General features: G+C 57.2%; 51 protein-coding genes and 3 pseudogenes (2 of these 54 cut by a window edge). 31 read left to right on the forward strand and 23 right to left on the reverse strand.

Features of this window, described 5'->3' with window-relative positions; translation table 11 throughout:
- The 5 genes from RZ35_RS01760 to RZ35_RS01780 form a co-directional block, all read right to left on the reverse strand.
- Positions 1 to 217, reverse strand: the beginning of a protein-coding gene (locus tag RZ35_RS01760) for an XTP/dITP diphosphatase (protein ID WP_026741768.1). It extends 377 nt beyond the left edge of the window; 217 of the gene's 594 nt are visible here — the first part of the coding sequence; its start codon is at positions 215 to 217; its stop codon lies off the left edge, out of view.
- Between the two features lie 7 nt (positions 218 to 224).
- Positions 225 to 530, reverse strand: a complete 306-nt coding sequence (gene yggU, locus RZ35_RS01765; RefSeq protein ID WP_026739183.1) for a DUF167 family protein YggU — start codon at positions 528 to 530, stop codon at positions 225 to 227.
- Positions 527 to 1,081: a YggT family protein gene (locus RZ35_RS01770; protein ID WP_026741769.1), complete on the reverse strand. Its 555-nt coding sequence runs from the start codon at positions 1,079 to 1,081 to the stop codon at positions 527 to 529. Before RZ35_RS01770 ends, yggU begins: the two co-directional genes overlap by 4 nt.
- 57 nt (positions 1,082 to 1,138) lie before the next feature.
- On the reverse strand, positions 1,139 to 1,960 hold the full coding sequence (proC, locus tag RZ35_RS01775) for a pyrroline-5-carboxylate reductase (RefSeq protein WP_026741770.1): 822 nt from the start codon (positions 1,958 to 1,960) through the stop codon (positions 1,139 to 1,141).
- A gap of 34 nt (positions 1,961 to 1,994) precedes the next feature.
- Positions 1,995 to 2,726, reverse strand: a complete 732-nt coding sequence (locus RZ35_RS01780) for a YggS family pyridoxal phosphate-dependent enzyme (protein ID WP_026741771.1) — start codon at positions 2,724 to 2,726, stop codon at positions 1,995 to 1,997.
- Positions 2,727 to 2,970: 244 nt separating this feature from the next.
- On the opposite strand from RZ35_RS01780, the gene RZ35_RS01785 reads away from it, so the two are divergent.
- The gene (locus RZ35_RS01785; protein ID WP_071999732.1) at positions 2,971 to 3,387 is read left to right on the forward strand and encodes a hypothetical protein; all 417 of its coding nucleotides are present in this window, start codon (positions 2,971 to 2,973) and stop codon (positions 3,385 to 3,387) included.
- A 54-nt stretch (positions 3,388 to 3,441) separates the two neighbouring features.
- Here the strand turns inward: RZ35_RS01785 and codA are convergent, their stop codons facing one another.
- The 4 genes and pseudogenes from codA to RZ35_RS01805 form a co-directional block, all read right to left on the reverse strand.
- Positions 3,442 to 4,677, reverse strand: coding sequence for a cytosine deaminase (gene codA / locus RZ35_RS01790; RefSeq protein ID WP_026741772.1), 1,236 nt, complete (start codon positions 4,675 to 4,677; stop codon positions 3,442 to 3,444).
- Complete coding sequence (locus RZ35_RS01795; protein WP_026741773.1) at positions 4,674 to 5,909, reverse strand: PucR family transcriptional regulator; 1,236 nt, start codon at positions 5,907 to 5,909, stop codon at positions 4,674 to 4,676. The genes codA and RZ35_RS01795 overlap by 4 nt, the downstream gene beginning before the upstream one ends.
- An 80-nt stretch (positions 5,910 to 5,989) precedes the next feature.
- Positions 5,990 to 6,145 (reverse strand): annotated as a pseudogene (locus RZ35_RS18215) (cytosine permease); the annotation flags it as partial.
- 284 nt (positions 6,146 to 6,429) lie between these two features.
- Complete coding sequence (locus RZ35_RS01805; protein ID WP_026741775.1) at positions 6,430 to 8,010, reverse strand: methyl-accepting chemotaxis protein; 1,581 nt, start codon at positions 8,008 to 8,010, stop codon at positions 6,430 to 6,432.
- 479 nt (positions 8,011 to 8,489) lie between these two features.
- Between RZ35_RS01805 and RZ35_RS01810 the strand changes: the two genes are divergently transcribed.
- The 3 genes from RZ35_RS01810 (at position 8,490) to rlmB (ending at position 12,278) form a co-directional block, all read left to right on the forward strand.
- The gene (locus RZ35_RS01810) at positions 8,490 to 8,939 is read left to right on the forward strand and encodes an Rrf2 family transcriptional regulator (protein ID WP_268748607.1); all 450 of its coding nucleotides are present in this window, start codon (positions 8,490 to 8,492) and stop codon (positions 8,937 to 8,939) included.
- A 16-nt stretch (positions 8,940 to 8,955) separates the two neighbouring features.
- A complete protein-coding gene (gene rnr / locus RZ35_RS01815; protein ID WP_026741776.1) occupies positions 8,956 to 11,409 on the forward strand; it encodes a ribonuclease R in 2,454 nt (817 codons plus the stop codon).
- A gap of 137 nt (positions 11,410 to 11,546) precedes the next feature.
- Positions 11,547 to 12,278: a 23S rRNA (guanosine(2251)-2'-O)-methyltransferase RlmB gene (gene rlmB / locus RZ35_RS01820; RefSeq protein ID WP_026741777.1), complete on the forward strand. Its 732-nt coding sequence runs from the start codon at positions 11,547 to 11,549 to the stop codon at positions 12,276 to 12,278.
- Between the two features lie 46 nt (positions 12,279 to 12,324).
- On the opposite strand, the gene RZ35_RS01825 is transcribed toward rlmB, so the two are convergent.
- On the reverse strand, positions 12,325 to 12,612 hold the full coding sequence (locus RZ35_RS01825) for a hypothetical protein (RefSeq protein WP_026741778.1): 288 nt from the start codon (positions 12,610 to 12,612) through the stop codon (positions 12,325 to 12,327).
- Between the two features lie 23 nt (positions 12,613 to 12,635).
- On the reverse strand, positions 12,636 to 12,947 hold the full coding sequence (locus RZ35_RS18425) for a bioflm peroxide resistance protein BsmA (RefSeq protein ID WP_071999736.1): 312 nt from the start codon (positions 12,945 to 12,947) through the stop codon (positions 12,636 to 12,638).
- A 415-nt stretch (positions 12,948 to 13,362) separates the two neighbouring features.
- Between RZ35_RS18425 and RZ35_RS01830 the strand changes: the two genes are divergently transcribed.
- From RZ35_RS01830 to rplI, 7 genes are all read left to right on the forward strand, one after another.
- Entirely contained in the window at positions 13,363 to 14,484 is a 1,122-nt protein-coding gene (locus RZ35_RS01830) for an RNA ligase RtcB family protein (RefSeq protein WP_026741779.1), read from the forward strand.
- Positions 14,481 to 15,098 carry a peptide chain release factor H gene (gene prfH, locus RZ35_RS01835; RefSeq protein ID WP_026741780.1) on the forward strand — a complete coding sequence of 206 codons (618 nt, stop codon included), beginning with the start codon at positions 14,481 to 14,483 and terminating at the stop codon, positions 15,096 to 15,098. Before RZ35_RS01830 ends, prfH begins: the two co-directional genes overlap by 4 nt.
- A 168-nt stretch (positions 15,099 to 15,266) precedes the next feature.
- On the forward strand, positions 15,267 to 16,016 hold the full coding sequence (yjfP, locus tag RZ35_RS01840) for an esterase (RefSeq protein ID WP_026741781.1): 750 nt from the start codon (positions 15,267 to 15,269) through the stop codon (positions 16,014 to 16,016).
- A 219-nt stretch (positions 16,017 to 16,235) separates the two neighbouring features.
- On the forward strand, positions 16,236 to 16,628 hold the full coding sequence (gene rpsF / locus RZ35_RS01845) for a 30S ribosomal protein S6 (protein ID WP_026739199.1): 393 nt from the start codon (positions 16,236 to 16,238) through the stop codon (positions 16,626 to 16,628).
- A 6-nt stretch (positions 16,629 to 16,634) separates the two neighbouring features.
- A complete protein-coding gene (priB, locus tag RZ35_RS17055; protein WP_071999733.1) occupies positions 16,635 to 16,955 on the forward strand; it encodes a primosomal replication protein N in 321 nt (106 codons plus the stop codon).
- Between the two features lie 4 nt (positions 16,956 to 16,959).
- Positions 16,960 to 17,187: a 30S ribosomal protein S18 gene (rpsR, locus tag RZ35_RS01850; protein ID WP_000135199.1), complete on the forward strand. Its 228-nt coding sequence runs from the start codon at positions 16,960 to 16,962 to the stop codon at positions 17,185 to 17,187.
- A gap of 41 nt (positions 17,188 to 17,228) precedes the next feature.
- Entirely contained in the window at positions 17,229 to 17,681 is a 453-nt protein-coding gene (gene rplI / locus RZ35_RS01855; RefSeq protein WP_026739200.1) for a 50S ribosomal protein L9, read from the forward strand.
- 166 nt (positions 17,682 to 17,847) lie between these two features.
- On the opposite strand, the gene RZ35_RS01860 is transcribed toward rplI, so the two are convergent.
- Positions 17,848 to 18,570, reverse strand: a complete 723-nt coding sequence (locus tag RZ35_RS01860; protein WP_026741782.1) for a LysM-like peptidoglycan-binding domain-containing protein — start codon at positions 18,568 to 18,570, stop codon at positions 17,848 to 17,850.
- A 221-nt stretch (positions 18,571 to 18,791) separates the two neighbouring features.
- On the opposite strand from RZ35_RS01860, the gene fklB reads away from it, so the two are divergent.
- Positions 18,792 to 19,412 (forward strand): FKBP-type peptidyl-prolyl cis-trans isomerase, encoded by a 621-nt coding sequence (gene fklB, locus RZ35_RS01865; RefSeq protein ID WP_026741783.1) that lies wholly within the window; start codon positions 18,792 to 18,794, stop codon positions 19,410 to 19,412.
- A gap of 79 nt (positions 19,413 to 19,491) precedes the next feature.
- Here the strand turns inward: fklB and RZ35_RS17060 are convergent.
- Positions 19,492 to 19,644: pseudogene (locus RZ35_RS17060) on the reverse strand (outer membrane protein OmpK); the annotation flags it as partial.
- Between RZ35_RS17060 and RZ35_RS18225 the strand changes: the two are divergent.
- The 4 genes and pseudogenes from RZ35_RS18225 to RZ35_RS01880 form a co-directional block, all read left to right on the forward strand.
- Positions 19,640 to 19,774 (forward strand): annotated as a pseudogene (locus tag RZ35_RS18225) (dipeptide/oligopeptide/nickel ABC transporter ATP-binding protein); the annotation flags it as partial. The pseudogenes RZ35_RS17060 and RZ35_RS18225 overlap by 5 nt on opposite strands.
- A 278-nt stretch (positions 19,775 to 20,052) precedes the next feature.
- Positions 20,053 to 20,361 carry a DUF2502 domain-containing protein gene (locus RZ35_RS01870; protein ID WP_455709674.1) on the forward strand — a complete coding sequence of 103 codons (309 nt, stop codon included), beginning with the start codon at positions 20,053 to 20,055 and terminating at the stop codon, positions 20,359 to 20,361.
- A 502-nt stretch (positions 20,362 to 20,863) separates the two neighbouring features.
- Positions 20,864 to 21,604 carry a 3'(2'),5'-bisphosphate nucleotidase CysQ gene (cysQ, locus tag RZ35_RS01875; protein ID WP_026741784.1) on the forward strand — a complete coding sequence of 247 codons (741 nt, stop codon included), beginning with the start codon at positions 20,864 to 20,866 and terminating at the stop codon, positions 21,602 to 21,604.
- A 429-nt stretch (positions 21,605 to 22,033) separates the two neighbouring features.
- The gene (locus RZ35_RS01880) at positions 22,034 to 22,240 is read left to right on the forward strand and encodes a DUF1107 domain-containing protein (RefSeq protein WP_026739210.1); all 207 of its coding nucleotides are present in this window, start codon (positions 22,034 to 22,036) and stop codon (positions 22,238 to 22,240) included.
- A gap of 204 nt (positions 22,241 to 22,444) precedes the next feature.
- On the opposite strand, the gene RZ35_RS01885 is transcribed toward RZ35_RS01880, so the two are convergent.
- Together RZ35_RS01885 and msrA are read right to left on the reverse strand one after the other, a co-directional pair.
- Positions 22,445 to 23,767, reverse strand: coding sequence for a hemolysin family protein (locus tag RZ35_RS01885; RefSeq protein ID WP_026741785.1), 1,323 nt, complete (start codon positions 23,765 to 23,767; stop codon positions 22,445 to 22,447).
- A 232-nt stretch (positions 23,768 to 23,999) separates the two neighbouring features.
- Positions 24,000 to 24,641, reverse strand: a complete 642-nt coding sequence (gene msrA, locus RZ35_RS01890; RefSeq protein WP_026741786.1) for a peptide-methionine (S)-S-oxide reductase MsrA — start codon at positions 24,639 to 24,641, stop codon at positions 24,000 to 24,002.
- A 243-nt stretch (positions 24,642 to 24,884) separates the two neighbouring features.
- Between msrA and tamA the strand changes: the two genes are divergently transcribed.
- The 3 genes from tamA (at position 24,885) to RZ35_RS01905 (ending at position 30,801) form a co-directional block, all read left to right on the forward strand.
- A complete protein-coding gene (tamA, locus tag RZ35_RS01895; protein WP_200873739.1) occupies positions 24,885 to 26,612 on the forward strand; it encodes an autotransporter assembly complex protein TamA in 1,728 nt (575 codons plus the stop codon).
- Positions 26,609 to 30,451 carry an autotransporter assembly complex protein TamB gene (tamB, locus tag RZ35_RS01900; RefSeq protein WP_026741788.1) on the forward strand — a complete coding sequence of 1,281 codons (3,843 nt, stop codon included), beginning with the start codon at positions 26,609 to 26,611 and terminating at the stop codon, positions 30,449 to 30,451. Before tamA ends, tamB begins: the two co-directional genes overlap by 4 nt.
- Before the next feature lie 2 nt (positions 30,452 to 30,453).
- Positions 30,454 to 30,801 carry a gamma-glutamylcyclotransferase family protein gene (locus RZ35_RS01905; protein ID WP_026741789.1) on the forward strand — a complete coding sequence of 116 codons (348 nt, stop codon included), beginning with the start codon at positions 30,454 to 30,456 and terminating at the stop codon, positions 30,799 to 30,801.
- 326 nt (positions 30,802 to 31,127) lie between these two features.
- On the opposite strand, the gene ppa is transcribed toward RZ35_RS01905, so the two are convergent.
- Positions 31,128 to 31,658, reverse strand: coding sequence for an inorganic diphosphatase (gene ppa / locus RZ35_RS01910; protein ID WP_026741790.1), 531 nt, complete (start codon positions 31,656 to 31,658; stop codon positions 31,128 to 31,130).
- Positions 31,659 to 31,949: 291 nt separating this feature from the next.
- Between ppa and RZ35_RS01915 the strand changes: the two genes are divergently transcribed.
- Entirely contained in the window at positions 31,950 to 33,536 is a 1,587-nt protein-coding gene (locus RZ35_RS01915) for a methyl-accepting chemotaxis protein (RefSeq protein WP_026741791.1), read from the forward strand.
- 54 nt (positions 33,537 to 33,590) lie between these two features.
- Here the strand turns inward: RZ35_RS01915 and plsY are convergent, their stop codons facing one another.
- The gene (gene plsY / locus RZ35_RS01920; RefSeq protein ID WP_026741792.1) at positions 33,591 to 34,217 is read right to left on the reverse strand and encodes a glycerol-3-phosphate 1-O-acyltransferase PlsY; all 627 of its coding nucleotides are present in this window, start codon (positions 34,215 to 34,217) and stop codon (positions 33,591 to 33,593) included.
- A 108-nt stretch (positions 34,218 to 34,325) separates the two neighbouring features.
- Between plsY and folB the strand changes: the two genes are divergently transcribed.
- Together folB and bacA are read left to right on the forward strand one after the other, a co-directional pair.
- The gene (gene folB, locus RZ35_RS01925) at positions 34,326 to 34,679 is read left to right on the forward strand and encodes a bifunctional dihydroneopterin aldolase/7,8-dihydroneopterin epimerase (protein WP_026741793.1); all 354 of its coding nucleotides are present in this window, start codon (positions 34,326 to 34,328) and stop codon (positions 34,677 to 34,679) included.
- A 140-nt stretch (positions 34,680 to 34,819) separates the two neighbouring features.
- On the forward strand, positions 34,820 to 35,641 hold the full coding sequence (gene bacA, locus RZ35_RS01930; protein WP_026741794.1) for an undecaprenyl-diphosphate phosphatase: 822 nt from the start codon (positions 34,820 to 34,822) through the stop codon (positions 35,639 to 35,641).
- An 85-nt stretch (positions 35,642 to 35,726) separates the two neighbouring features.
- On the opposite strand, the gene RZ35_RS01935 is transcribed toward bacA, so the two are convergent.
- Both RZ35_RS01935 and RZ35_RS01940 read right to left on the reverse strand, forming a co-directional pair.
- Complete coding sequence (locus tag RZ35_RS01935; RefSeq protein ID WP_026741795.1) at positions 35,727 to 36,959, reverse strand: multifunctional CCA addition/repair protein; 1,233 nt, start codon at positions 36,957 to 36,959, stop codon at positions 35,727 to 35,729.
- Positions 36,960 to 37,050: 91 nt separating this feature from the next.
- Positions 37,051 to 37,671, reverse strand: a complete 621-nt coding sequence (locus RZ35_RS01940; RefSeq protein ID WP_026741796.1) for a TIGR04211 family SH3 domain-containing protein — start codon at positions 37,669 to 37,671, stop codon at positions 37,051 to 37,053.
- A 243-nt stretch (positions 37,672 to 37,914) separates the two neighbouring features.
- Between RZ35_RS01940 and RZ35_RS01945 the strand changes: the two genes are divergently transcribed.
- From RZ35_RS01945 to RZ35_RS01965, 5 genes are all read left to right on the forward strand, one after another.
- Positions 37,915 to 39,249 (forward strand): CYTH domain-containing protein, encoded by a 1,335-nt coding sequence (locus RZ35_RS01945; RefSeq protein ID WP_026741797.1) that lies wholly within the window; start codon positions 37,915 to 37,917, stop codon positions 39,247 to 39,249.
- Positions 39,250 to 39,303: 54 nt separating this feature from the next.
- Positions 39,304 to 42,159, forward strand: coding sequence for a bifunctional [glutamate--ammonia ligase]-adenylyl-L-tyrosine phosphorylase/[glutamate--ammonia-ligase] adenylyltransferase (gene glnE / locus RZ35_RS01950; RefSeq protein WP_026741798.1), 2,856 nt, complete (start codon positions 39,304 to 39,306; stop codon positions 42,157 to 42,159).
- Between the two features lie 115 nt (positions 42,160 to 42,274).
- Positions 42,275 to 43,702, forward strand: coding sequence for a bifunctional D-glycero-beta-D-manno-heptose-7-phosphate kinase/D-glycero-beta-D-manno-heptose 1-phosphate adenylyltransferase HldE (hldE, locus tag RZ35_RS01955; protein WP_026741799.1), 1,428 nt, complete (start codon positions 42,275 to 42,277; stop codon positions 43,700 to 43,702).
- Between the two features lie 11 nt (positions 43,703 to 43,713).
- On the forward strand, positions 43,714 to 45,762 hold the full coding sequence (gene ligA / locus RZ35_RS01960; RefSeq protein ID WP_036152413.1) for an NAD-dependent DNA ligase LigA: 2,049 nt from the start codon (positions 43,714 to 43,716) through the stop codon (positions 45,760 to 45,762).
- Positions 45,763 to 45,764: 2 nt separating this feature from the next.
- Positions 45,765 to 45,998 carry a DUF3820 family protein gene (locus RZ35_RS01965; RefSeq protein WP_026741801.1) on the forward strand — a complete coding sequence of 78 codons (234 nt, stop codon included), beginning with the start codon at positions 45,765 to 45,767 and terminating at the stop codon, positions 45,996 to 45,998.
- A 23-nt stretch (positions 45,999 to 46,021) separates the two neighbouring features.
- Here the strand turns inward: RZ35_RS01965 and RZ35_RS01970 are convergent, their stop codons facing one another.
- From RZ35_RS01970 to barA, 4 genes are all read right to left on the reverse strand, one after another.
- The gene (locus RZ35_RS01970) at positions 46,022 to 46,279 is read right to left on the reverse strand and encodes a FlxA-like family protein (protein ID WP_051625434.1); all 258 of its coding nucleotides are present in this window, start codon (positions 46,277 to 46,279) and stop codon (positions 46,022 to 46,024) included.
- Between the two features lie 385 nt (positions 46,280 to 46,664).
- Positions 46,665 to 47,036 carry a FlxA-like family protein gene (locus RZ35_RS01975; RefSeq protein WP_026741803.1) on the reverse strand — a complete coding sequence of 124 codons (372 nt, stop codon included), beginning with the start codon at positions 47,034 to 47,036 and terminating at the stop codon, positions 46,665 to 46,667.
- Between the two features lie 158 nt (positions 47,037 to 47,194).
- The gene (locus RZ35_RS01980) at positions 47,195 to 48,730 is read right to left on the reverse strand and encodes a methyl-accepting chemotaxis protein (protein ID WP_026741804.1); all 1,536 of its coding nucleotides are present in this window, start codon (positions 48,728 to 48,730) and stop codon (positions 47,195 to 47,197) included.
- A gap of 433 nt (positions 48,731 to 49,163) precedes the next feature.
- Positions 49,164 to 51,914, reverse strand: coding sequence for a two-component sensor histidine kinase BarA (gene barA, locus RZ35_RS01985; RefSeq protein ID WP_026741805.1), 2,751 nt, complete (start codon positions 51,912 to 51,914; stop codon positions 49,164 to 49,166).
- A 61-nt stretch (positions 51,915 to 51,975) separates the two neighbouring features.
- On the opposite strand from barA, the gene rlmD reads away from it, so the two are divergent.
- The 4 genes from rlmD to pyrG form a co-directional block, all read left to right on the forward strand.
- Positions 51,976 to 53,304 carry a 23S rRNA (uracil(1939)-C(5))-methyltransferase RlmD gene (rlmD, locus tag RZ35_RS01990; protein ID WP_026741806.1) on the forward strand — a complete coding sequence of 443 codons (1,329 nt, stop codon included), beginning with the start codon at positions 51,976 to 51,978 and terminating at the stop codon, positions 53,302 to 53,304.
- Between the two features lie 15 nt (positions 53,305 to 53,319).
- Complete coding sequence (gene relA / locus RZ35_RS01995) at positions 53,320 to 55,551, forward strand: GTP diphosphokinase (RefSeq protein ID WP_026741807.1); 2,232 nt, start codon at positions 53,320 to 53,322, stop codon at positions 55,549 to 55,551.
- Positions 55,552 to 55,615: 64 nt separating this feature from the next.
- Positions 55,616 to 56,410 (forward strand): nucleoside triphosphate pyrophosphohydrolase, encoded by a 795-nt coding sequence (gene mazG, locus RZ35_RS02000; RefSeq protein WP_026741808.1) that lies wholly within the window; start codon positions 55,616 to 55,618, stop codon positions 56,408 to 56,410.
- A 224-nt stretch (positions 56,411 to 56,634) separates the two neighbouring features.
- Positions 56,635 to 57,671, forward strand: the 5' portion of a protein-coding gene (gene pyrG / locus RZ35_RS02010) for a glutamine hydrolyzing CTP synthase (protein ID WP_026741809.1). 601 nt of this gene lie beyond the right edge of the window; the window shows 1,037 of its 1,638 coding nt (coding positions 1-1,037); its start codon is at positions 56,635 to 56,637; its stop codon lies beyond the right edge, outside the window.

Here is a 57,671-nt window from a genome sequence, read left to right on the forward strand (position 1 = left end):
ACAGACCGGAGTCGTCGGCGATGGCGGGCAGCCCCGTGACCCGAGCGGCGTGACGGGCCTTGAGGATGGCGTTCTCGATGAACGTCAGGCCGGTCTCCTCGGCGGAGTCTACGCCCAGTTCGGTCTGCGCCACGATATCCAGCCCGAAGTCCGCCAGCAGATCGGCGAGTTCACGCACTTTACCGGCGTTGCCGGTGGCTAATACGACTTTTTGCATCAATTAATTAGTCCTGAGAAGGTGAGGCGATGAGTTCCGCCACGTTGGCGGGAATCGTCTGCGGATCGACGATTTTGATCTGTTTATGCCGACCCAGTTCGCCTTTTTCAATGATCACTTTGCTTTTGGCGACGCGAAACTGCTTGGAGAGAAATTTGACCAGATGCGCGTTGGCCTGACCGTCGACCGGCGGCGCGGTGATCGCCACCTTCAGCTCTTCGCCATGCAGGCCGACAATCTGGTCGCGGCTGGCTTTCGGCTGTATATACAGCCGAATGACCAGCGCGTCCCGATCGTAGCTGACTGCGCTCACAGCAGGAACCACAGTCCGGGGAACAGATCCATGCCGAGGTAGTTCAGCAGATACAGGATCAAGATCACTACCATCGCGGAGAAGTCGAGGCCGCCCATCGCAGGCAGTATGCGGCGGATTGGCGCCATCAGCGGCTCGGTCAGCTGATACAGCAGGTAATCGACCGGGCTGCGGCCCTGGCTGATCCAGCTCATCAACGAACGGATGATGACCATCCAGAACACCAGATAACCCGCGGATTTGAGCAGCGACAGCAGTCCGACCAGCAGATTCATCGGGCTCAGCGACAGCGCGCCGACCTGAATGAGCAGCAGCAGCGGGTATTTCAGCGTTGTCAGCAAAANCGCCAGCAGCAGCGAGGCGCTATCGATGGGGCCGAGCGAGGGGATGATGCGGCGCAGCGGTCCGACGATCGGCTGAGTCAGCTTCACCACGAACTGTGACAACGGATTATAAAAATCGCTGCGCGACCACTGCATCCAGATGCGCAACAGCAGCACCATTACATACAGGTCGATTAGCGTTTTGACTAGAAACGTCAGAGTAAGCATAAATGCAACGGTTCCTTTCGGGTCAGAGGGAGATGTCGTGGAGGCATAAGGCCACGATTAAAACAGCTTTTCCATTTCTTTGGCGCGAGAAACAGCGGCCTGCATGGCATTCGACACGGTTTCAGCCAGGTGCTGTTCGTTGAAGACTCGAAGCGCTTCGGCCGTGGTGCCGCCCTTGGAGGTCACATTTTCACGCAGGGTAGACAAATCTTTGTCCGGGCTGGCGGCCACCAGCGCGGCGGCGCCGGTGGCGGCCTGCTGAACCAGCTGTCGCGCCGTTGAGGCATCGAATCCCTGGCGTTCGGCTTCCCGCTGCATCGCTTCCATAAACAGGAAGAAGTAAGCAGGCGCGCTGCCCGCGGCGGCGATGATGCCGTTGATCTGCGCTTCCTCATCGACCCAGCAGACTTCGCCGACGCTGGCCATCAAGCGGGTGGTGAAATCGCGGTCGGCTTTGCCGACGTTGTCCGGCGCATACAGTCCGCTCATGCCTTTGCCGACCAGAGACGGCGTGTTGGGCATGATACGCACGATATTCAACGGCTTGCCTAACAGCGCCTGAAAACGGGCGACGCTGACCCCAGCGGCGATGGACAGCACCAGTTTGCCGCTGAAGTCGACGTCCGACGCCAGTGATGAGCACACGTCCGCCATCAGCTGAGGTTTCACCGCCAGCACGACGACGTCGGCCTGTTGTACGCAGTCGACGTTATCGCCGGAGCTGATGATGCCATACTCCCGGGCTAACGCATCGCGACGCGTCGCCGTCGGGGCGCTGACGGCAATGTGCGTGGCGGGATAGCCGCCGTCGATTAAGCCGGCAATAATGGCCTGCGCCATGTTACCTGCGCCGATAAAGGCAATTTTACGGTGTTCCATCGGATTCTCGCTGTAGTCGGGTGTCTGTTAAGCGTCAGGCGGCGGAGTAATCTCTCGCGCCAAAAATCGCCGTGCCAATGCGCACCAGCGTGCTGCCAGCGGCGATGGCCGCCGGCATGTCGTCCGTCATCCCCATAGAAAGGGTATCCGCCTCTGGATAACGGCTCCTGAGCTGCTGAAAAAGATCGGACAGCTGGCGAAAAACCGCGAGCTGCCGCTGATAGTCGCTTTCCGGCGCCGGGATCGCCATCAGGCCGCGCAAGCGCAAGCGGGGCATGGCGGCAACGCTGGCGGCCAGCGCGGGCAAGGCCTCCGCCATCATGCCGGACTTGCTGGCTTCCTGACTGATGTTGATCTGTAACAGGACATTGAGCGGCGGCAACTCGTTCGGACGCTGATCGTTCAGGCGCTGCGCGATGCGCAGGCGGTCGATAGTGTGGCACCAGTCGAAGTGCTCCGCCACCAGTCGGCTTTTGTTGGACTGCAAAGGACCGATGAAGTGCCATTCCAACGGCGTATCGGGCCTCGCGGCGCGGAAATGCAGGATTTTGTCGACGCCTTCCTGGACGTAGTTCTCGCCGAAGGCGCGCTGTCCGGCGTCAATCGCCGCCGCGATCGCGCTGACGGGTTTGGTTTTGCTGACGGCCAGCAGCGTGACGTCTTCGGGAAGGCGTCCGCAGCGTTCGGCCGCCGCAGAAATTTGTTGCCTGACACCCTGTAGATTCTGCTGCACAGTCTGTGTCGTAAGGTTCGTGCTCATAGTCATTCAGGAGGCTTATGTGTGATTTGAAATATCGGTCCGGCAGATAGTGTAAAACAGAATGCCCCGGATCTGCACCCTGAAGGGTAACCTGTCCGGCGGACTAAGCTTCCTGACGCATGAAAAAAGGCGTATTCGGAAGAGTTTGGTCTAAGCTAACACCCAGCAAGCTGAATGGGTTCGGCCTCAACCTGCCGGTTTGCTTCGTTCGACAGTTTAAAAGGTGACCGCTATTTACATGGAATTTTCAATGAACAAAAAGAAAACAATCGCGACCGTCGGTGTCGTCTTGCTCCTTCCCCTAATGGCTGATTCAGCTCGCGCCGCCGCTCCCTCGTCCCCCCCTATCGGCAAGATTTGCAAAGCGACCACCTCGTTAATTTTCGGACGCAGTACCCAGATCATGAAGCTCGACGCCGTTGAAAATGGCATTGCCTATGTGCATTACTTCCGGCCTGGCGACCGCTCCCGCTGGGCTATCAAATGCAAGCTGGCTGGCAATCGCGTGCTATGGGCCAGCAACAATCCCGACAGTATTGGCCGGTGGCGCGACGATCCCGCGGATGAAACCATTACCTACCGTATTCACGGCGATGCGCTCGACATCAGCGAAATCTACTCCGATGGCTCCCAGGAGCGGCAGTCTTATTCGTTAAGCGCATTGTAACGTCGAAAACCGTTCGCCCTTTCCGGACGGGGCAAGCCCGCCCGGAACGATCGCCTAAGCATAGTCGATGCGCTCAGGTGTGCGACGCATAATCACCTTGCCGTGGCGCACGGACAGCAGCGCTTTGGCCTGACGACGTACGGCCTCATAGTCATTTTCCGCATCCATAATCAGCAGGTTGGCGGGTCGACCAACGACCAGACCGTAGTTTTCGCCCAGATGCATCGCTTTGGCGCCGTTATCGGTCACAAAGTCCAGGCAGCGCTGTAGATCCTCGTAGCCCATCATGTGACAGATATGCAGCCCGGCGTCCAGCACCCGCAGCAGGTTGCCGTTCCCCAGTGGATACCACGGATCTTTGATGGAGTCCTGACCGAAACAGACATTCATACCCGCGCGGTCCAGCTCGGCGACGCGGGTAATGCCGCGCCGTTTCGGAAAGGTGTCGAAACGGCCTTGCAGGTGGATGCTTTCGGTCGGGCAGGAGACGAAGCTGATGCCGGAACGCGTGAGCAGGCGAAACAGCTTGGAGCAGTAGGCGTTATCGTAGGATCCCATCGCCACCGTGTGGCTGGCGGTCACGCGCTCGCCCATGCCGCGCACGCGCGCTTCTTCGGCCAGCACTTCCAGAAAACGTGACTGGGGATCGTCGGTTTCATCGCAGTGGACATCCACCAGACAGCCCCGACGTTCCGCCAGATCCATCAGAAACTTCACCGAACTCACGCCTTGATCGCGGGTATTTTCGAAGTGCGGGATCCCGCCCACCACGTCGGCGCCCATGTCGATCGCCTGTTCCATCAGCCTGCGGCCATCGGGGAAAGATTCGATCCCTTCCTGCGGAAAAGCGACGATCTGCAGGTCGATCAGATTGCGCGCTTCCTCTTTGACTTCCAGCATGGATTTTAGCGCGCCCAGCGTGGGGTCGGTCACGTCGATGTGGGTGCGCACGTACTGAATGCCATGATCCCGCAGCAGGCCGATGGTGCTGTGCGCTCGGCGCTTGGTGTCTTGGTGGGTGATAGTGGCTTTGCGCTGNCTCCAGCGCTCGATGCCTTCGAACAGCGTACCGCTCATGTTCCACGCCGGTTCGCCGGCGGTCAGCGTTGCATCAAGGTGAATATGCGGCTCGACCAACGGCGGGATCACGAGCCGCTTTCCCGCATCGACATCCTCTGGCGCGGCCGTCAGCGGACCCGTCTGCGGCTCGATGGCGGCGATCAGGCCGTCGTGCAGACTCAGAGTGTACAGGCCCGGCTGATGGCGAAGGGCGGCATTGATAATCTTCATAACAACTCCTGCTGTTGTGCGTTGGACATACGCCAGATCAGCAAAGCGACCGACGCATTCAAGCGAAATTGGGGGTCGCTCAACGCGTGCCCCGACTGTTGTTCGATGCGCTGCAAGCGCTGGTGCAGCGTATTGCGATGGATATGCAGCCGCTCGGCGGCTTTGATCAGATTGCCGTTTTCCTGCAAGACGGCGTCGAGTGTTTCCACCAGCTGATGCGGATGTTTGCGGTGCGGCTCGAACAGCATCCCCAGCGTCTCCTTCATGAACTGCGCGACCAGCTCAGGCTCTTTAACGGCTGTCAGCAATTTAATCACGCCCAGCTCACTATAGTCGCACTGACCTTTGTCCGGCAGCATGCTCTCTGCGACATCCAGCGCGCGCCGCGCTTCGGTCACCCCCTGTCGGTAGTGCGCCGCCGAGAACACCGTTGATGAGATGCCGCACAATAGGCGCAGCGGGCGGATAGTGTCATCGATCGTTCGCTGTACTTGTTGCAACCGCCGTTGGCTGCGCCGGAATATCCGATCGTCGTCGGGCAGCAGCAAAATAAACAGTTCGCCCAGGACGATCAGCGGCAGCCCGTGTTCGCGGCTGGCCAGAGCCGCTTCCAACTGCTGCTGACTCTGTTGGCGGGCCGACTGCAAGTGCGCTTCGGCCAGGATAGGATCCTGCGTACTGAACAGCGTTTGCGTGCCGCTCAGACGCAGCGCGGCGATCCGACGCGGCTGCTCCAATGTTAAATGGAGATGGCTGGCGCGTTGGTGGGCGATCGCCAGACTCGGATACTCGCCGGTCAGCAGTTGGAGCAGAATGTCTCGTTGGGACCGCAGCGTCGCTTCTCGCTGGACCAGCGCTGTGCCGATTATCTGAGTGACGATCTCTATTTCGAGCGAGTTGGGCAGTTCTATTAACGGGATACCCAGCGTGTCCGCAAGCGCGACAACGGTGTAAGGGATCGCATGAATAAACGCCTCTCCGCTGAGCATCACTATGCCCGCGATGCCGCGCCGTTGCCCTTCGCGCAAGAGCAGCAGCAGGTTTTCCTCATCGCGCGCGGGGTTGCTCTCGGTGACAAACACCAGCTCGCCGCCCATGAACCACTCGGCGATCCTTTCATTTTTAGCCACGCAGCAACAGCGTACCGCGCGATGAATATGCTGCGCGCCGCCGCGTAGCGTCAGCGGCTCCAGCCCCGGTAACGACAAAATTTCGCTGATGGTCAAACTCATGGCTGCTCCTTNCTTTCCGTCAGGACCGCACGGCGTCCGGCCAATCGTGTGAAGAGCCTATACAGACTGGCGGAGGCTGCGATGCCGACCAGCGGAAAAGCGACACCGAGCCTGCCGCCCGCGAACATCGTTCTCGTAAAAAAGATACAGCTGAACAATACCATTGAGATCGAGAGTAACCCTTTGCGCTGATTTTTGGGCGTTTCACTTAAGGGAAACTCATTCCGTTCTGACATGGCGATAACCTCTGTTTAACGTAAGGAGGGGAGTGACCTGAGTTAACAGAGCAATTAACGTGCCCATTTTTTTCATTCGGAGAAAGCAGGCAGCGGATACGCCAAGTGTTGTGCACTTTGCCCGGTTTTTTCGTCACTATCTCCTGTCACCGCTCTATGATTGTGCGTTTTGCCCGTTATATGCACTGATGTCGACAGGAATGTCGTGCGGGGGAACGAAGGAAAAAAGGGAAGAGGGGACGAAAAAAGGCCGTCGCCGCGGTGACTGCGACGACGGTCAGGCATTAAGGCAGTAGCGGAAGCTTATCGCCGATGCGGAACATCGCCATGGCTTCCACCAACTGGCGGGATTGCGCTTCCAGCGATTCGGTCGTGCTGGCGGAGGCTTTCACCAGCGCGGCGTTCTGCTGGGCGACTTTGTCTATCTGGGTAAAGGCGATATTGACCTGTTCAATGCCGCGATGCTGCTCCTGAGACGCATAGGAGATCTCTTTCATCAGGCTGGTGATGCGGTCGATCTCGCCGGACACCTCATCCATGGTTTCGCCTGCCTGTGAGGCCAACGTCAGCCCCTCGGCCACGTGGGTCTGTGAGTCCATGATGAGCGTTCGAATCTCCCGGGCGGCCTGTCCGCTATGCTGGGCCAGATTGCGGACTTCGCTCGCCACCACCGCGAAGCCTTTGCCCTGTTCTCCGGCGCGGGCCGCTTCCACCGCCGCGTTCAGCGCCAGAATGTTGGTCTGAAAAGCGATGCCGTCGATAACGCCGAGGATATCGCTGATGCGTTTGGCGCTGGTGGCGATTTCCTGCATTTTCTCGATGACGTAGCACACCGATTCGTTGCCCCGGTCGGTGGTGTCCGAGACTTTGTCCGCCAACTGGTGTGCCAGCGTGGCGTTGTCGGCGTTGTGTTTGACCGTGGCGCTGAGCTGCTCCAGGCTGGCTGCCGTCTGCTCGAGTGCGGCTACCGAGGCTTCGGTGCGCTCCTCCAGATGGCGGNTGCCGGAGGTCAGTTCGTGACTGCCGCGATCAATTTGGGTACTGGCGTCGCGCACCTGTCCGACCGAGGCAAGCAGCGCCAGCTGCATACGCTCAATAGCGTCGCTCAGGCGGCCCAGTTCGTTATCGCTGCTAGCCGGGATGCGCTGAGTCAGATCGCCCGCCGCCACCTGCTCCAACTGGTCAATCGCCCGGTCGAGCGGTTTGAGCAGCATATGCCGCAGCGCCATCCATCCAAGAAAGACCAGCAGCAGCGACAGCAGGCACGCAACGCTAATCAGCAGCAGCATGACGCGTTCGTTATATTCGGCGTCCTGAATGCGTTCACTGGCCTGCTGCTGCGCATAGGCCCGAAATGCTTGAATAGCGTCGTCGAATGCCGTCGACAGCGGCGTCAAATCGTTTTCCAACAGCTGGTAGTATTCGTCCGTGTACTGTTTTTGCAGCGACGACACCATCGGGTTCAGGCCCTGTTCCAGATAGCGCTGATAGGATGTAGCGACGCTCTTCGCCAGCGTCAGGCCTTCCTCTGACGAATGTTCGGTCTGAGAGAACTGCTGGATCGTGCGCGTTGCGCTCTGGACATTGTGGGCCAGACGCTCGGTTTCCTGTGCGCCGATTTCGAGCAAACCCATCTCGATTTTGCGGACGGCCAGCGTGGCCGACGCTCTGGCCTGTAGCGTGAGGTTATAACCGTTCGTCAGCCCGCCCAGCTGTATGCCCTGAATATGGTTAAGCGCGCCGAGCGATTGTCGACTTTGATTAATGGAGTGTATGCCCATGCCGCTGACGATAAGTAGTAGCAGGGTGATAAGCGTTAACAATGATAAAAGACCGGCACGAATGGAGAGGTTCTTCAAACGCATGATGTCTATTCCCTGTGTGTAGAAAAAATCACGGGCGGCATCACTGCAACGCCGCCGGACGCTGCCTGCTATAGAATAAGAATCTCCCCTGACTGGCCCGGTTAAATCTGGGCGGCGCTCGAAATCGCGACGCACTGTCTGTACGCTGCGTTTCTGTGTGCTGCCCGTGTCCAATCGGGGTGTAGGGGATAAGGCCACGAAGCGTGGATTTTGAACATATCAGAAGAGCGGCGAGGGCAGGAAACAGGATTCCCTTATCTTATGTCGAAGGCCAAAAGAGCGAAAAATGAAGTGAAATTGTCGTTAAACGTTAAATAATTGGCCCTGATGTTTGCCGCTGGTTTATTATCTGCTGATAAAAAATGAGCATGCAGTGTGAGATGCCGTTTACGAATGTTGAGTTGCGTAGCACGGCGGGGAATCTGAAAGCGCGAGGGCGGCTTCCTTAGCGACACCCGAAAATATCCCCAGAGGTGAATGTGCAGTCAACACGTTTTACGGATTACGGCCTGCGAGCGCTGATCTTCCTGGCGTCGTTGCCGGAAGGAAAAACGGCCAGTATTACCGAAATGACCGACGTTTACGGCGTCTCATGCAACGATAGGGTCAACGTTATCAATCAACTGAGCCGTGCCGGGCTAATTAACGCGGTCCGTGGCAAAAACGGCGGCATCCGACGGGGTTGTGACCCGGCGACTATCCGCATCAGCTGTGTTGCGAGAACCGGAACCGCTGACCTTGTTCAACTGCGACCGCGATATATGTCACATAACTTCCGCCTGCCGTCTGAAGCAGGCCCTTCGTCAGGCAGTGCAGAGTTCCTGCAAGAGCCGGACAGTTACACGCTGGCTGATAGGGTGAAAGAAAATCCGCCGCTACACCAATTACTTCTGGCTGAAAAAGCAAGCCTTTCAGCCACCTGCCGATGACAACGGAGGAAACTTAATGTCACAAGATCCATTCCTGGAACGAGAAGCAGAAAAATACGAATCACCGATTCCTAGCCGAGAATACATTCTGGCGCACCTCGCCAAGCGAGATACCCCTATCAGTCGTGAAGAACTGGCCAAAGATCTGGAACTGACGTCTGACGAACAACAAGAAGCGCTGCGTCGCCGCCTGAGAGCGATGGAGCGTGACGGCCAACTCGTCTTCACCCGCCGTAAATGCTACGCCCTGCCTGAAAAACTGGATTTGCTTCGCGGTACGGTCATGGGCCATCGCGACGGCTTCGGCTTCCTGCGCGTCGAGGGCCGCAAGGACGACCTGTACCTGTCCGCCGAACAGATGAAAACAACGATACACGGCGACGTTGTACTGGCCCAGCCCCTCGGAGAAGACCGTAAAGGCCGCAGAGAAGGGCGCATCGTCCGCGTTCTTGAGCCGCGGACCAGCCAGATCGTCGGCCGTTACTTTACCGAGGCCGGTACCGGCTTTGTGGTGCCGGACGACAGCCGTCTGAGCTTCGATATCCTGATCCCGCCCGAGTCGGTATCCGGTGCCCGCATGGGGTCGGTGGTGGTGGTCGAGCTGACGCAGCGCGCTACCCGTCGCTCCAAGGCGGTCGGTCAGATCGTGGAAGTACTGGGCGAAAATATGGGAACCGGGCTGGCGGTGGATATCGCGTTGCGCACCCATGATATCCCTCACGTCTGGCCGCCAGAGGTCGAAGAGCAGGTCGGCGAATATAGCAGCGAGGTGCCGGAAAGCGCCAAACAGGGACGCATTGATTTGCGTCAGCTGCCGTTGGTGACGATTGATGGCGAGGACGCCCGCGACTTCGATGATGCCGTCTTCTGTCAGAAGAAACGTGGCGGCGGCTGGCGTCTTTGGGTGGCGATTGCGGACGTAAGCTACTACGTGCGCCCGAATACGCCGCTCGACACTGAAGCGCGCGCCCGTGGCACGTCGGTCTACTTCCCGTCTCAGGTGGTGCCGATGCTGCCGGAAGCGCTTTCCAACGGCCTGTGCTCGCTGAACCCGCAGGTAGACCGTCTGTGTATGGTGTGTGAAATGACCATCTCCGCGCAGGGACGGCTCTCCTCCTATAAATTCTACGAAGCGGTGATGAGCTCTCATGCGCGACTCACCTATACCAAGGTGTGGAATATTCTACAGGGCGACGAAGCGCTGCGTGCGCATTACCAGCCGCTGGTCGGCGCGCTGGAAGAGTTGCACGAGATGTACAAAGTACTGGATAAAGCTCGTGAACAGCGGGGCGGCATCGCGTTTGAAACGGAAGAGGCGAAGTTTATTTTCAACGCCGATCGCCGTATCGATCGCGTGGAATCCGTGGTGCGCAACGATGCGCACAAGCTGATTGAAGAGTGCATGATCCTGGCGAATATCGCGGCGGCCAAGTTTGTCGAGAAACATGAAGAGCCTGCGCTGTTCCGCGTGCACGATCGCCCTACCGAAGACCACGTACTGGCGTTGCGCAGCGTGCTGGGCGAGCTGGGCCTGACGCTGAAAGGCGGCATGAAGCCTCAGCCTCAGGACTATGCGGAACTGATGACGCAACTGGCCGATCGTCCTGACCGCGACATGTTGCAGACCATGCTGCTGCGTTCGATGAAGCAGGCGGTTTACGATCCGGAAAACCGCGGTCACTTCGGTCTGGCGCTGACCTCCTATGCGCACTTCACCTCGCCGATCCGCCGCTACCCCGATCTCTCCTTACATCGGGCCATCAAGTACCTGCTGAGCGATCGCAAAGCGCGTTCCACCTCGACCGGCGGCTGGCACAGTGATATGGCGGAATGCCTGCAGTTGGGCCAACACTGCTCCATGACGGAACGTCGTGCGGATGAAGCGACGCGTGACGTGGCGGACTGGCTGAAATGCGATTTCATGCAGGATCATGTGGGCGAGGTCTTCACCGGCGTGATCTCCAGCGTCACCGGATTCGGCTTCTTCGTGCGGCTCAACGATCTGTTTATCGATGGGCTGGTCCACGTCTCGTCGCTGGATAATGACTACTACCGCTATGATAATATCGGCCAGCGTCTGATTGGCGAATCGCGCGGTCAGGTCTACCGGTTGGGCGATGTCGTGGAAATTCGCGTCGAAGCGGTGCATATGGACGAGCGGAATATCGATTTCGCGCTGGTTTCTTCCACGCGTAAAGTGCGCGGCGAAGGTAAAACCGCGCGTGACCGGATGAAGCAGGGCGACGGAAAAGACACGAAATCTCCCCGCCGCCGTAAGCCTGCCAATCAGCACGTTAACTTCGAGCCGGACAGTGCGTTCCGCAAGGATAACGACGGCGCGAAAAAAGGGAAGGCGGCTGACGGCGGGAAAAAAACGCCGTCCAGAGCCAAGAAGAACGCGCAGAAAACGCGTAAGATCGCCGCCGCCACCAAGGCCAAGCGAGCAGGCAAAAAAACCGCCGGAGAATAGGGCCAGGCGAAAAGCGTAGCGTCGGCGCGGGAGGAACATCCCCGGCTAAAACTGCCTATCATCAGGCGTAGCGAAGCGTCTCCATTATCAACATCACGGGCGGTTTACCGCCCGTGTTATCAGTCAAAAGAGTATCAATGAGCGAAATTATCTACGGTATCCACGCGGTGAAAGCCTTGCTGGAGCGCGACCCGCAGCGTTTTCTTGAAGTGTTCATCTTGAAAGGTCGAGAAGACCGTCGTCTGCAGCCGGTCATCGCCGAGCTGGAATCTAACGGCATCGCCGTGCAGGTCGCCAACCGCCAATGGCTCGACAGCAAAGTCGAGGGTGCCGTACATCAGGGGATCATCGCTAACGTCAAACCGGGCCGCCAGTTTCAGGAAAACGATTTGCCTGAACTGCTGACCGCTCTCGATGCACCATTCCTGCTGGTGCTGGACGGCGTGACCGACCCTCATAATCTGGGCGCATGCCTGCGCAGCGCGGATGCAGCGGGCGTGAACGCGGTGATTGTGCCGCGGGATCGTTCCGCTCAGTTGAACGCCACGGCGAAAAAAGTCGCCTGCGGCGCAGCGGAAAGCGTGCCGCTTATTCGCGTCACCAATCTGGCGCGCACGCTACGTTTGCTGCAAGAGCACAACGTGTGGATCGTGGGCACGGCGGGCGAGGCCGACCATACTCTGTACCAAAGCAAACTGACCGGGCCAATGGCGCTGGTGATGGGAGCGGAAGGAGAAGGGATGCGTCGATTGACGCGCGAGCATTGCGATGAGCTGATCAGCATTCCTATGGCGGGCAGCGTCTCTTCGCTGAATGTGTCGGTCGCGACCGGCGTGTGTCTGTTCGAGGCGGTGCGCCAGCGAAGCTGAGTCGGATTATTGTTATGGCGGGAGCGAGCGCTCCCGCTGACCTTTCTTATTTCGTGGTGGTGGTGGACGACGACGATTTGGCCGCAATGCGCTGCTCAACTGCGTTACACCAAAGTACTGACGTCTTATTCGGCCAGGATCTCGCCGCCAGTTTACTCTCTACCGCCTGCTGCCAGGTCGTCGAACCAATCTGCACATTGATTTGCGATTGGCCGAGAATATTCAGTTCGGACTCCACCCATAAATTCCATTCCAGACTGCGGCAGGGCGCGGTGGCTGCGGTGGCGGAACCCGCACTGAACAGCAGAACGGCGATGACCAGTATTTTGTTCATTATATCCTCTCATTCGGGTAGTTTCAGGGTCTCTGGGCCGCCGGTTGCCTGTACAGAACGGCAAAGGCTCTCCAGACGCCGGGGGGCAGCTTTTCGCTCTCCGTCCTGCTGACAATCCGGTAATACTGCGCGCCGCGCTGATTGGCCAGGCGCAGTACTTCTCGGTCCGCGTCATCAGGNCTCCCGCGCACGATAACAGAAAGGGTGTCGATTCTATCCAGCGATAAACTCTGCTGCCGTGTGATTTCAATCGCCTGCCGACCGGGTGGGGGCGCTGGCTCCGGCGTGTTTAAACCGCAGGCGGAGAGTAACAGAGAACATGAAAATATCGCCAGTCGTTGACGTGTTGGCCGCCGCCAAAGCGACCGTCGTAATGTGCTGCACGCCAAAAATAGAAGGGCTGAAAACGTTCGCTGCAAAAGCGGACTTCCGGTAAGCAGGACGTTGCACGCTCGTCGATGAGTAGCTATAACTGCTGACTTTATGCCATTTTTGTGGTGGTTTGCGCTGGTTTTTTGGCGGGTTATTGCCATTTTTCGCTTGCCATGTGTCTTATTGCAGTCGTAATATTCTGGCGTTTTCATTTCCACTCACCTATCGCATTGCAAAGGAGGTTCAGTATGACGTATTCACATTCAACCCTTTGCAGGCAATGTCAGGATTAATCACCGCAGTTCTCTTTTTTTCGCGTATTGTCCCAGCTTTGCCTGCCCACGAATTCTTTTTTTAATTGATCAACAGGATTGATCTATGGGCAATACGATTCGCTTTATCTCTGCGCGCGTGAACGTGATCGCGTCGCAAAACACCTGGATTGATGATACCGCCATTCAGCAACTAACCGCTACCGCGGGTCTGCCGGATATGGCGCGGGTGTCCGGCATGCCGGACCTGCATCCGGGACGCGGCTACCCCATCGGGGCCGCTTTCTTCTCTCTCCGCCGTTTTTACCCTGCGCTGGTCGGCAACGATATCGGCTGTGGCATGGCGCTTTGGCGCACCGGCTTGCAGGCTGGCAAAGTTTCTCTGGATAAGCTGGAGAAACGGCTGGGCAATATTGATGGTCCGTTGGACGACGTACCGGATGTTCCCGACGATTTGCTGCCCCACCGATTTTCTCTCGGGACTATTGGGGGCGGTAATCATTTCGCGGAGCTGCAACAGGTGGATCAGGTCTATCAGCCGTCGCTCTTTGATGAACTGATGCCGGAGGATCGACGACTGCTACTGCTGGTTCATAGCGGGTCGCGCGGGCTAGGTCAGGCGATTCTGGAACGGCACCTGCGCAAGCACGGCCATCAAGGCGTGTTGGAAGGCACGCCCGAAGCCGATGATTACTGGCGGCAGCATCAGCAAGCGCTGCGTTTTGCCGCGCTTAACCGGCAGTGCATTGCTCGCCGCATGTTGCAGCGTTGGCATGCAGACGGTGAAGCCCTGCTGGATGTGACACACAACCTGGTGACGCCGACGACTATCGACGGCCAGTCCGGCTGGCTGCACCGTAAAGGCGCCACGCCGTCCGACGCTGGACCGGTCGTCATACCCGGCTCCCGCGGTGATTACAGCTATCTGGTACAGCCGAAGCCGGACGCGGCGAGCTTGTTCTCTTTGGCGCATGGCGCAGGCCGTAAATGGATGCGCGCCGAATGCAAAGCGCGGCTTGAACAGCGCTACAGCGTGCAGGATCTGGCGCGCACCGCGCTGGGCGGTCGTGTCATCTGTCAGGATAAACAGCTGATGTTTCAGGAGGCGCCCCAGGCGTACAAATCCATTGATACGGTGATCGCGTCTCTGGAAGGGGCGGGGCTCATCACACCGATCGCGCGTTTGAAGCCATTGTTGACGTACAAAACACGGGGAGGCGCCGCATGATTTTTTTGCAGCTATCCGCCGCGCAAGGGCCTGATGAGTGCATGTTGGCGACCGCCAAGGCTTTACACACCCTAACACGTGAGGCGCACGCTTTATCCGTCACGCTGGAGGTGGTGGAAAGCGAACCAGGAGACCGGCCGGGAACATTGCGATCCGCGCTGGTCTTACTTCAAGGCGACGGCGAGGCCGTGCTGGCGAATGCATGGTGTGGAACTTTGCAGTGGATTTGTCCCAGCCCTTGGCGTAAAGGACCAGGACGTAAAAATTGGTTTATCGGCGTGCAGCGTTTCACCCCGCAGCACACGTTCACTGATGGGGAGATCCGTATCGAGACGCTCCGTGCTTCCGGTCCCGGCGGTCAGCACGTCAACAAAACTGAGTCTGCCGTCCGCGCGACGCATGTCGCCAGCGGTATCAGCGTACGGGTGCAAAGCGAGCGCAGTCAGCATGCCAATCGCCGTTTGGCGCTTCAGCTGATCGAGTGGCGGCTACGGCAGCAGCACCAGCAGCAGACGGCGGCCTTGCGGGAGCAGCGACATCGTGGTCACCAAGAGGTCGAGCGTGGCAACCCCGTTCGGATTTTCAAAGGGGAGCGCTTCGACCCCTTCGGGTAGCCAGCGTGGCGACTGTGCGGCATCGCACCATCACGCTTTGCCGTTTTTTAACTATGGTAGGGGGAATTTATTTTTATCCCACCGGTGAGTTTGGCGCTATGGTAATGAGAGCTAGCGTGCCGCCGATGGCGCTGGCGGGCGGATGAGCGATAAAGGGAGGGGGCATTGATGGTCGAGATCTCAGTAACCACGATAAACGGCATTGAGGCGTTACACGCCACGCCGTCAGGAAAGCAGGCGGCGTCTCTGCCCACCGTTTTCTTCTTTCACGGCTTTACCTCCTCGAAAGAGGTCTACGCCTATTTCGCCTACGCGCTGGCGCATGCCGGCTTTCGGGTGGTCGCCCCGGATGCTCCAATGCACGGCGCGCGATTTGATGGCGATGAGGCGCGGCGTCTGCGTCATTTCTGGGATATTTTTCAGCAGAATGTTCGAGAGCTGCCGGAGTACGTGGTGCATTTTCGTCAGTTGGGATTGATTGAAGAGGGCCGAATTGGCGTCTGCGGAGCCTCGCTGGGCGGGATGACGGCGCTGGCGTCGATGACGCAGTATCCGTGGATCAACGTGGTGGCGGCTTTTATGGGGTCGGGCTATGTTTCGTCGTTGTCTCGATCCCTGTTCCCGCCGGTCGCGCCGGATGAACCGCAGAACGCGCCGCGGTTGGCGGCGCTGGCGGAACAGCTGGCGCCTTTCGACGTAGGTCATCAGCTGGATAAGGTGTCTGACAGACCGCTGCTACTGTGGCATGGGCTGGCGGATACGCTGGTGCCGGCCGGCGAGACCGAACGCTTGTATCAGGCGCTGGCAGGATGTCAGCGGGACGCGAACGTGACTTATCTGACGGAGGCCGATATCGGCCATAAAATCACCCCCACCGCGCTGCGGGCGGGCGCCCGCTTTTTCCGCCAGCACCTCTGAGCCGCCGCTTCCGGCTTGTCGCCGATTGTAACGTTTAACCCAGGCCGCCTATTTTATGTGCGGCCTTTCTGCTCCTTCGCCATATTGCCGCTTGTGTTACCTGTTCGTGGCACTTATAATTGCGCGTCATTTTTTCGGCCGCACACAACTACGTTCCTTGCTTCCATGGGCCGCGGCTGACCCTGACAGGAGGCTGAATAATCCGTAAGGAGCAATTCGATGCGTCATTACGAAATCGTTTTTATGGTTCATCCTGACCAAAGCGAACAGGTTCCAGGTATGATCGAACGTTACACCGGTGCTATCACTGGTGCTGAAGGTACGATCCACCGTCTGGAAGACTGGGGCCGCCGTCAGCTGGCTTACCCGATCAACAAACTGCACAAAGCTCACTACGTTCTGATGAACGTGGAAGCGCCGCAGGAAGTGATCGATGAGCTGGAAACAAACTTCCGCTTCAACGACGCCGTTATCCGCAGCATGGTTATGCGCGTTAAACACGCGGTAACTGAAGCTTCTCCGATGGTAAAAGCGAAAGACGAGCGCCGCGAGCGTCGTGAAGATTTCGCAGAAACCAGCGATGATGCTGAAGCTGGGGATTCTGCAGAGTAATTTGCCGTGACGAAGACGAATCGACTGGTACTGTCCGGCACCGTGTGCAAGACGCCCATTCGAAAAGTCAGTCCTTCAGGTATTCCTCACTGCCAGTTCGTGCTTGAGCACCGTTCTTTGCAAGAGGAAGCCGGATTAAACCGGCAAGCATGGTGTCGTATGCCCGTGGTTGTCAGTGGACACCCGTCACAAGCATTGACTCACAGTATAACGGTCGGCATGCAACTCACTGTTCATGGTTTCATTAGTTGCCACCAAGGGCGCAATGGTCTGAACAAAGTTGTTTTACATGCCGAGCAGATTGAATTGATAGATTCTGGAGACTAGCCAAATGGCACGTTATTTCCGTCGTCGCAAGTTCTGCCGTTTCACCGCGGAAGGCGTTCAAGAGATTGACTATAAAGACATCGCTACGCTGAAAAACTACATCACTGAAAGTGGTAAAATTGTACCGAGCCGTATCACCGGTACGCGTGCAAAATATCAGCGTCAACTGGCCCGTGCTATCAAGCGCGCGCGCTACCTGTCTTTGCTGCCGTACACCGATCGTCATCAGTAATCGGCCGCTGTCTAATAACAAGACTTTGAGAGGATAAGGTAATGCAAGTTATTCTGCTTGATAAAGTAGCAAACCTGGGCAGCCTGGGCGACCAGGTAAACGTTAAAGCGGGCTACGCTCGTAACTTCCTGGTTCCGCAGGGCAAAGCTGTGCCGGCAACCAAGAAAAACGTTGAGTTCTTCGAAGCTCGTCGCGCTGAACTGGAAGCCAAACTGGCTGACGTTCTGGCCGCAGCTGAAGCTCGCGCCGCTAAACTGAACGAACTGGCTAACGTCACCATCGCTTCCAAAGCGGGTGATGAAGGTAAACTGTTCGGTTCTATCGGTACTCGTGACATCGCTGATGCGGTTACCGCAGCAGGCGTTGAAGTTGCGAAAAGCGAAGTCCGTCTGCCGGAAGGCGTTCTGCGTACTCTGGGCGAACACGAAGTGAGCTTCCAGGTTCACAGCGACGTTTTCGCTAAGCTGAACGTGGTTATCGTTGCTGAAGCGTAATTTACGCTGACGTTAACGTCGTAAAACGCTGGCCTTGCGCCAGCGTTTTGCATTTCTGGGGGAGGGGAATCGAGTCTGGATCTGTAGTGACAACAGGCACTCTCCGCTGACAGAAAGCGCCCGCTTTCTTAGTATTTATGATTTTTATTCCGTCATCACGCGACGTCTAGCGTGTACGAACAAATGCGCCGTCCGGCTGACGGACGAACTGCACCGTCTGGTTATCCGTCGTATCGATCTCTAATTCCGACACGACGTCCTGCGCATTCAGTCGCAGTCTGACCTTTTGTCCCGCATGAAGGCTGCTCAGAGGTTTGTCGTTGCCTTCGACCTGCGCCATCGCAAACACATCGTTGACCGGCAGATTGTGAGCGCGGAAGAGCTGCGCCAATGTTTGTCCCGCGGCTATCTGATAGTTTTGCCACGGTTTTTCGGCAGCGGCAGGGGGCGCTTCGGGTTGATCCGGCGCGGGGACTGAGTCAGCGCGCGGCGCCGGATCCGCCAACCTGGCCTGCACCGGTGCCGGTTCAGAGGTTAGCGGAACGTTCGTTGGGTTGGCGACGCGAGTGGGCTGCGGGGTTGGAGAATAGGGCCAGAGCAGCACGAGCAGGAGCAACGCCGCCGCAATAAGCAGCCAGCGGCGATGCGGATAGGGCAGCGGTTCCATCCACTGAAACCCGTCCGGCAGATGCCACAGCTGACGCAACAGCAGCGAGATTCGGCCATAAGGATTGCGCCGCGCGGCGGAAGATGCGGACGATCTCCGTGCTGGCGTCTCATCAGCGATGCTGAACGGCCAAGGCCGTCGGCGCCACCAACGTTGGCAGGATTGCCACAGCATACGGGAATCCCAGCGGTTTTTACTTCTCCTGGGCGCGATTCTGCCCATGATGACCTCTCTTGCTACCGTGTAAGGTAAAAACGCCTTGAGTATATCGGTAATCCTTCAAGGATAGCCAGTAAGTCAGCGCGCTTTTGGGGCGGAGTCCACGCTATCGGTCACTAGGTGTGTCAGTGCGCGTCCGGCGGGGCCGGACAGAGAAAATTTTACCCATAAACCTCACGCTGTTATGCTGCACGCTCGCAATTTTTACAGAAAAAGGAACATCAATGACAACGCCTTCTTATGACAGCGTAGAAGCCCAGGCAAGCTACGGCATCGGCCTGCAGATCGGTCAACAGTTACAGGAGTCGGGTCTGGAAGGTCTGCTTCCTGAAGCGCTGGTCGCCGGCCTGCGTGATGCTCTTGACGGACAGGCGCCCGCCGTACCGGTCGACGTCGTTCACCGTGCGCTGCGTGAAGTCCATGAACGTGCGGNCGCGGTGCGCCGCGAACGTCAGCGTGAACTGGCGGTAGAAGGTCAGCGTTTCCTGGAAGAGAATGCGCAGAAAGAAGGCGTGAGCAGCACCGAGTCCGGTCTTCAGTTCCGTGTTCTGACTCAGGGCGAAGGCGGCATTCCCGCCCGTCAGGATCGCGTGCGTGTGCACTACACCGGTCGTCTGATCGACGGTACGGTCTTCGACAGCTCCGTACAGCGCGGCCAGCCGGCGGAATTCCCGGTGAGCGGCGTTATCCCCGGTTGGGTGGAAGCACTGACTCTGATGCCGGTCGGTTCCAAGTGGGAGCTGTATATCCCGCAGGAACTGGCGTATGGCGAACGTGGCGCTGGCGCGTCCATCCCGCCGTTCAGCGCGCTGATTTTCGAAGTCGAGCTGCTGGAAATCCTGTAATTCAGGAAGAGGTCAGACAGTCGACGGGCTGTCTGACATCAAGTTTTATTGCGATGACGCCGAACGTCGACGCGCACTGTTAGAAGTGATACCCCACCATGACGTAATACCCCCATCCTGTTGATTTGACTGGCCCCTGCGGCGTTCCAATTTCTGCGCCATCCTGCCACTGTCCGCCGTGATGGAAATAGCGCGCAACGAGAGCGTAGTGCCAGTGGTCGTAGCCGCGCGCATTGCTAAGCTCATTGCCGTCGATGGATCCCGGCGCGCGAACTCAGCAAGCGCCGCTGAGCGGCGATCCGCCCAGCCCGCTCCGGCCGCCGTCTCATACCCGCTGTCCGCATGCTGAAGCGGTGTGCGCGTAGCGAAAACCTATCATGTCCTCCTGCGGCGACGGAACATCAGGTGTTTTGTCACCACTGGCAGGCGTGATGAACGAATTTTGCTCGACTCTGTATGGCCTGACGACCTTTTTGTGGCAGGAAATGCTGGTGTAAGCTTAATAACAGGAAATTAGCCTTTTTCCGATAGAGCGCTGGGGGGAATCCCCGTATACCGTTGGCATACGCCGCATCGCGGCTATGCAGAGGGTATAACGATGATTAAACCGCTGTGGTTCGCTGCCGTTTTGGCAAGCGTGATGTATACGGCGCCCGCCGCGCAAGCCGACAGCCTGAGCCTGTCTCTGCCGGGGGTGCAACTGCACATTGGCGATCGCGACAGACGAGGTTACTACTGGGATGGCCGCTACTGGCGCGATCCTGATTATTGGCGTGAGCGTCACCACTACCACAGGCCACCACCGCCNCCGCGTCATTACTATGAGCCGCCGCCGAGAGTGATTGTCGTGCAGCCGCCGCCGCGGGTTTATCGGGAGGATCGCCACCACCGTGGCCCTGACTGGGACCGTGGACGTCGTCACCATCGGGACGATGACCGTCGCCGGTGATCACTATTCAAGCGGAGGGCGAACACATCCCGCCATGCCGTCCGGCCTGACCAGCCATTAACGAACCTCAAGGGATGCCAGCAGTTGCGGTATCCCTTGTCATTTCCGGCCTTAAAGCCTACCCCAGACACTGGCGGAGCGAGTCTTGAATATCACTGAAATAGCGATGACCCACAACGTTGTCTAAATCTCGGCGTGTACTTTGCTGTCATTCTGATGGTGAGCACGGCAATGTCTTCGAGAGTTCTCTTGTATGACGTCGCCAGACGTGAATGTCTTCCTCACCCCCGTCCTCGCCGGTGTCTTATGATGAGGTGTCTTTGCGAGGTGGTAGTGAAGGGCATATCCCATATAATCATGATGAACAGATGAAGTATCATCCCTGAAGATGATGGGCGTGTGGAAGCGGCCCTGGCCTGTAGGATCATGGCCGGTCCATCCCTTTTCAGCGTTATCCTACGGGGCGTCAGGCGGCCTCGACAACCGGTAGAGAGGAGACATCATGCTAGAACATATTTGCCAGCTAGCGCGTGAGGCGGGTGATGCCATCATGCAAATCTATGAGGGACAGGAACCGGTTGAGGTCAGACATAAGCAGGATGACTCGCCGGTAACCGCCGCCGATATCGCCGCGCACAAAGTCATTGCCCACGGGCTGACGGCGGCCTATCCGATGATCCCTTTGTTGTCTGAAGAGGACCCGCCGCCGTGGTCCGAACGCCAGCACTGGCAGCGTTATTGGCTGGTGGATCCGCTGGACGGGACGAAAGAGTTTATTGGTCGCAACGGTGAATTCACCGTCAATATCGCGTTGATCGAAGACGGTAAACCGGTGCTGGGTGTGGTCTATGTGCCGGTGACCGGCGTGATGTACGCCGCAGCGGAGGGCAAAGCCTGGAAAGAGGAGTGTGGCGTCCGTCTGCCGATCCAGGTGCAGGACGCTCGTCCGCCGCTGGTTGTGGTCAGCCGTTCCCATGCGGACGCGGAACTGCAGGACTACCTCGCCCAGTTAGGCGATCATCAAACTGTCGCTATCGGTTCATCGTTGAAATTCTGCCTGGTGGCGGAAGGAAAAGCGCAGCTTTATCCGCGTTTCGGGCCTACCAGCGTATGGGATACGGCCGCAGGGCATGCTGTAGCGCTGGCGGCGGGCGCGCAGGTCAATGACTGGAAAGGGCAGCCGCTGTCTTATTTTCCAAGCGAATCGTTCCTGAATCCCGGATTTCGCGTTTCCCTATATTAATCCCGCCTAAGGGTTCTCCGGGCCGGTGTGCCGGGTCCGGAGCCTTTCAAAGGCTGTTCACGCCATCTCTCACATTACGAACGTTAAAGTTTTATGAGGATTGTCCGAAACCTCTATGTGCTGTCGTTATTCTGTCATAGAAAGACGGTATAACACCGCACAGGAAAATGAACAGGCTGAAGTGGCGAAAGACGTCTCTCGTCAATACTGTTCTGTATCACCCTGGTATTTGAAGGTTTATTCTGATTTATCAAATTTTGCGTTTTTCTGTTCCGTAAACTAATGTAAAAGCGATAAATAATGCTGGCTTATAGGGAACTTCCCATTAAATATCGACCCTAAATGTAGGATAAAGCTTGGTGTGTCATACACCCTGTGCCGGGTTGGTGGCAGGAGACGCACTTTTGGAACAACGTAAGGAGAGGATGTATGAGGATCTTCGAACGCTATAATCCCTTTAAAGTCGCTAAATACGTTAAGACCTTGTTTCGCGGACGGTTGTACATCAAAGGGGTTGGTGCTTTTGAGTTTGACTACGGCAAGATTTTACTGCCGAAAAAGAAAGACAAGCAGCATCTTGAAGTCATGTCTGAAGTCAACCGTCAGGTTATGAAACTGCAGTCAGAGCTGGCTTAACGCCGACTGCCGCCCTCGCGATAGGATGTTGGAAACGACGGACCGGACTGTTGCGACACATGCAAAAAATTGATGTGTAATGTGTGAAAAGAACAGATTCGGATCCGCGCCGGTATGAGGGGCATCGATAAGTTATGCGGTTATCCAACGTCAAAAAAGGCCCATAAACGGGCCTTTTTTAATGAGTGAAAGGCAGCCTTACGGCTACACGATGCTGACATCCGGGCCAGCGCTTCCCGCCGGTTTGTCCTCCAGTCGGGTTACCAGGAGCTGGTCTATCTTGTAGCTGTCGATATCCACCACTTCGAACTTGTAGCCAGCGAAACGCACGAAATCGGTCCGCTTGGGAATTTTACGCAGGGTGTACATCATGAAACCGCCGATGGTTTCGTAGTTGCCGGAGTGGGGGAAGTCGTCGATATTCAGCACACGCATCACGTCGTCGATCGGCGTACCGCCCTCAATCAGCCAGGAGTTGGCGTCACGAGCGACGATCTGCTCTTCCAGTCCCTGTCCCACCAAGTCGCCCATCAGCGTTGTCATTACGTCGTTGAGGGTGATGATGCCGACCACCAGCGCATATTCATTCAGAATCACCGCGAAGTCTTCGCCCGCCGTCTTGAAGCTTTCCAGCGCTTCGGACAGCGTCAGCGTATCCGGTACGATCAGCGCTGGGCGAATTTGTACGCCGCTGGTCAGTTCCAGGCTCTGATTGCCCAGAACTCGGTTCAGCAGGTCTTTGGAGTCGACGTAGCCTACGATCTGATCGATATGGCCGTCGCAAACCAGGAATTTGGAATGCGGTTGCTGGGCGATTTTCTGCTTGATGCTTTCTTCGTCCGCATGCAGGTCGAAGAACACCACGCTCTCACGAGAGGTCATGGAGGACGGGACGGTGCGGGATTCCAGCTCGAACACGTTTTCGATCAGCTCATGTTCCTGCTTGCGCAACACACCAGCCAACGCGCCTGCTTCCACCACCGCGTAGATGTCGTCCGACGTAATGTCGTCCTTACGCACCATCGGCAGCTTGAGCATCCGGAAAATCATGTTCGCCAGACCATTAAACAGCCATACCAGCGGCCGGAATATCAACAAGCAGAAGCGCATGGGGTTGATGATCCGAACGGCAACCGTTTCGGGGGCGATCATGCCTATGCGTTTCGGCGTCAAATCGCCAAGCAGAATAAACAGGCTGGTAACCAGCACAAAGGAGCAAATAAAGCTGACGCGCTCGGCCATTTCCGGCGACATCACATTATCGAAAAGCATAGTAAAGTAGGGGGAGAAGGCGGCGTCGCCGACGACACCGGCGAGAATGGCTACGGCGTTGACGCCGATCTGAATGACGGTAAAGAAAATACCGGGCGTCTCCTGGAGCTTCATCACGCGTTCGGCGTTCTGGTTGCCCTCGTCCGCCATGAGTTTGAGCTTTATTTTGCGCGATGCAGCCAGGGAAATTTCAGATACGGAGAAAAATGCGCTAACGGCGATAAGAAAAATAATTAATAACAAACTGTTTAACATAGTTTTTTCGCTTTGCCTCAATAGACAGGGCGATCCTCAGGAAGGAAAATAATCATGAACCAACGGCAGGGAGCCGTGGACAAGGCCGATTATCAGCCTCATGCCGGCGGCATTATAGCAGGAGCGGTCAAAGAACCGCCAGCACTGGCGTGAGGCGATCTGCAGGCCGTTAAAATGGCGTTTCAAAAAGGAAAAAACGCCGTCGTTTTTAACGCGACGGCGTTCAGTAAAATTAGCGCTGCGGCGGTAAACAAACGCCGATGCCGCCTAGCCCGCAATACCCTTCCGGATTTTTGTACAGATACTGCTGATGCTCTTCTTCCGCATAGTAAAACGGACCGGCCTCTGCGATTTCGGTGGAGACCGTTCGCTTATCGCCCGCGGCTGCCATTGCCTGCTGGAAGCGCTGTCGGCTCTCTATCGCCGCATGTTCATGCTGTGCCGTCAGTGTGTAGATCGCTGAACGGTATTGCGTGCCGACATCACCCCCTTGTCGCATCCCCTGAGCCGGATCATGATTTTCCCAGAAGATTTGCAGCAGCTTCTCGTAGCTGATGACCGCCGGGTCGAACACCACCCGTACTACTTCTGCATGACCGGTTTTACCGGTACAGACTTCCCGATAGGTGGGGTTCGGCGTATAGCCGCCGCTGTAGCCAGCTGCCGTACTGTAGACGCCCGCTTGTTCCCAGAACAGGCGTTCTACGCCCCAGAAACAGCCCATCGCGAAAATGGCGACGTGCATTCCCTCCGGGACATGCGTCATCGAGTGCTGATTGACCACATGGAGCCGGGCGACAGGCATCGGCGTTGACCGACCAGGCAGCGCGTCGGACTGGCTTATCGACTGCGTTTTATCAAAAAGTAAGACCACGTTTAGCTCCCATTGACGGTTTGAATCATCGTTATCGGTTACGGTTCCGGGAATTTCCGGGCGGGATAAAAGGGTGTGCGAGTCAGTTTCCCCTTGTATACACTATATTTTAGGCTTTACCGGCTAATATCTATGGCTAAAGAGAAACAATTTAATTCTATAGGGTGATCAGGGAGCGCAGTGGCGATTTTTACATTGAAGAGGAATTTTTATCGTACCGGCGGCATCCGCTTATGCCGTGCGATAGGGGTGTGCGGATTACTGCTGGCGAGTGCGTCTGTTGGCGCCGCTTCCAATGTCCGTTTGCAGGTGACAGGGCTGACGGGCGAACTGCAAAAGAACGTCCGGGCGCAGCTGTCTACCATTACCGCCGACGAAGTCAGCGCCGATGGACGTTTCCGGTCCCGCGTCAACAATGCCATCCGGCAAGGTTTGCGGGCGCTTGGCTACTACGATCCTGACATCGACTTTCAGTTCTTACCGGCGGTCAACGGAGGCCGACCGGTGCTGAGGGTCAACGTGTCGCCGGGAGAACCCGTAAAAATCGCCGGTGTCGATGTCGCCATTGAAGGGTATGCTCGCAATGATGAGGATTTCCTGAAGCTGCGGAAAGAAAAAGCGCCGGCGCTGGGTACGGTTCTCAATCACGGCGACTATGACGATTTTAAAAGCGAGCTGAATACACTCGCCGTCAGCAAAGGCTACTTCGACGCACATTTTCTCAAAAGCCAACTGGGGGTGATGGACTCGACTCATCAAGCCTTCTGGGACATCGACTACGACAGCGGCGATCGCTACCGCTTCGGCGCGTTGAGCATTGAAGGATCGCAGATCCGCGAAGAGTATGTTCGCGCGCTGCTGCCTTTCCATGAAGGTGATTATTATACCTCTGAACAGCTGGGCGAATTCAACCGCCGACTGTCATCCACCGGATGGTTCAATTCCGTGGTGGTTTCCCCCGATCTGCAACGGGGAAGAGAAAACAAAAATAAAGAGCTGCCGATGGAGGCGGTGCTGTCTCCACGTACCCATAACACGGTGGAAACCGGGGTCGGCTACGCCACAGACGTCGGTCCGCGCCTAAAAACAACCTGGAATAAACCCTGGGTTAACTCCAGCGGCCACAGCCTGCAAAGCAGCTTCAGCGTTTCGGCGCCGGAGCAGCAACTGGATCTAAGCTATAAAATCCCGCTACTCGCCAACCCGCTGGAGCAGTATTACTTGCTGCAAGGCGGTTTCAAGCGTGAAGACCTCAATGATACCAAGGCGGATTCCACCACCCTGAACGTGGCCCGCTACTGGAACTACTCAAGCGGCTGGCAGCGCTCGGTCAACCTGCGCTGGAGTCTGGATCACTTTACTCAGGGGTCGGTGACTGATACGACGATGCTGCTCTACCCCGGTTTCAACGTGAACCGCACCCGTCAGCGGGGCGGGTTGATGCCGACTTGGGGAGATTCGCAAAGCTACTCCATCGACGTTTCCAATACCGCCTGGGGATCCGATATCGACTTCTCCGTCTTCCAGGCGCAGAACGTCTGGATCCGTACATGGGAAGAGAAACACCGATTCGTCGTGCGCGGCAACTTGGGTTGGATTGAAACCGGCAGTTTCTCACGCGTGCCGCCGTCCCTGCGCTTCTTTGCCGGCGGCGATCGCAGCATTCGCGGCTACAAATACAAATCCATTTCTCCCCGAGACGGCGACGATAAGCTGACCGGGGCCTCCCGACTGGCGACTGGCTCGCTTGAATATCAATATAACATTACCGGCAAGNGGTGGGGCGCGGCGTTCATCGACAGCGGCGAGGCGGTTAATGACTTTAAGCAGAGCGACATTAAAACCGGGGCGGGGGTCGGCGTCCGTTGGGCGTCCCCTGTCGGGCCAATCAAGCTGGATATCGCACGACCTGTCGGCGATCCGGAAAAACACGGTTTACAGTTCTACATTGGTTTGGGGCCTGAACTATGAGTATGTTGAAAAAAATCGGGATCGGCCTCATTGCCGTATTATTAGCGCTGCTCGTGGCGCTGACGCTCCTGGTGACGACAACGCCAGGGCTGCATTTTATGCTGAACTCGGCCACACGCTGGGTGCCGGGATTAGCCATCGGGAAAGTGGACGGCGGCTGGCGCGACCTGACGTTGCAGGACTTCAGCTATCAGATGCCGGGCGNGACGGNGAAGGCGACCCGCCTGCATCTGGCTCTGACTCCGAGCTGTCTGTGGCACAGTAAGCTGTGTATCAACGACCTGTCGTTGCAGGGGCTAGACGTGGTGGTGGACACAAAAGCCATGCCGCCTGCCTCTCAGGAGACGACGACCGCCAGCGAGCCGATCACGGAGATCTCCACGCCGCTGACGCTCGACCTGCAACATTTCAGCCTGCAAAACACCCGTGTGACGGTGGACGACACCGCCCTGTCGCTGGCGGAGTTTCAAACCGGTATGTTTTGGCAGGGGCGGTCGCTGACGCTCCAGCCTACTCGTATCATCTCTTTGCTGGTCGCGTTGCCTAAAACCCCGGTGGGGCTGGCCGTTAAAGATGACGTGACGGCGGGCGACGTCGCGCAGACGCTGCCGCAGGTGGCTAAAGCCTCTCAGGATAAGGACGTGAAGGACGCGGCGAAGGAGAAAGCGCCCGCCGAACCGCCGTTAGGCGAACGGCTGCAGGCGATGTTCGCCAAACCGCTGCTGAATGATATGCCGGCCATCACCCTGCCGCTCGACGTTACCATCACGGATATCACCGGCGAGCAGCTGCGTGTCACCGGCGATCAGGACGTGACCGTCAACCGTCTGCAACTCCAGGCCTCGACGCTGAAACAGGCGGTGACGCTACAGCGGTTCAGCGTGCAGTCTCCGCAGGGATCGCTGTTCGCCAACGGCGCGGCGACGCTCAACGGCGACTGGCCGGTGACCTTTAACGCCAACGGCGCGCTCAATATCGACCCGTTGAAGGGAGAGCGCCTGAAGCTCACGATTGACGGCGCTTTGCGACAGCAGCTGAAACTGGCGATGAATCTCTCCGGCCCGCAGCGCGCGCAGCTGAATATCGATACGGCGCTGGCCGAGCAGGGGCTGCCGTTGACGCTGAAGCTGCAAAGTTCCCAACTGCGCTGGCCGATGACGGGCACCGCGCAGTATCAGATGAACAATTTGCAGGTGAATTTCGGCGGTAAAGCGACGGACTATGCGCTTAACGTGAAGGGGGATATCCGCGGCAGCGCCGTTCCGCCCGCTTCGCTGCGGGTAGAAGGGAAGGGCGACTTGCAGCAGTTCGAGCTGGCGCACCTGCGCCTCGACGCGTTCGAAGGCTACAGCGACATCACCGCGAAAGTCGATTGGCGCGATGCCATCAACTGGAGCAGCGCGCTGACCATCAGCGGGATCAATACGGGCCGACAGTGGGCTGACTGGCCGCTACGTCTTAACGGCATCATCAAGGCTAATGGGAAAGNGGTGTCCGGCAGCGACTGGCAAGTACAGGTGCCTCAGTTGCAGATGGACGGCAGCATACGCCGGAACAAGCTGACGGCGAAAGGTTCGCTGAGAGGTAATGCGGCAGGGCTATGGAACGTGCCTGGACTGAATCTGGCGCTCGGCCGCAACCAGATCAACGTCAAGGGGAAACTGGACGATCGCTGGCAGCTGTTGGCCGATATCAATGCGCCGGAGCTAAATGGCATGCTGCCTGGTCTGGGCGGGCATATCCTCGGAAATCTCCACCTGGACGGCCGTCGGGACGCGCCTCAGGTACGCGCCGACTTAACGGCATCTTCGCTGCGTTGGCAGGATCTGCGGATCCAGCGTATCGATCTGAAAAGCGATGTCCGCACAGACCAGCAGATCCAGGGGACGCTGGCGCTTAAGGTGGCCCAGCTCACGCAGGGTTCGCTGAAGGTCAGCTCGGTTGATCTGGAAGCGGGCGGCAACGAAACCAAACATCAGCTTCAGCTCACGGTGAAAGGCGAGCCGGTTTCCGGCCAGCTTGCGCTGAACGGTAGCTTCGACCGCGCTCAGGAACGCTGGCGCGGGACGCTGAACCATACCCGTTTTGACACGCCGGTCGGCGAGTGGCGGCTGACGCAAGCCATGTCGCTGGACTATCTGGCGGCGGCGCAGAAAATCACCGTCGGCACCCACTGTTGGGTGAATCCGCATGCCGAAGTGTGTGTGCCTAAGCCGATTGAGGCCGGCCCCAGCGGACATGCCAGCGTGCGGCTTAATCGCTTCGATCTGGCGATGCTCGAACCGTTCCTGAGTGAAGACACCGTGCTGACCGGGCGGTTCTCCGGCGATGCCGATGTGAGCTGGCAGGCAAGCGGCGGACTGCCGCAGGCCAAAGTCACGCTGAATGGCGACGGTGTGAGCGTGCGTCAACAGATGCAGGGGGGCGCGTTGCCGGTCGTGTTTGACACGCTGACGCTGAATGCCGGTCTTGACCGCGGTCAGGCTAAAATCGGCTGGCGGATGGCGATCCGCGGCAACGGCCGTCTGAACGGGGNCGTGCTGATTAGCGATCCGCAGCAGCGCCGCAACCTGAGCGGTACGGTCACCATCGATACGCTGTCGCTGGATATGCTCAACCCGGCCTTGCAGCAGGGCGAGAAGGCTGCCGGCATTCTGAACGCCAATCTGCGGCTGGGCGGCAACGTCGAGCGACCGCAGCTCTTTGGGCAGATGGTGCTGGAAAAACTGGATATCGACGGCAACTGGATGCCGGTCGATCTGAAGAATGGCCGCCTTGCGGTGTACTTCAATGGGATGTCCTCCACGCTGCAAGGGTTCCTCAAGACCACGCAAGGGCAGGTCAACTTGGCTGGGGGGGCCGACTGGTCGCAACCGGACGCCTGGCGAGCGCGCGTTGCCGTGAAAGGCGATCGTATGCGAGTGACGGTGCCGCCAATGGTACGTCTGGATGTGTCGCCCGATATCGTTTTCGAAGCCACGCCGCAGTTGCTGGCGCTAAATGGGTCGGTGAATATCCCGTGGGCGCGCATCGTAGTACATGACTTGCCAGCCAGTTCAGTCGGCGTCTCATCTGATGAAGTCATGCTGAATGAGGAAGGGAAACCGACGCAGGAGAAATCGACCTCGATTCCAATCAACAGCAATTTGACCATCCATATCGGAGATGACGTCAAACTCGACGCCTACGGCCTGACCGCCAATCTGGCGGGCGATTTAAAGGTGGCGCAGGATGAGCGTGGTTTAGGCCTTAATGGTCAAATCAATATTCCCAGCGGACGATTCAAGGCGTATGGTCAGGATCTGCAGGTTCGCAAAGGTCAGCTGTTATTCGCGGGTCCGCCGGGACAGCCGATGCTGAATATTGAGGCGATTCGTAACCCTGACAACACCGAAGATGATGTCACGGTAGGGATTCGCGTCACCGGCTCCGCCTCGGCGCCCAAGTTGGAGGTTTTCTCCGATCCGACTATGTCGCAGCAGGAAGCATTGTCCTATCTGCTACGCGGTCAGGGACTGGATAGCAGCGGAACCGATAGCTCAATGATGACCTCAGCATTGATCGGTCTGGGGGTTGCGCAGACAGGTCAAGTTGTGGGTAAAATCGGCGAGGCTTTTGGCGTAAGCAATTTAGCTCTGGACACACAGGGCGCTGGCGACAATTCGCAAGTCGTTGTCAGCGGTTACGTCGCGCCGGGCCTGCAAGTCAAATATGGCGTTGGCATATTTGATTCACTGGCAACGTTAACGCTGCGTTATCGTTTAATGCCGAAACTATATCTGGAGGCGGTGTCTGGCGTCAGTCAGGCATTAGATGTGCTCTATCAGTTCGAGTTTTAGCGATGCGAATTATTGTCTATGGCAGTTTACGACGCAAACAGGGAAATAGTCATTGGATGACCCATGCGCAATGGTTAGGCGACCATCAGCTCGAAGGCTATGAGTTGTATGACTTGGGTCACTATCCGGCGGCAGTGGCGGGTGAAGGGGCTGTCTACGGCGAAGTCTATCGCATTAGTTCCTCCATCCTGACCGAGTTGGATGCTTTAAAACGAGACGGTGGCGAATATCAGCGCAAGCTGATTTTCACCCCCTACGGGAGCGCCTGGATTTATCTTTATCAGCGCCCCGTGACCGGTCTGCGGCGCATCAGTAGCGGCGACTGGTCTAAACGCGACGACGAAGCGTAACGGCCTTTCATCGTTCTGCTACCCCGACATGCGGCGCTTTGCTCATGACGGGGGAGGCGTAAAAACCGGGAAATCGTTTTTCATTCTGCTTCAGTAAATAAAAAACACCGTCAGTGGCGGTGTTTTTTTTTATGCCTATCGTCAGGGAATGCCTCTCCATTTTTCCTTCCTTACCGTCAATGCGCGCGATCGCGAAAGGGCGTGGGGGGAGAAAAACGGGCGGCGTTTAAATGCCAAGGGGGCTGAGACATTAAGCCTCAGCCCCCTTGCAGGGACAGGTCATGCGCTGCCGGGAACGTCTTCCCACTGCGCCGTCACCGTCGGGATTACTTGTTTTTGGCGCGTTCGAAAGAAGCAACGATTTCCGCTTTAGCGGCTTCAGCGTTGTCCCAGCCTTCCACTTTCACCCNCTTGCCTTTTTCCAGATCTTTGTAGTGTTCAAAGAAATGGCCGATCTGCGCACGCAGCAGTTCAGGCAGGTCGTTCACATCCTGAATGTGCTCGTACTCTTTGCTCAGTTTACTGTGCGGTACGGCAACCACCTTGGCATCTTCACCGGATTCGTCGGTCATTTTCAGCACGCCGACCGGACGGCAGCGGATCACTGAGCCTGGCTGCAGCGGGTACGGGGTTGGAACCAGTACGTCGACCGGATCGCCATCCAGAGACAGGGTGTGGTTGATGTAACCGTAGTTGCACGGGTAGAACATCGCCGTAGACATAAAGCGGTCGACAAACAGCGCGCCAGTTTCTTTGTCTACTTCATATTTGATGGGATCGGAATTCGCGGGAATTTCGATGACTACATAAATATCTTCCGGAAGCGATTTGCCTGCCGGCACCGTATTCAAGCTCATGTCGGTTTCCTTCTCTTTCAAACCAGAAATGGAGTGGCGGTCATTATAGCCAACTCGTCGTGAAAGTCGCGGTTTTTAGCAGTCCGGACGTCGGTCCGACGTGCCGCGGGACCCAGGCTGCTTCAGCCGGGGGCTTACGTCATAGTGGCGGTTAATAGCAAGCTAACCATGACCAATATAATAATTAATATAATTGAAGAGTAAGGGTGATGTTCCGATAAAAAGGGGGCTTCTTTAATGAGATTTATCTATTTTTTATGGCTTTTTCATTAAGTTAAGAGGGATTTTGGGATGTTGAAAAATATCACGGTGAAGTCCAGCCTGATTGTGTTGTTGAGCGTCATGGTATTACTGCTGCTTTTGGTCAGCGGTATCGGCGCTAATGCCATCAGCCAGGGAAATGCTTCGTTAAGCTCGATCGATAAAATACAGGGGAAAGAACTGGGGACGCTGGCGGCAAGCTATACGGCGACGTTGCGAGCCCGCACCACCGCCTATCAGGCCGCACGGCAAATGGATGAGGGCAACGTCACTCGGGCGAAAGAAACGCTGTCGCGCGTTGAAAGTTATCTGGATCGTTCTCGCAAGGATATGGATGAGTTTTTGGCATACGGCACGGTGACCGCCAAAGGGGCCGTTCTGGCCGAGCAGATCAAAACCAGCTATGAAAGTTACCGTAATCTGGGCATCAACCCGATGATGGATGCGTTAAAAAAAGGCGATACCAACGAGTTCTACAAAATCACACAAGACGTTGTGGTGCCTTATAGCATGGCCATGGATAAAGCCATCAACGACTTTCGCGTCTTCGCCGTCATGGTGGGAGATAATCTGCTGACCAAAGCCGAAGAGCTGGCGTTGAGCCGCCTGTCGATTATCGGCCTTTCCTGCGTGCTGACGCTGTTGCTGTCCGGCGTGGCTTGGGTCGTGATCAAGCGTCTAATCCTGCAGCCGTTNAATCGCTCTGTCTATCAGTTGGAAGTCATTGCTGGCGGCGATCTGTCCCAGCACATTGAAGACGGCGGCAAGAATGAAATCGGCCGCCTGATTCAGGCGATGAAGATGATGCAGGACGCGTTGGCGAATGCCGTCGGGCGAGTGCGCGATGCGGGGAGTCACATTGAGATCGGCACGCGAGAGCTGTCCGCCGGCAACGTCAATCTGGCGGAGCGCACCGAGGAGTCAGCGGCGTCATTGGAGCAGACCGCCGCCAGCATGGAACAGCTGTCCTCTACGGTGAAACTGAATGCGGAAAGCGCCGACCAGGCCTATCTGCTGTCGCAGAACGTGGCCGATATCGCCGACAAGGGCAGCGACGCCGTTCGTCGGATGCTGGAAAAAATGGAGCTGATCTCCCAGAGTACGGCAAGCGTGGCGGATATCCTGGCCATGATCGATGGTATCGCTTTCCAGACCAACATACTGGCGCTGAATGCGGCGGTTGAAGCAGCGCGTGCAGGCGAGCAGGGACGCGGCTTCGCCGTGGTGGCCGGCGAGGTCCGTAGTCTGGCCCAGCGCAGCGCGCAGTCTGCCAAAGAGATCAAAACGCTATTGGAAGATTCGCAGGTACAGGTGCGTGAAGGCACGGAAATCGCCCAGGTCGCTGGTGACACCATGAAGGACGTTTCGTCCGCCGTGGTGCAGGTCACGACGCTAATGGGCGAGATTTCCACCGCGACCCGTGAGCAAAGCAACGGCATCGATCAGGTTAATACCGCCGTTTCGCAGATGGATAGCGTGGCGCAGCAGAATGCCTCACTGGTGGAGGAGTCGGCTTCTGCGACGCGTTCGCTGGAAGAACAGGCGATGGAACTGGCGGCCAGTATGGCGCTGTTTAAGCTAGGCAATGAGCCGTCGGCCGCGATTGCCCGCAGCTAACCGGCACTCAGGCGGCGCCGCGTGTCAGCGGCGTCGTCAACAAAGCGATGCGGGTTATTTTTGTTCAGAAGAGGATGAAGAAGCTTTCCTGCGTCGTTTTTTCCAGATTTTGGCTTCCTGACCGCGCCATAAACGCTGAATGTTGTCGTGGTGGCGGACCAGAATCAGGCAGGAGAGCATGGCGACAGGGAAGGTCAACTGGGGTTTAAACCACCAGACGTAAAACGGCGCGATGAGCGCACTCACAATAGCGCCGAGCGACGAATACCCGCTGAGGAGCACGGTCAACAGCCACGTCCCCGTCATCAATCCCGTCAAGTCCCAGCCGATAGGCGCGATGGCGCCGAACGCCGTCGCCACCCCTTTACCGCCGTGGAAGCGAAAGAACAGTGGGTAGATATGGCCCAGACAGGCGGCGATGGCGATCAAACCGAGATAAAAAGGGGCGACGCCCAGCTCATAAGCGCCCCACACCGGCAGCATTCCTTTGAGAATATCGAAGAGCAGTACGGCAGCTGCGGCTCCTTTACCGCCGACGCGCAACACGTTGGTGGCACCCGGGTTTCCCGAACCGTTTTCGCGTGGGTCTGGCAATCCGGCGATCCTACAGACCAGAATCGCACTGGAAATCGAGCCGCACAGATACGCGAGGATAATCATTCCCAGCGCGGTAGCACTCATAATATGCGTCCGTCTAATAAAGGTCGTTTTAATATTAGCATCCAAGGATAATACGCATATTCCGCCGGAAGTGGTATCCGGCAGCCGCAAAAACAGAGGGTAAGGGTAATGGATATCGTATTTATCGAAGAACTTAGCGTGATTACCACGATCGGCGTTTACGACTGGGAGCAGACCATCCAGCAGAAGCTGGTGTTTGATATTGAAATGGGATGGGACAACCGCGCCGCCGCCGCCAGCGATGACGTCAAAGATTGTCTAAGCTATGCGGATGTCAGCGAGGCGGTGATTGAACTGGTTTCCACACAGCGGTTCGCGCTGGTTGAACGCGTGGCCGAAGATGTGGTCCAAACGCTGATGAAACGATTCGGGATACCGTGGATGCGTCTCAAAGTCAGCAAACCGGGGGCAGTCGCTCAGGCTCGCGCGGTCGGCGTGGTGATCGAGCGAGGGATGAGATAATTCCGGTATGTCATGATTAGAGACCCTTCCTAAGGTCATTAACTCGTAATCTCATTATTTTAATGTCGTTTCATATGCAGCGGCTCGCGTGCAGCGAGGCCGCTTTTTTATGGTTACGGTTTGATGGAGCTGAACAGGTAATGACAGATTCATACACGTTGCTGGTGGCGTTTATCCTTGGGATCGTCGAGGGTCTGACGGAGTTTTTACCGGTCTCCTCGACTGGGCATATGATCCTGGTCGGTCATTGGTTGGGATTTGAGAACGATCTGTCGAAAACCTTCGAGGTGGTGATTCAGCTGGGGTCTATTCTGGCGGTGGTCGTCGTGTTCTGGCGGCGTATGTTCGGCCTGATCGGCATCCATTTCGGTCGCCAGCCCCATGAGGGCATCAAGCCCACAGGGCGGTTGACGCTGGTGCATATCTTGTTGGGCATGGGACCGGCGGTGGTGCTGGGGATGCTTTTCCACGATGCTATTAAAACGCTGTTTAATCCGCAGATGGTGGCATGGGCGCTGATCGCCGGCGGTATTTTGCTGCTGATTGCCGAAAAATGGCGTCCTAAAACCCCGCGCGCGGAGGGGCTGGATGATATTAGCTATCGCCAGGCTTTCTACATCGGATGTTTTCAATGTCTGGCGCTATGGCCGGGATTTTCCCGTTCCGGCGCGACCATCTCCGGCGGCATGCTGACGGGCGTCAGCCGCTATGCGGCGTCGGAGTTCTCCTTCATCCTGGCGGTGCCGATGATGCTGGGGGCCAGCGGGCTGGATTTGTATAAGAATTGGCACCTGATGAGCTGGTCTGCGCTGCCGATGTTCGCCATCGGCTTCCTCACGGCGTTCTTCGTCGCCATGATCGCGATCAAAACGTTTCTGGCGGTGATTAAACGGATGTCGTTTGTGCCCTTCGCCATTTATCGTTTCATCGTCGGTGCGGCGGTGTATCTGATCTTCATGTAACAGAGCGGGAACATCCCCGCGACCGGCGTTGCTCAACACACGGCCTTTCCCCCCTGCGGCGACGCATAAAGGAAAGGCCGTTTTTTTAGTCCGCGTCCTGCTGGTCTTTCCAGTTCTGCAGCGCACGGCGGCGGCGCCAGTGCAGTTCGTCGCGGATCGCCGCATTGCGGAAGCCATCGGCCACGACCTGTGCGCTGGTGACGCTGCTGGCGACCTTGAAGGCTTCGCGCAGATAATCACCCTGCGGATAAGGCTTGTCCNCGAAGCCGGTTCGCCCGCGCGCATCGGCTTCGCTGGTGAGGATCAGCTGGTCCAGACGATGGGGTTTGCGCCAGACGTCAATGCTGTCGAACAGCTTCAGCAGCGTCTTAGGCTGCAGGATCGGCGCGGTATGCAGCAGATCATGGTACTCCGCCACCAGTTTCGCCAAATCGCGTATCTGATTGGGGATCCGCAGCCGTTGACACAGCGCTTCAATCAGTTTGATGCCTGCCGGACCGTGTCCGTGGTGGCGCGGCCACAGCGATGGCGGCGTCAGGCCTTTGCCGACGTCGTGGCACAGCGAGGCGAACCGCACGTCGATCTCGGGGCTGAGCTGCGCCGCGATCGCCAGCGTCATCATGACATGAACGCCGGTGTCGATTTCCGGATGCCATTGCGCAGGCGCAGGGACGCCAAACAGATTGTCGATTTCGGGGAACAAGACCTGCAGCGCGCCGCAGTCCCGCAGCCGCTCGAAATAGACCTGAGGCGAGTTCGACCCCAGCGCCTTTTCGGTCTCTTTCCACACGCGCTCCGGCGTCAGGCTGTCGAGTTCGCCGCTGTCGACCATCCGACGCATCAGCGCCAGCGTTTCCGGCGCAATCGTAAAGCCGAGATGGGCGTAGCGGGCGGCGAATCGCGCAACGCGCAACACCCGCAGCGGATCTTCGCCGAACGCGTCGGAAACGTGACGCAGCTGTTTGGATTCGAGATCGCGCTGGCCGCCGTAGGGATCGATCAGGCTGCCGTCTTCTTCTTGCGCGATGGCGTTGATGGTCAGATCGCGGCGCAGGAGATCCTCTTCCAGCGTCACATCCGGACTGGCGTTGCAGACAAAACCGGTATATCCCTGCCCGGATTTACGTTCCGTTCGGGCCAGGGCGTACTCTTCACGGCTGGTGGGATGCAGAAAGACGGGGAAATCCCTGCCGACCTGCTGATAGCCGAGTTTTAACAGTGTTTCGGGCGTGGCGCCGACCACCACCCAGTCGCGCTCGGTGACGGGTTGATGCAATAAACCATCGCGCACCGCGCCACCCACAAGGTAAATCTTCAAACCCAACTCCTGAATCAATGGTTTCTTAGTGACGATGGCTCACTATAACCTTTATTGATGTTCAGTGTCGGGTTTGACGACGGGCAAAGATTTAGCCCATCCAGCGATCGTTTTTCTTGCGACGCGGGATCAGATGCGGCAACACCAGCCCCAGCAGCAGACCTGCGCCCGCTACGCCGCCGCCGTACATGAACCACTGCAGGATCAGCGTGCGCTGTTTGTCATCTAACTGCACGTTGGCGGCGTTGACCTTCTTCTGCGCCACGACCAGCTGATTTTTCAAATCCTGATTTTCGCGCTGTAGCCCGGTGATCACGTTATCGCTGGCGGCGACTTTCTGCTGCATATCAGCGGTACGCTGGTTCCAGCTCTGGTCGATATTGGTCAGCTTGTCGGTCAGGACTTTCACCTGATTCTCCAGATCCGGCACGCGGGTGCGCAGGCTGGGCATCTGGCTCAGCTGATCGAGCGGGATCCAGCTGGCGCGGCCTTTGCTGTCGCGGATCTGGGCATAGCCCGCCCCCTCGTTGACTTCCACGACGGAGACTTCTTCACCCGCCTTCAGCGTGCCGACGATACGGTACTGGTTGCCCGGTCCGCTGTGGAGGTAGGTGATGAGTTCATCGGAGATATAGCGTTTTTCTTCCGCCTGGGTGCCAAAGGTGACGGCAAGGCCAACGAGGCCGGCAATAATAAAGCGTAATTTCTGCATAAGATCATCAGGTTGCGTGAATGAGTGTTAAATATTCGTCGGATAAGTCTGACGAGGAGGGTGACAAACCTAAATGGGAACTGTCTTACTCTTGTTTGTCAGCCGAAGACGCAGGATAACCGATGATGGCGGTGGCCGCACGTCTGGCGGCCTGCGGCGGCGAGGCGGTGGCAACGGTGGCAAGGTAGCGTAAAATGTTATTTACTGACGAGATTCCCGCAGCATCCGGTGTAGCTAACTATTATGAGTGAAGAGATCGAACTGAAATTTATTGTCCATCCTGCCACGGTGCCAGCTTTGCAAACCCAGCTGAACCAATGGAAGAGCGACTACAGCCACAGCAAGCATTTACATGCGCATCAGTTGGCGAACATCTATTACGAAACGCCGGACGGCTACCTGCGTCAGCACGGTATCGGGCTACGTATCCGTGGGGAAAACGGCCGCTACGAAATGACCGCCAAAACGGCGGGCAAGGNGGTAGGCGGCTTGCATCAGCACCCGGAATATAACGTCGAGCTGGCAGGACCGCAGTTGGACATTCGTCTGTTGCCGGACGATATCTGGCCGGAGCAGTGCGACCTTGATGCATTGGCGGCAGAGCTAACGCCGTTGTTCAGTACCGATTTCCGTCGTGAAGTCTGGGTCGTGTCTCATCACCAAAGCATTATTGAGATGGTGCTCGATCGCGGCGAGGTGGTGGCCGGGGAGTTGCAGGAGCCGATTTGCGAGCTGGAGTTGGAGCTGAAGGTCGGACAGCGTAGCGATCTGCTGGAATTCGCCGACGAGCTTTCCGACGTGGGCGGCCTGCGACAGGGCTACTTGAGTAAAGCCGCCCGCGGTTATCAGCTGGCTAAAGGCAACCCGCCGCGTGAGAGACACGCTCTGACGTTCATGCCGGTCAAAGAAAAAATGACGCTTGATGAGGGCATCGAGGCGGGCCTGGAGTTCGGGCTGACGCACTGGCAGTATCACGAAGAGCTGTGGGTGCGGGGCGATCAGGCCGCGCGCGATAGCATGCTGGAGGCGGGAACGCTCCTACGGGAAATGCTGGTGCTGGTCGGCGGCGTGGTGCCGCGTAAAGTGACCTCAGCATTTCGCGGCGCCTTGACGGCTTTGGAAGCGAAGGCGATGACCGATCTCGACGCAGAGACCGTCTGCTTCGATAAGGATTACCTGAAAAGTAAACTGGTGCTGACGACTTGGTTGCTGGAAGCAGGCTGGCGTCGTTATATGGATAATCGCGAGCGCATGCGTTTGCAGAGTTCCTATAAACGCTTCGCCGATATCATGCTGAGCCGGAGTCTGGCGGAGCTGAAGTCCGTGTTTGCGCATTCGCTGACGTCGTTGCATTACGAACAGCAGCTGCCGCGCCTGGAACGTGGTTTAAGCGCCTTTATGCTGCTGGGCGGTTTCTATCCGGAGGAGGAGGCGGGCGATTATGTTCGCGTCTGGCGCGAGCTGGCGCAGCAAATCGCCAAGCTTAACGTCCATCAACCGGCGCCCGCGGCGCTGGACGAAACCCGCAAGCAGGCGATAGCTCTTCCGCCTTTCTGGCTGAACAGCGGACAATCATGATGCATTGAAGCCGGCCGCCTGTCATCGGAGCAGGCGGCGGTGTGAGGATAGTCGATGAGCAGCACTCCTGCGCCCCGTTTCCCATTACCCGCTTCGTTACTCTCTCAGGCCCAGCAGGCGTTGTCCCGCTGGCCGTCTTCCCCTGCGCTCACGACCTTGTCGGCGGAGGAGCAGGCGACGGNCGCGATGAGCGATTTCGTCGGCGACGCGCTGGCGCGTTACCCTGACTGGCTGCACGACATCAGGCAATCGCCGCCGGTCCCCGATGAATGGGAAAACTATGCGGACGCGCTGCGGCTGGCGCTGAGCGAGGTGCGCGATGAAGCCGCGTTGATGGCGACGCTTCGCACGTTTCGGCGTCGCATGCTGGTGCGCATCGCCTTCGCGCAGGCGCTGGGTACATGCCGCACAGAGGAGACGCTGCGGCAACTGAGCGAACTGGCGGAAGTGTCCGTCATCGCCGCCCGCGACTGGCTTTACGACGCCTGCTGCCGGGAATGGGGAACGCCCTGCAATCCACAGGGCGACCCTCAGCCGCTGCTGGTGCTCGGCATGGGCAAACTGGGCGGTCGGGAACTAAATTTTTCCTCGGACATCGATCTGATTTTCGCCTATCCGGAAAACGGCAATACGCGTGGCGGGCGGCGGGAGCTGGACAACGCCCAGTTCTTTACCCGGCTGGGTCAGCGGCTGATCAAAGCGCTCGACCAAAAGACCGAAGACGGTTTTGTGTACCGGGTGGATATGCGCCTGAGGCCGTTCGGAGACAGCGGTCCGCTGGTGCTGAGCTTCAACGCGCTGGAAGATTACTACCAAGAGCAGGGGCGCGACTGGGAACGTTACGCGATGGTAAAAGCGCGGCCGCTCGGCGCAGCGGATCCGGCCTATCGTCAGGAGCTGAATCAGCTGCTGCGTCCGTTCGTGTTCCGGCGCTACATGGACTTCAGCGTTATCCAGTCCCTGCGCAACATGAAAAACATGATCGCGCGCGAAGTGCGTCGTCGCGATCTGCGCAATAACATCAAACTCGGTCCCGGCGGTATTCGGGAAGTGGAATTCATCACTCAGGTCTTCCAGCTGATTCGCGGAGGACGCGAGCCGCAGCTGCAATCGCATTCGCTGTTGCCGACGTTGCAACAGTTGGGCGAACTGGGCGTGTTGCCTGCGGAACAAACGTTGCGGCTGCGGGAAGCCTACCTGTTCCTGCGTCGGCTGGAAAACCTGTTACAGGCCATCGCCGATGAACAGACTCAGAACCTGCCGGAGGACGCGCTCAATCAATCCCGCCTGGCCTGGGGCATGGCCTGCGACAGCTGGCCGTCGTTGTGCGATGCGTTGACGCGACACACGCAGGCGGTACGCGACGTCTTCAACGAATTGATAGGCGACGACGCCCCTGACGGCAGCGATGATCCGACCCATGAACACTGTCGCAGTCTGTGGCAGGACGGGTTGGATGAGGGCGAGCTGGCGTCGCTGACCCCACATCTGCCGGAAGAGAACCGGACGAACCTGTTGTATCAGCTACAGGACTTCCGTTCCGAGCTGTCCCGCCGCACCATCGGTCCACGTGGCCGGGACGTACTGGACCAATTGATGCCCGCGCTGCTGGCGGAAGCCTGTCAGCAGGAGCAAGCCGATATCATCGTCTCGCGCATCACGCCGCTGCTCATCGGCATCGTGACGCGAACGACCTATCTGGAGCTATTGCTCGAATCGCGCCCGGCCCTGAAACACCTCATCCGCCTGTGCGCGGCCTCCCCAATGCTCGCCAGCCAGCTGGCGCGTTATCCGCTTTTGCTGGATGAGTTGCTCGACCCTGCTACGCTTTATCAACCGACGGCGCAACATGCCTACGCGGACGAACTGCGCCAGTATCTGATGCGGGTGTCGGAAGATGACGAGGAGCAACAGCTGGAGGCGCTGCGCCAGTTCAAGTTGACTCAGCAGCTAAGAATTGCCGCCGGTGATATCGCAGGCGCATTGCCGGTCATGAAAGTCAGCGATCATTTGACCTATCTCGCCGAGGCGATTATCGCCGCCGTGGTGCAACAGGCCTGGCAGAGTATGGTGACGCGTTATGGCCAGCCGTCTCACCTGCAACAGCGGGAAGGGCGCGGGTTCGCCGTGATCGGCTACGGCAAGCTGGGCGGCTGGGAGCTGGGCTATGGATCCGATCTCGATCTGGTCTTTTTGCACGATTGTCCGGCGAACGTGATGACCGACGGCGACCGCAGCATCGACGGCTATCAATTCTATCTGCGGCTGGCCCAGCGCGTCATGCATCTGTTCAGCACGCGCNCCTCTTCCGGAATACTTTACGAGGTGGATGCGCGGCTGAGACCATCCGGCTCGGCGGGCATGTTGGTCAGTACGGTCGGGGCGTTTGACGACTATCAGCGCCACGATGCCTGGACCTGGGAACATCAGGCGCTGGTTCGCGCCCGAATGGTGTACGGCGAAACCGNCGTCCAGCAACAGTTCGAGGCGACACGCCGACATGTTCTTTGCCGGGAGCGCGACGGCGAAGCATTACGCATCGAGGTGCGGGAAATGCGGGAGAAAATGCGGCGTCACCAGTCCCATCGAGATCCGGATGCTTTCAATCTGAAGACGGACGCCGGCGGCATCATCGACATCGAGTTTATCGTGCAGTATCTGGTCCTGCGCTATGCGCACGCACAGCCGGCGTTAACGCGCTGGTCCGATAATGTGCGCATTTTGGAGATGATGGCGAAGCACGGCGTGATGGAAGAAGACGAGGCCAATGCCTTGACGCGGGCTTATATTACGCTGCGCGACGAGCTGCATCGTCTGGCTTTGCAGGCGCGCTCCAGCCGCGTAAGCCGCGCGCACTTCATCGCTGAACGCGAACAGGTGGAGCGCAGCTGGAAAAACTGGCTGGGCTGAGAGGTTGTATGCAAAATTGGCGACGCCGCCGTGGATTTCCCCCGTGGGGGCCGTGCCGTCGGGCGAGCTGTGGTAATATAGCGCGCGATAAAATGAACCCTTTTTGGAGCAGGGAATGAAAGTTACGCTACCTGATTTTCGTCAAGCCGGTGTCCTGGTGGTGGGTGATGTCATGCTCGACCGTTATTGGTATGGTCCGACCAGTCGTATTTCACCGGAAGCGCCGGTGCCGGTGGTCAAGGTCGACACCATAGAGGAGCGCCCAGGCGGCGCGGCAAACGTGGCGATGAATATCGCGGCGCTGGGCGCCGGTTCTCGTTTGGTCGGCCTGACCGGCATCGATGATGCGGCTCAAGCGCTGAATGCCAAATTGAACGAAGTCAACGTGCGGTGTGATTTCGTCCCCGTCGCGACGCACCCTACGATCACCAAACTACGGGTGCTGTCCCGCAATCAGCAACTGCTCCGGCTGGACTTCGAGGAAGGGTTCGACAATGTAGACCCGGAGCCGATGATTGAGCGTATTCAGCAGGCGCTGCCGAAAATTGGCGCGCTAGTGTTGTCCGACTACGCCAAAGGCGCGCTGGTTCATGTTCAACGGATGATTCAGACGGCGAACGCCGCCGGTGTACCTGTATTGATCGACCCGAAAGGCACAGACTTTGCTCGTTATCGCGGCGCCACGCTGTTGACGCCGAACCTGTTAGAGTTCGAAGCCGTCGCTGGCCGTTGCCGCGATGAAGACGATCTGGTCGCACGTGGTATGCAGCTAATGGCGGAGCTGGAGCTGTCCGCGCTGCTGGTGACGCGTTCAGAGCAGGGCATGACGTTGCTTCAACCGGGTAAAGCGCCTCTGCACCTGCCAACGCAGGCCCAGGAAGTATATGACGTGACCGGCGCTGGCGATACGGTCATCGGCGTACTGGCCGCCGCTCTGGCCGCCGGTAATCCGCTGGAAGAAGCCTGTTTCCTGGCCAATGCCGCCGCGGGCGTCGTGGTCGGCAAGCTGGGAACTTCCACCGTCACGCCGATCGAGTTGGAAAATGCGGTTTGTGGTCGCGCTGAAACCGGGTTTGGCGCGATGGACGAAGTTCAGCTGAAAGCGGCGGTCGCGCAGGCGCGTCAGCGCGGCGAGCGTATCGTGATGACCAACGGCTGCTTCGATATTCTGCATGCCGGTCATGTTTCCTATCTGGCGAACGCCCGCAAACTGGGCGACCGTCTGATTGTCGCCGTAAACAGCGATGCGTCGACTCAACGTCTTAAAGGCCCCACACGTCCGGTCAATCCGCTGATGCAGCGTATGATCGTGCTGGGCGCGCTGGAAGCCGTCGACTGGGTGGTGCCGTTCGAAGAGGACACCCCGCAGCGTCTGATTGCCGAAATCCTGCCGGATATTCTGGTGAAAGGCGGCGACTACAAGCCGGAAGAGATCGCGGGCAGCAAAGAAGTCTGGGACAACGGCGGCGAAGTCAAAGTGCTGAACTTTGAGGATGGCTGTTCGACCACCAATATCATCAATACCATCAAGGCCAGTCGCTGATCGATGTCGTTATGTCAGAGAAAGGGTTTACTCCATTGAATTCACAGTCTGTTGAAACACGTCTTGAAACGCTGCGCAGCCAGCTCCGTTATCACGAGCACAAGTATCACGTGGAGGATGCGCCGGAAATTCCCGATGCGGAATATGACCGTCTGATGCGTGAGCTGAAATCGCTTGAGCAGGAACATCCGACGCTGATCACGCCGGACTCGCCCACACAGCGAGTTGGCGCGGAGCCGCTGGCGGCGTTCGAGTCGGTTCGGCACGAAGTGCCGATGTTGTCGCTGGATAACGTTTTCGACGAACAAAGTTTTCTGGCGTTCAGCAAGCGTATCAACGATCGCCTGAAACACGAGGACGATCTCTCGTTCTGCTGTGAACTGAAACTGGATGGACTGGCGGTCAGCCTGCTGTATGAAGAGGGCGTGCTGGTGCGTGCCGCCACCCGCGGCGACGGGACGACGGGGGAAAACATCACCTCAAACATTCGCACCATCGGCGCGATCCCGCTGCGGCTGAGCGGCGACGACATCCCGCGCCGGGTGGAAGTGCGCGGCGAAGTCTTTATGACGCATGGCGGCTTCGAGGCGCTGAACGAGGAAGCGCGTCGCACGGGCGGCAAGGTGTTTGCCAACCCGCGCAACGCCGCAGCCGGTTCGCTGCGTCAGCTGGACCCGCGCATTACGGCTAAACGTCCGCTGACTTTTTTCTGCTATGGCGTGGGACTGGTGGAAGACGGCACGCTGCCGGACTCCCACTGGGAGCGACTGCAACGCTTCAAGTCTTGGGGACTGCCGGTCAGCGATCGCATTCGGCGGTGCTGCGGCAGCGACGCCGTGCTGGACTTCTACCGGCAGGTAGAAGAAACACGCAGCGGTCTGGGATTCGATATCGACGGCGTGGTGATCAAGGTCGATGATCTCGCGCTGCAAGAGCGCCTTGGCTTCGTGGCCCGCGCGCCTCGTTGGGCGGTCGCCTACAAGTTCCCGGCGCAGGAGCAGCTGACCTGGTTGCGCGACGTGGAGTTTCAGGTTGGCCGCACCGGGGCGATTACGCCGGTCGCGCGGCTGGAGCCGGTGGCCGTCGCCGGGGTGGTGGTCAGCAACGCCACGCTGCACAATGCCGATGAAATCGAACGTCTCGGCATTCGTATCGGCGACCGCGTGACGGTGCGCCGCGCCGGAGACGTCATCCCACAGATCGTCAGCGTTGTGTTGACGGAACGTCCGCAGGAAACGCAGCCTATCGTTTTCCCTGACCAATGTCCGGTCTGCGGTTCCGACGTCGAGCGGGTGGAAGGCGAGGCGGTGACCCGTTGCACCGGCGGTTTATTCTGCGGCGCTCAGCGGAAAGAAGCACTGAAGCACTTTGTTTCCCGCCGGGCGATGGATGTCGACGGAATGGGCGACAAGATCATCGACCAACTGGTGGAAAAGGAGTACGTGCGCACGCCCGCAGACCTATTCCGCCTGACGGCGGGTATTCTCACCGGGCTGGATCGCATGGGGCCGAAGTCGGCGCAGAATCTGGTCAACGCGCTGGAGAAAGCGAAGTCGACCACCTTTGCCCGTTTCCTTTACGCGTTGGGCATCAGGGACGTCGGCGAAGCGACCGCGGCGAGTCTGGCCGCGCATTTCCTGACGCCGCAGGCTCTGTCTGATGCGGATCTGGACGCGTTGCAGCAGGTTCAGGACGTCGGGATTGTTGTGGCGACGCACGTGCGCAATTTCCTGGATGAAGAGCATAACCAGCAGGTGATCCGAGAGCTTATCGACGAGATTGGCATCCATTGGCCCGAGCCTGTTGTGGTCAACGTCGACGCCTCATCCAGCCCGTTTGCAGGCAAAACGCTTGTGCTGACGGGGTCGTTGAGCGTTTTGTCCCGCGACGAAGCGAAAGATCGCCTGACGGCGCTCGGTGCGAAGGTCAGCGGCAGCGTGTCAAAAAAGACAGATATGGTAATTGCGGGCGAAGCGGCGGGGTCGAAATTGACTAAAGCTCAGTCTTTGGGCATTCCGGTGATCGACGAGGCGGAAATGATGCGCTTGCTGGAGCAATAGCGATGGAAAAAGCCGACCTGCTGGCGATAGCCAACACGACGATGCCGTTCGGTAAATACAAAGGCCGGGCGCTGATCGATCTGCCGGAAGAGTATCTGCTGTGGTTCGCACGTAAAGAGGTGTTTCCCGAAGGGCGTTTAGGCGAGCTGCTGCAACTGACGATGGTGATCAAAATGGAAGGCTTGCAGGGGTTAATCAAACCCCTGAAAGACGCCTCAAGCGGTCGGTCTGGCTGACCGGCTCGTTCTTTTTCCGNCCCTTACACGTAGACGTTAATCTGGTTGTCGGCGGTAGGACGATTAATGCCGTCCGCCAATGCCGAGAAACTAGGTGTCTGCGTGCTGCTGTTGCTGGAATAACCTTGCGTCTGCGAAGATTGCTGCTGAGAAACCTGGGCAGCGAGCGCCTGAATCTGCGCTTCAATCATCTGAATCTGCATCTGCGCGTTGGGGTCTTCACCGCCGCTGGACGTGACCTGACTCAGTTGTTGGGTCAACTGCTGTATCTGCTGTTGCAACCGGGCAATCCTTTGTGTGTTATCACGGTTGCTGGACGAATCGCTGAATGATGTCGACGATATTGCGCTGATTGCGGCCATGATGTCTTCCTCCATTGGTCAGCCTGGGCAGGCTATGGAGCAATTATAAAACAGGTGAGTTAGGCGAATATTTAGCACTTTGTCTGAAAAAACGCAGAATTTTTCTTCAAAGCGTGGGGAAAGCGTAAAGAGGTGCTTCATGTCGTGATGGGGCGGCGTTCTGGCCGGCGCGGTGTAAACGACGATATGCTCTGGGCTTCCGGGGGACGGCGGTCAGCGCGTAGGAAATACGGTCGGGCGCCAAGGCCCGGCCGTGGATCACACTCCAGTATGACGCGAAAAGCGCCAGTCTGGCGGAGAACCCTCAGATATAGACATCAATCTGGTGGGTGTCGGTTGGCTGATTGACGCCTTCCTTTTTGCTGCTGGAATTTGACGCATTGCTGGTTTCAGCGACGCTCTGCTGCTGCTGGCTTTTCTGCGCCTGCGCCATTTGCTCCTGAGCCTGTTGGGTCTGGAGCTGCTCAATCTGAGCTTCAATCATCTCAATCTGTGCCTGCAACATCTGCGTTTGAGTGGCTTTCGTCTCTTCATCCGCATTCGAATTGGACACATCCTTCAACTGCTCGGTGGTTTTTTCCAGTTTCTGATTGAGCTGGTTAATTTTCTGCGTGTAGTTGGTCGAGCCGCCAGATGAACTGCTGCTGACGGAAGACACTGAGCTAATACTTGTCATTTTTGCTCCTTCATCGTTGTGTCATGCCATGATACTCATCCCTTACCCTGTGCCAACGTACGCAGAGGGTAAGATCTCATTGTCGGCGAATTATTAAAATCTTTTAATGCTAGTTCAGTATAAAACATTCACTATTATGCTCGCCGGTTCCCTTCGCGTTAGCGCCCATAGACGTTGACCGCTTCCGTCAGGCGTACAGCCTGCTGCTTCAACCCTGTCGCCACGCTGGACGATTGGGTGACCATCTCGCTGTTACTCTGCGTCATTTGCTCGATCTGGGCGATGGAGTCGTTGATCAACGTGAGCGCTGACGTCTGTTCCTGCGTGGCGAGACCGATCTCGTGGATGAGGCCGCTGACCTTTCCGACATGTTCCACAATGCTTGAGATGTGCTGGTCGGCCTTTTCTACCAGGTGACTGCCGCTTTGAACGCTGGCGACGTTATCGTCAATCAAGGCCTTAATCTCTTTGGCGGCGGAAGCCGAATTTTGCGCCAGCTGCCGGACTTCGGCGGCGACGACCGCGAAACCCTTACCTTGTTCGCCCGCGCGGGCTGCTTCCACTGCGGCGTTAAGAGCCAGAATGTTGGTCTGGAACGCGATGTTGTCGATGACGGCAATGATCTCCACCACCTTTGCACTTGCCGCGTTAATCGCATTCATCATCTCGACGGTCTGCCGCATGATGTCGCCGCCCTGCTGTGCCGCCTGAGTGGCGTCGTCGGTCAGCTGGATTGCGTTCNCCGCCGTTTCGGCGCTTTGGTGGACGGCTGAGGTGATCTCTTCGATCGCTGCCGCCGTTTGCTGCAGGTTGCCCGCCGTCTCTTCCGTGCGTTGGCTCAGGTCGATGTTGCCAGCCGCCAACTGCTCGCTGACGCTTTTCATGCCCGCCACCTGAGTACTGACGTCGTCGACCAGCGAGTTCAGATTGAGCGAGAATTGATTGACCACTCGCAGCAGCATGCCGATTTCATCCACGCGGTTGAACCGCAACGCATCGACTTTTCTGCCTGAAACGACGCGCTGAGCCTGACGGAGTAGGGTCTGCAGCGGGCGGGCGATTTGCTGCTGTAAAAAGACGTCTAGCAACAGCAGGGTCAGCAGCGAAGAGAAAGTTTGCGAGAGAATGCCGGCGCCGGACAGGGAAAAAAGAAAAGGAATTATGCCGCCTGCCAATATGGCGCAGCGCAGACGCCAGCGTACTGGCATTTTTTGAAATAGGGAGAAAACGGAGAACAGGCCGGTTCTGACCACCAGCCCTTTATAGAATTTGCGGCGACCGGCTTGCTGTTTGATGACCGCGTCATAGAACGCCGCCGCGGCTTTAACTTCTTCAGCTTCCGGTGGATTACGAACGGAAATATAGCCAGAAAGTTCATCATTATGATAAACCGGCGTGACGTTGGCGCGTACCCAATAATAATCACCGTTTCTGCGGCGATTTTTTACCATGCCAGTCCAGCTGTCTCCCTGTTGCAGGGTATACCACATGTCTGCAAAGGCTGCGGGAGGCATATCCGGATGACGGACAATATTATGGGGTTGGCCCACCAGCTCTTCGGCGTCAAATCCGCTGACCCGAATAAAGGCCGAATTGGCATAGGTAATATGGCTTTTGATGTCAGTCGTTGACATTAACGTGATATCCGCGCTTAGCGAATATTCTTGTTGGGTGACAGGTGTATTAACCCTCATAACAAAACCCCGAGTGTGTGTCGTCGTAAAAGAAATAAATGAAAAATAACTAACCGATTGAATAAGAATGTTTATTAAAAGAGTGGCGTTTTATTATTATCAGTGGTCGTTTGGAAATAGGAATTATTTATATAAGACAAATTCCGTCTATTCGGGGGTATTTCCACCAGGCTGGGGATTATCCGGTAACGGGGGGTATTGTCAATTTATTCGTGATATCAGAATGTAGGTAATACTCATTCTCGCGATAATGATTATTTAAACTATAAAGTCATTTGATGAATTTAAATAAGCTAAAAAGAAATTAGAATTTGTTTGAGTTGTTAAAAATATAACGAATCATTTATTTATCCCGCCCAAGGTGTTTACAAAGCAGATAAAATTAAATGACATTAATTCCCCCATTGAGGAGGGAATTAATGAGGACGTTTTGTTAATCGGCAAGGTATTGTCCCGCCGCTTTCTCAACATGAGCCATTTCATCCAGCAGTTCCAGCCACTCCGGCTCTAAGGCTTCTGCTATTACGCCGCGACGCAGCTGCTGTTCCAGATACGCGCAATGTTGTTTGAGACGAGGCACGCCGCTATAGCTACAGCTGCCGTGCAATTTGTGGATGGTTTCCAGCAGCGATGCCTGATGCTGGCCATTCAATTGCGCTTCAATCTGCGGGCGCACCTGGGCCAGGAAATCCAGCAGCATTTTGAGCAAATCGCGAGCCAGTTCCGGCTTGTTGGCGGCCTGCTGTTGTGCCAGCGCCCAGTCCAGCGACGGCGTTTCCTCGGCGGCGTCGACCGGGGTGGCTTCCGGCTCGGGCACGTGCCTGCGCAGCACGCTGTACAGCATCTTTTCATCAATAGGTTTGGACAGATAGTCGTCCATGCCGGACTGAAGAAACTGTTCTCGTTCGCCGTGCATGACCTGCGCCGTGACGGCGATGATTGGCGTGTCTTTATGGTTGGGCAACTGGCGGATTAGCTCGCTGGCATGCAGACCATCCATTCCCGGCATTTGAATATCCATTAGTATTACGTTCAAGTCGTTTTGCCTGGCCTGTTCCACCGACTCCGCGCCGTTTTCGCACAGAATGATGTCGTCCACCAGCTCCTTCAACAGCGTGCCGATCAATTTCAGGTTCGCCAGATTGTCGTCGACCGCCATCACCCGCAGCGGCAGTCGCGGGGTTTCCTGCTTTGGATGAAGTTCCAGCCCAGTCGTGTTCGCGTAGTTGCACTGGAACAGATTGGTGTCTTGCAACAGCGGCAGGAGGCGGGCCGAGGTGATCGGTTTGCTCAGGCAGGCATGAACGCCCAGCGATTTCAGCTGTTCTGCATCCATCTGCGCCAGGCTGGGCAGGGCGAGGATCACGCAGGGCGCGCGACGGCAGAGACTGTGGATCTTGGGGGTGAAATCCAGCAGCGTATTGCGGTAATGGACGGGAATGCCGACCAGTAAAATATCGAATTTTTGCGCTGGCAGTTGTTCGGTCGAGGGGCTGTAGCTGACGGTCAGCGGCGTTCGCCTCAGCACATCCAGCGTCGCCTGCGCGGCCGCCGGGTTGGCTTCGACATAGGCCAGATTTTTCCCTTGCAGCATATCGAAGTAGTTATTGAGCACGGCGGGGTGCGGGTTCAACTGCAGATTCAGCGTACACCAGAAGGTAGACCCCTTATCGGGCACGCTGTGAAAGCGGATATTGCCGCCCATTTCCTGCACGAGCCGCTGGGTGATCACCAGACCCAGTCCCGTTCCGCCATGCCGGCGGGAAATGCTGGTGTCGGCCTGTCGGAAAGCCTGAAACAGCTGGGTTTGCTGTGTTTCATCAATCCCGATGCCGGTATCTTTGATTTGAATTTCCAACTGCGCCTGCTGATGCTGCTGAGAACGTTTTTCCACGCGGATATCAATATTGCCGTGCTCGGTGAACTTAATCGCGTTGCCCAGCAGGTTAGTGACGATTTGCTGGATGCGTAATGGGTCGCCGATAAACTGTTCCGGGACATCGCGCTTGATATTCAGCGTCAGCTCCAGCCCTTTCTCGTGCGCGGTGTGGGCCAGCAATATCACCATTTCATCCAGCGTGTTGTGCAGAGAGAAAGGGATGTGCTCCAGCACCAGCTTGCCGGCCTCCAGTTTGGAGAAGTCCAGCACGTCATTGATGATGTTCAGCAGGTTGTTGGCTGAACGTTCAATGGTGTGCAGGTAGTCTTGCTGTGTAGGCGTCAGCTGCGTTTTCAGCGTTTGTCGGGTAAAGCCGATCACGCCGTTGAGCGGCGTGCGAAGCTCATGCGACATATTAGCGAGAAACTCGGACTTGATGCGGGCGGCTTCCTGAGCGCGTTTCTTGGCTAAATCCAGCTCGACGTTCTGAATTTCCATCTGCTCCAGCGTTTCTCTCAGGTCGTAAGTTGCCTGATCGATATTCTGCTGCATCTCTTCATGATAGGCGGTCAATGACATCGCCATCGAGTTGATGCCGTTTTTCAGCATGTGCAGCTCGCCGAGCATCTTGCCCTCGACGCGGCTGTCCAGCTGGCCCCGGCGAATACGATCGACGGTATCCACCATATTACGGATGGGCGTGGTGACGTCCCGCATCAGGCGATAGGCGAACAGTAGCGCGCACCCCATACTTATCAGTAACAGCAGACCCGCTAGACCAATTTCCCGATACTGCTGTAGTTCGATGTTATCCAAATTTAGGGCGATGGCGACATACCCCACTGGCGCTAAGCGGCTACTACTGGTGGATAGCGACGGGGACAGCGCTTCCTCCGTCAGCAGCGGCATACGCATGATGAAGTGATTGTCCCGTTCGAAAATCTGGAGCGAGTCCGGCACCGGCGATCCTTCCGGCAGCGCCAAAATATTGTTGATATCGCGGGAGTAAGTGCTCACCAGGGGGCGATGATGCGTATCGAAAACGCTGATGGCGCGAACCACATCGGCATGGCGGCGATGCAGCCGGTGTACTAACTGGCGCAGCGTTTCCGGTTGGTGCTGCGCGATGGCGAATGCGCTGTTGATCGCCAGAGGTTCAATAATGCTGCTGCCGGCTTCCGTCAGTTGATCCTGCAACTGATTATAACGGTGAATGATGAAGAAGCCGCTGAGCAGAAGTCCCACCAGCAGCGTGGGCGCCAGAATCAGAATCATCATTCGTGCACGCAGACTGTATTTGGTCATGGGGGTCCAATGTGGGAGAATTGTGGCTGATTAATCCGTTAATACATGACATCACACTTATATGGCGCAATTCTACTCCCCAAAACGGCGTGTGACGACCCGTCAACGCATCACCGTGTCGGTCAACGATCTCGACCCGTTCGGTCAGGGCGTGGCGCGTCATCAGGGGAAAACGATTTTCATCGCTGGCGCGTTGCCGGGGGAACAGGCCGAAGTCCTGGTGACTGAGGATAAGAAACAGTTTGCCCGGGCGAGCCTGAAACTGTTGCTGAGCAAAAGCGAAGATCGTGTCGACCCTCGCTGCCCGCATTTCAACGTCTGCGGGGGGTGTCAGCAGCAGCATGCCAGTCAGGCGCTTCAGGAACGCAGTAAATCCAGCGCTCTAATGCGTCTGATGGCGAGGGAGACCGGGGTCACCGTACCCTCGCCGGATGTGATTAGCGGCCCGGCCTACGCCTACCGACGCCGTGCACGGCTTGGGTTATACTTTCAGGCTAAATCACAGCGATTGCTGATGGGGTATCGTCAGGCGGCTTCGCACGATGTGGTGGAGGTGCGTCACTGCCCGATACTGTGTTCCGAGCTGGAAGCGCTTCTGGCGCCGCTGCACGAGTGCCTTAGCGGTCTACAGGCGAAAAGGCGCCTCGGTCATGTCGAGCTGGTGCTCGCCGACCAAGGGCCGCTGGTGATTTTGCGTCATCTCGACCCGCTTAGCGACGCAGACCGTCAGGCGCTTATCTTACTGGCGCGCGCGCGGTCGATATCGCTGTTTCTTGCTGGTGACACGGACGCCCTTGAGTGTCTGCACGGCGAAATGCCTACGTACCAAATTGACGATCTTTCCCTGGCGTTCAGTCCGCGGGACTTCATTCAGGTGAACGACGTCATCAATCGGAAAATGGTCAGTCAGGCCTTGTCCTGGCTGGATGTGCAGCCGCAGGACCGTGTGCTTGACCTGTTTTGCGGCATGGGCAATTTTACGCTGCCGCTGGCCCGGCGGGCCGCCGAAGTCGTCGGCGTGGAAGGCGTGCCGGCGTTGGTGGCCAAGGGACAGGAAAATGCCCGACGCAACGGTTTATCCAACGCCGTGTTCTTTCATCATAACCTGGAAGAGGACGTCACCCGGCAGCCGTGGGCATCGCAGGGGTTCAATAAAATAGTGCTCGATCCGGCCCGCGCCGGCGCGCCGGGCGTTATGTCGCACATTGTGAAACTGGCGCCTGAGCGCGTGGTCTACATATCCTGTAACCCGACCACGCTGGCCCGCGACAGCAAAGTGCTATTGGCGGCCGGCTATCAGCTGGCGCGGATAGCGATGCTGGATATGTTTCCACACACCGGGCATCTTGAATCCATGGCGTTGTTTCTGCCCGGCGCCGGTGGTCGGTAAAGAAAGGGAGAATTTATGGTTGCGGTAAGAAGTGCACATTTAAATACCGATGGCGAATTCGAACCCGATGTGTGGATCGCGTCCTTGGGGATCGCCAACCAGCAGTCATGCGAGCGCCTGAAAGACACCTGGCGCTATTGTGAACAGCAGACGCAAGATCATCAGGATGCGATGTTGCTGTTGTGGCGCGGCATCGAAATGGTCGAGATCCTCTCCACGCTGAGTATGGATAACGACAGCCTGCGGGCGGCCATGCTGTTCCCGCTGGTCAATGCGGATGTCGTAGACGAAGAGACGCTGAAAGAGGCGTTCGGTCAGAATATCGCTAATCTGGTGCACGGCGTCAGGGATATGGATGCGATACGTCAGCTCAAGGCCACGCAGCACGACTCCGTCGCGTCGGAGCAGGTGGATAATATCCGGCGGATGCTGCTGGCGATGGTGGAAGATTTCCGCTGCGTCGTCATCAAGCTGGCGGAGCGTATCGCCCACCTGCGCGAAGTTAAGGATGCCCCTGAAGAAGAGCGGGTACTGGCGGCGAAAGAGTGCACCAACATCTATGCGCCTCTGGCGAACCGCCTGGGCATCGGTCAACTGAAGTGGGAGCTGGAAGATTTCTGTTTCCGCTATCTGCACCCCGAAGAGNACAAACGCATTGCCAGCCTGTTGCATGAGCGGCGCATCGATCGCGAACAGTATATCGACGACTTCGTGACCAACCTGCGTCAGGCGATGGAGAAGGACGGGCTTAAGGCCGAAGTGTACGGTCGTCCGAAACATATCTACAGCATCTGGCGCAAGATGCAGAAAAAATCGCTGTCCTTCGACGAGCTGTTCGACGTCCGCGCCGTGCGGATCGTGGTTGAACGTTTACAGGATTGCTACGGCGCGCTCGGGATTGTGCATACTCACTATCGTCATCTGCCGGACGAATTCGACGACTATGTCGCGAACCCGAAGCCGAACGGCTACCAGTCTATCCATACCGTAGTGCTGGGGCCGCGCGGTAAAACGCTGGAGATCCAAATCCGTACCCGCGAAATGCATGAGAACTCGGAACTGGGCGTCGCCGCGCACTGGAAGTATAAAGAAGGCGCATCGNCCACCAGCCGCTCTGGTTACGAAGGGCGTATCGCCTGGCTGCGTAAGCTGCTGGCCTGGCAGGAGGAGATGGCGGATTCGGACGAAATGCTGGACGAGGTCCGCAGCCAGGTCTTCGACGACCGCGTCTACGTGTTTACGCCGAAAGGCGATGTCATTGATTTGCCGACCGGTTCCACGCCACTGGACTTCGCTTATCATATCCACAGCGACATCGGACATCGTTGCATTGGCGCCAAGGTCGGCGGCCGCATCGTACCATTTACTTATCAGTTGCAGATGGGCGACCAGATCGAAGTCATTACTCAGAAGCAGCCTAACCCCAGCCGGGACTGGCTGAATCCTAATCTGGGCTATGTCACCACCAGCCGCGGGCGTTCCAAGATCCACAACTGGTTCCGGAAACAGGATCGCGATAAAAATATCCTGGCGGGCAAACAGATCCTCGACAACGAGTTGGAAAATCTGGGCCTCAGCCAGAAGATGGCCGAAAAACTGCTGTTACCGCGTTACAACATCAATTCGATGGATGAGTTTCTGGCTGGGATCGGCGGCGGCGATATTCGCCTGAATCAGGTCGTCAACTTTTTGCAGTCCAAGGTCAATCAGCCGAGCGCCGAAGAACAGGATCGCGAGGCGTTGCGGCAACTGACCCAGAAGACCCCGGCGCCGGCGCGCGCCAGCAAAGACAACGGGCGCGTTGTGGTGGAAGGCGTCGGTAATTTGATGCATCACATCGCACGCTGCTGTCAGCCGATTCCGGGCGACGACATCGTTGGCTTCATCACCAAAGGGCGCGGGATCTCTATCCATCGGGCTGACTGTGAACAGCTGGACGAACTGCGTAGCCATGCGCCGGAGCGTATGGTGGATGCGGTCTGGGGGGAAAGCTACTCCAGCGGATATTCGCTGGTGGTGCGTGTGACCGCCAACGACCGCAGCGGTCTGCTTCGCGATATCACAACGATTCTCGCCAACGAGAAAGTTAACGTGCTTGGCGTCTCCAGCCGCAGCGACGTCAAACAGCAGCTCGCGACGATCGATATGGAAATCGAGATCTACAACCTGCAGGNGCTGGGCCGGGTACTGGCCAAGCTAAATCAGCTCCCTGACGTCATTGACGCGCGTCGTCAGCAGGGCAACTGAGCCGCAGTCCGATAATCTGGGCGGGCCGGGTTGCCCGCCTATTCAGCATTAACCAGGAAACGTTATGTCCTCATCCATCTCCCGACTGCTCACTATCATGATGCAACTGCGCGACCCGCAAAGCGGCTGCCCGTGGGATAGCAAACAAACTTTCGATTCGATAGTGCCTTATACGCTGGAAGAAACCTATGAAGTGCTGGATGCTATTCGCCGTAAGGATTTCGACGATTTGCGCGGCGAGCTAGGCGATCTGCTGTATCAGGTCGTGTTTTACGCCCAGATGGCTCAGGAACAGGGACTGTTCGACTTTTCCGACGTCTGCGACGCCATCAGCGACAAGCTGGAGCGGCGTCATCCGCATATTTTCGCCGGGGCCGATGCGCCGAACGCCGCCGACGCGCTGAAAAGTTGGGAGCAGACCAAGTCCAGGGAGAGAGCCGAAAAGGCACTCCACTCGCAGGTCGATGATATCCCGGAAGCGTTGCCAGCGCTGATGCAGGCGCAAAAAATTCAGCAGCGCTGCTCGGCGGTGGGGTTTGACTGGAAAACGCTGGGACCTGTCGTGGACAAGCTGTACGAAGAAATCGACGAGGTGATGTTCGAGGCGAAGCAGGCGGTGGTGGATCAGGAACGCCTGGGTGAAGAGCTGGGCGATATGTTCTTCGCCGCCGTCAATCTTTCACGACATTTAGGTCATAAGGCGGAAATCACGCTGCAGGACGCAAATCGTAAATTCTGTCGCCGTTTTCGTCAGGTAGAGCAAATCATTAGCGAAAAAGGGAAAACACTTCCCGAAGCCAGCCTTGAGGAAATGGAGGCTGCCTGGCAGCAGGTAAAATGTGAAGAAAAAAGGCATTAAGGGGTTTTAGGTCTGAAATGGCTGATAATTCATATATTTTGTTTTATCAGTATGATTTTTCAGGAAGATGTTTCGCCGCGATTTCGCAAGGTCGCGGCGGCCACGGACAGGATGGGTATCCGATGTTAGGCAAAACGAACATTTGTGGCGCCCATCAGGTTCCGGTATACTACTTTCCCGTCTTGGTCTTCCATCATCCTTAAACCTAAACTCTCAGGTTCAGCATGACAACTAATTATATTTTTGTGACCGGCGGGGTCGTATCCTCTCTGGGTAAAGGCATTGCCGCAGCCTCTCTGGCGGCTATTCTCGAAGCCCGCGGCCTCAACGTGACCATCATGAAACTGGACCCGTATATCAATGTGGATCCAGGGACAATGAGTCCTACGCAGCACGGTGAAGTGTTCGTCACCGAAGATGGCGCCGAAACCGATCTCGACCTGGGCCACTACGAGCGTTTTATTCGCACTAAAATGACGCGCCGCAATAACTTCACCACCGGACGGATCTATTCTGACGTCCTGCGCAAAGAGCGCCGTGGTGATTATCTGGGTGCGACCATTCAGGTTATCCCCCATATCACCAACGCGATCAAAGAGCGCATCATCGAAGGCGGCGAAGGCCACGATGTGGTGCTGGTCGAAATCGGCGGTACGGTTGGCGATATTGAATCGCTGCCGTTCCTTGAAGCGATTCGTCAGATGGCAGTGGAAGTNGGTCGTGAACACACCCTGTTTATGCACCTGACGCTGGTGCCTTATCTGGCCGCCGCAGGCGAGGTGAAAACCAAGCCGACGCAGCACTCGGTGAAGGAACTGCTGTCCATCGGGATTCAGCCGGATGTGCTGATTTGTCGTTCCGATCGTACCGTACCCGCGAACGAGCGCGCAAAAATTGCATTATTCTGCAATGTGCCGGAAAAAGCGGTGATATCTCTTAAAGACATTGATTCTATTTATAAAATTCCGTCGCTATTGAAATCGCAGGGCCTGGACGATTATATTTGTAAACGATTCAGCTTGGAGTGCCCGGAAGCGAACCTGTCAGAATGGGAACAGGTTGTTTACGAAGAAGCCAACCCGGGCGGCGAAGTGACTATCGGTATGATCGGCAAGTACGTTGAACTGCCGGATGCCTACAAGTCCGTCGTCGAAGCGCTGAAGCACGGCGGTTTGAAAAATCGTCTGACCGTGAACATCAAGTTCATCGACTCGCAGGATGTAGAAAGCCGCGGCGTCGAAGTCCTGAAAGATTTAGACGC

This window comes from Lonsdalea quercina subsp. quercina (assembly GCF_000688655.1).
GTDB classification, from domain to species: domain Bacteria; phylum Pseudomonadota; class Gammaproteobacteria; order Enterobacterales; family Enterobacteriaceae; genus Lonsdalea; species Lonsdalea quercina.

Coding starts and splice junctions, on each gene's coding strand:
- rlmB (WP_026741777.1), top strand. CDS start 11,547: ATGAGCGAAATTATCTACGGTATCCACGCGGTGAAAGCCTTGCTGGAG.
- RZ35_RS01940 (WP_026741796.1), bottom strand. CDS start 37,671: ATGCAGAAATTACGCTTTATTATTGCCGGCCTCGTTGGCCTTGCCGTC.
- RZ35_RS01780 (WP_026741771.1), bottom strand. CDS start 2,726: ATGACTATGAGCACGAACCTTACGACACAGACTGTGCAGCAGAATCTA.
- plsY (WP_026741792.1), bottom strand. CDS start 34,217: ATGAGTGCTACCGCGCTGGGAATGATTATCCTCGCGTATCTGTGCGGC.
- rpsR (WP_000135199.1), top strand. CDS start 16,960: ATGGCACGTTATTTCCGTCGTCGCAAGTTCTGCCGTTTCACCGCGGAA.
- hldE (WP_026741799.1), top strand. CDS start 42,275: ATGAAAGTTACGCTACCTGATTTTCGTCAAGCCGGTGTCCTGGTGGTG.
- rpsF (WP_026739199.1), top strand. CDS start 16,236: ATGCGTCATTACGAAATCGTTTTTATGGTTCATCCTGACCAAAGCGAA.
- mazG (WP_026741808.1), top strand. CDS start 55,616: ATGTCCTCATCCATCTCCCGACTGCTCACTATCATGATGCAACTGCGC.
- rnr (WP_026741776.1), top strand. CDS start 8,956: ATGTCACAAGATCCATTCCTGGAACGAGAAGCAGAAAAATACGAATCA.
- bacA (WP_026741794.1), top strand. CDS start 34,820: ATGACAGATTCATACACGTTGCTGGTGGCGTTTATCCTTGGGATCGTC.
- RZ35_RS01885 (WP_026741785.1), bottom strand. CDS start 23,767: ATGTTAAACAGTTTGTTATTAATTATTTTTCTTATCGCCGTTAGCGCA.
- RZ35_RS01975 (WP_026741803.1), bottom strand. CDS start 47,036: ATGACAAGTATTAGCTCAGTGTCTTCCGTCAGCAGCAGTTCATCTGGC.
- RZ35_RS01830 (WP_026741779.1), top strand. CDS start 13,363: ATGGGCAATACGATTCGCTTTATCTCTGCGCGCGTGAACGTGATCGCG.
- RZ35_RS01880 (WP_026739210.1), top strand. CDS start 22,034: ATGAGGATCTTCGAACGCTATAATCCCTTTAAAGTCGCTAAATACGTT.
- cysQ (WP_026741784.1), top strand. CDS start 20,864: ATGCTAGAACATATTTGCCAGCTAGCGCGTGAGGCGGGTGATGCCATC.
- barA (WP_026741805.1), bottom strand. CDS start 51,914: ATGACCAAATACAGTCTGCGTGCACGAATGATGATTCTGATTCTGGCG.
- RZ35_RS01785 (WP_071999732.1), top strand. CDS start 2,971: ATGAACAAAAAGAAAACAATCGCGACCGTCGGTGTCGTCTTGCTCCTT.
- RZ35_RS01965 (WP_026741801.1), top strand. CDS start 45,765: ATGGAAAAAGCCGACCTGCTGGCGATAGCCAACACGACGATGCCGTTC.
- RZ35_RS01795 (WP_026741773.1), bottom strand. CDS start 5,909: ATGAGTTTGACCATCAGCGAAATTTTGTCGTTACCGGGGCTGGAGCCG.
- rlmD (WP_026741806.1), top strand. CDS start 51,976: ATGGCGCAATTCTACTCCCCAAAACGGCGTGTGACGACCCGTCAACGC.
- ligA (WP_036152413.1), top strand. CDS start 43,714: ATGTCAGAGAAAGGGTTTACTCCATTGAATTCACAGTCTGTTGAAACA.
- proC (WP_026741770.1), bottom strand. CDS start 1,960: ATGGAACACCGTAAAATTGCCTTTATCGGCGCAGGTAACATGGCGCAG.
- RZ35_RS01860 (WP_026741782.1), bottom strand. CDS start 18,570: ATGGGCAGAATCGCGCCCAGGAGAAGTAAAAACCGCTGGGATTCCCGT.
- yjfP (WP_026741781.1), top strand. CDS start 15,267: ATGGTCGAGATCTCAGTAACCACGATAAACGGCATTGAGGCGTTACAC.
- folB (WP_026741793.1), top strand. CDS start 34,326: ATGGATATCGTATTTATCGAAGAACTTAGCGTGATTACCACGATCGGC.
- RZ35_RS01825 (WP_026741778.1), bottom strand. CDS start 12,612: ATGAACAAAATACTGGTCATCGCCGTTCTGCTGTTCAGTGCGGGTTCC.
- rplI (WP_026739200.1), top strand. CDS start 17,229: ATGCAAGTTATTCTGCTTGATAAAGTAGCAAACCTGGGCAGCCTGGGC.
- RZ35_RS01905 (WP_026741789.1), top strand. CDS start 30,454: ATGCGAATTATTGTCTATGGCAGTTTACGACGCAAACAGGGAAATAGT.
- prfH (WP_026741780.1), top strand. CDS start 14,481: ATGATTTTTTTGCAGCTATCCGCCGCGCAAGGGCCTGATGAGTGCATG.